At 63.2% G+C, this 49,799-nt stretch carries 41 protein-coding genes; 11 read left to right on the top strand and 30 right to left on the bottom strand.

Annotation, left to right across the window (positions count from 1 at the left end; translation table 11 throughout):
• Nucleotides 1-253: 253 nt before the first annotated feature.
• A complete protein-coding gene (gene hpaR, locus KFO72_RS25955; protein ID WP_225033360.1) occupies nt 254-709 on the bottom strand; it encodes a homoprotocatechuate degradation operon regulator HpaR in 456 nt (151 codons plus the stop codon).
• A 323-nt stretch (nt 710-1,032) separates the two neighbouring features.
• Between hpaR and KFO72_RS25950 the strand changes: the two genes are divergently transcribed.
• Nucleotides 1,033-1,995, top strand: coding sequence for a helix-turn-helix domain-containing protein (locus KFO72_RS25950; RefSeq protein ID WP_054933265.1), 963 nt, complete (start codon nt 1,033-1,035; stop codon nt 1,993-1,995).
• A gap of 150 nt (nt 1,996-2,145) precedes the next feature.
• Here the strand turns inward: KFO72_RS25950 and KFO72_RS25945 are convergent, their stop codons facing one another.
• Complete coding sequence (locus KFO72_RS25945) at nt 2,146-2,835, bottom strand: HD domain-containing protein (protein WP_225033359.1); 690 nt, start codon at nt 2,833-2,835, stop codon at nt 2,146-2,148.
• Between the two features lie 217 nt (nt 2,836-3,052).
• Nucleotides 3,053-3,985: a LysR substrate-binding domain-containing protein gene (locus KFO72_RS25940; protein WP_225033358.1), complete on the bottom strand. Its 933-nt coding sequence runs from the start codon at nt 3,983-3,985 to the stop codon at nt 3,053-3,055.
• 136 nt (nt 3,986-4,121) lie between these two features.
• Here KFO72_RS25940 and KFO72_RS25935 point away from each other — a divergent pair, with 136 nt between their 5' ends.
• The gene (locus tag KFO72_RS25935) at nt 4,122-4,895 is read left to right on the top strand and encodes a transporter substrate-binding domain-containing protein (protein ID WP_054933268.1); all 774 of its coding nucleotides are present in this window, start codon (nt 4,122-4,124) and stop codon (nt 4,893-4,895) included.
• A 36-nt stretch (nt 4,896-4,931) separates the two neighbouring features.
• Nucleotides 4,932-6,047 (top strand): succinylglutamate desuccinylase/aspartoacylase family protein, encoded by a 1,116-nt coding sequence (locus KFO72_RS25930; protein ID WP_225033357.1) that lies wholly within the window; start codon nt 4,932-4,934, stop codon nt 6,045-6,047.
• Nucleotides 6,048-6,257: 210 nt separating this feature from the next.
• On the opposite strand, the gene KFO72_RS25925 is transcribed toward KFO72_RS25930, so the two are convergent.
• The gene (locus tag KFO72_RS25925; RefSeq protein WP_035998914.1) at nt 6,258-7,073 is read right to left on the bottom strand and encodes an SDR family NAD(P)-dependent oxidoreductase; all 816 of its coding nucleotides are present in this window, start codon (nt 7,071-7,073) and stop codon (nt 6,258-6,260) included.
• 128 nt (nt 7,074-7,201) lie between these two features.
• Here KFO72_RS25925 and KFO72_RS25920 point away from each other — a divergent pair, with 128 nt between their 5' ends.
• The gene (locus KFO72_RS25920; protein ID WP_107202302.1) at nt 7,202-8,140 is read left to right on the top strand and encodes a GlxA family transcriptional regulator; all 939 of its coding nucleotides are present in this window, start codon (nt 7,202-7,204) and stop codon (nt 8,138-8,140) included.
• Between the two features lie 250 nt (nt 8,141-8,390).
• On the top strand, nt 8,391-9,041 hold the full coding sequence (locus tag KFO72_RS25915) for a hypothetical protein (RefSeq protein ID WP_054933271.1): 651 nt from the start codon (nt 8,391-8,393) through the stop codon (nt 9,039-9,041).
• 75 nt (nt 9,042-9,116) lie between these two features.
• Here KFO72_RS25915 and KFO72_RS25910 read toward each other — a convergent pair whose 3' ends face one another.
• The 9 genes from KFO72_RS25910 to KFO72_RS25870 form a co-directional block, all read right to left on the bottom strand.
• A complete protein-coding gene (locus KFO72_RS25910; RefSeq protein ID WP_062917289.1) occupies nt 9,117-9,704 on the bottom strand; it encodes a YSC84-related protein in 588 nt (195 codons plus the stop codon).
• A gap of 308 nt (nt 9,705-10,012) precedes the next feature.
• Entirely contained in the window at nt 10,013-10,996 is a 984-nt protein-coding gene (gene motB / locus KFO72_RS25905; protein WP_054933273.1) for a flagellar motor protein MotB, read from the bottom strand.
• A 22-nt stretch (nt 10,997-11,018) separates the two neighbouring features.
• Nucleotides 11,019-11,888 (bottom strand): flagellar motor stator protein MotA, encoded by an 870-nt coding sequence (gene motA / locus KFO72_RS25900; protein ID WP_054933274.1) that lies wholly within the window; start codon nt 11,886-11,888, stop codon nt 11,019-11,021.
• Nucleotides 11,889-12,357: 469 nt separating this feature from the next.
• Entirely contained in the window at nt 12,358-13,194 is an 837-nt protein-coding gene (locus KFO72_RS25895; RefSeq protein ID WP_225033356.1) for a DUF2242 domain-containing protein, read from the bottom strand.
• A 208-nt stretch (nt 13,195-13,402) separates the two neighbouring features.
• The gene (locus KFO72_RS25890; RefSeq protein ID WP_060604687.1) at nt 13,403-14,515 is read right to left on the bottom strand and encodes a hybrid sensor histidine kinase/response regulator; all 1,113 of its coding nucleotides are present in this window, start codon (nt 14,513-14,515) and stop codon (nt 13,403-13,405) included.
• Nucleotides 14,512-15,147 carry a chemotaxis protein CheB gene (locus KFO72_RS25885; RefSeq protein WP_225033355.1) on the bottom strand — a complete coding sequence of 212 codons (636 nt, stop codon included), beginning with the start codon at nt 15,145-15,147 and terminating at the stop codon, nt 14,512-14,514. Before KFO72_RS25885 ends, KFO72_RS25890 begins: the two co-directional genes overlap by 4 nt.
• A 41-nt stretch (nt 15,148-15,188) precedes the next feature.
• Nucleotides 15,189-16,037 (bottom strand): CheR family methyltransferase, encoded by an 849-nt coding sequence (locus KFO72_RS25880; RefSeq protein WP_062917286.1) that lies wholly within the window; start codon nt 16,035-16,037, stop codon nt 15,189-15,191.
• Nucleotides 16,038-16,056: 19 nt separating this feature from the next.
• Nucleotides 16,057-19,563 (bottom strand): response regulator, encoded by a 3,507-nt coding sequence (locus KFO72_RS25875; protein ID WP_225033354.1) that lies wholly within the window; start codon nt 19,561-19,563, stop codon nt 16,057-16,059.
• Between the two features lie 332 nt (nt 19,564-19,895).
• The gene (locus tag KFO72_RS25870; protein ID WP_054933280.1) at nt 19,896-20,207 is read right to left on the bottom strand and encodes a DUF4148 domain-containing protein; all 312 of its coding nucleotides are present in this window, start codon (nt 20,205-20,207) and stop codon (nt 19,896-19,898) included.
• 181 nt (nt 20,208-20,388) lie between these two features.
• On the opposite strand from KFO72_RS25870, the gene KFO72_RS25865 reads away from it, so the two are divergent.
• The gene (locus tag KFO72_RS25865; RefSeq protein WP_225033353.1) at nt 20,389-21,450 is read left to right on the top strand and encodes an asparaginase; all 1,062 of its coding nucleotides are present in this window, start codon (nt 20,389-20,391) and stop codon (nt 21,448-21,450) included.
• 10 nt (nt 21,451-21,460) lie between these two features.
• Here KFO72_RS25865 and KFO72_RS25860 read toward each other — a convergent pair whose 3' ends face one another.
• Entirely contained in the window at nt 21,461-21,712 is a 252-nt protein-coding gene (locus KFO72_RS25860; RefSeq protein WP_054933282.1) for a hypothetical protein, read from the bottom strand.
• Nucleotides 21,713-21,972: 260 nt separating this feature from the next.
• On the opposite strand from KFO72_RS25860, the gene KFO72_RS25855 reads away from it, so the two are divergent.
• Nucleotides 21,973-22,701 (top strand): FadR/GntR family transcriptional regulator, encoded by a 729-nt coding sequence (locus KFO72_RS25855; protein WP_036001991.1) that lies wholly within the window; start codon nt 21,973-21,975, stop codon nt 22,699-22,701.
• Between the two features lie 27 nt (nt 22,702-22,728).
• On the opposite strand, the gene KFO72_RS25850 is transcribed toward KFO72_RS25855, so the two are convergent.
• Nucleotides 22,729-24,471, bottom strand: a complete 1,743-nt coding sequence (locus KFO72_RS25850) for an IlvD/Edd family dehydratase (RefSeq protein ID WP_225033352.1) — start codon at nt 24,469-24,471, stop codon at nt 22,729-22,731.
• A gap of 484 nt (nt 24,472-24,955) precedes the next feature.
• Between KFO72_RS25850 and KFO72_RS25845 the strand changes: the two genes are divergently transcribed.
• From KFO72_RS25845 to araH, 4 genes are all read left to right on the top strand, one after another.
• Nucleotides 24,956-25,885 carry a Gfo/Idh/MocA family protein gene (locus KFO72_RS25845; protein WP_107202295.1) on the top strand — a complete coding sequence of 310 codons (930 nt, stop codon included), beginning with the start codon at nt 24,956-24,958 and terminating at the stop codon, nt 25,883-25,885.
• 94 nt (nt 25,886-25,979) lie between these two features.
• Nucleotides 25,980-26,984: an arabinose ABC transporter substrate-binding protein gene (locus KFO72_RS25840; RefSeq protein ID WP_054933285.1), complete on the top strand. Its 1,005-nt coding sequence runs from the start codon at nt 25,980-25,982 to the stop codon at nt 26,982-26,984.
• Nucleotides 26,985-26,997: 13 nt separating this feature from the next.
• Nucleotides 26,998-28,569 (top strand): L-arabinose ABC transporter ATP-binding protein AraG, encoded by a 1,572-nt coding sequence (gene araG, locus KFO72_RS25835; RefSeq protein WP_082670413.1) that lies wholly within the window; start codon nt 26,998-27,000, stop codon nt 28,567-28,569.
• Between the two features lie 39 nt (nt 28,570-28,608).
• The gene (gene araH, locus KFO72_RS25830) at nt 28,609-29,625 is read left to right on the top strand and encodes an L-arabinose ABC transporter permease AraH (RefSeq protein WP_042304458.1); all 1,017 of its coding nucleotides are present in this window, start codon (nt 28,609-28,611) and stop codon (nt 29,623-29,625) included.
• 42 nt (nt 29,626-29,667) lie between these two features.
• Here the strand turns inward: araH and KFO72_RS25825 are convergent, their stop codons facing one another.
• The 15 genes from KFO72_RS25825 to KFO72_RS25755 form a co-directional block, all read right to left on the bottom strand.
• Nucleotides 29,668-30,492 (bottom strand): M55 family metallopeptidase, encoded by an 825-nt coding sequence (locus KFO72_RS25825; protein ID WP_225033351.1) that lies wholly within the window; start codon nt 30,490-30,492, stop codon nt 29,668-29,670.
• Nucleotides 30,489-31,550 (bottom strand): P1 family peptidase, encoded by a 1,062-nt coding sequence (locus KFO72_RS25820; protein ID WP_225033350.1) that lies wholly within the window; start codon nt 31,548-31,550, stop codon nt 30,489-30,491. The genes KFO72_RS25825 and KFO72_RS25820 overlap by 4 nt, the downstream gene beginning before the upstream one ends.
• The gene (gene gsiD / locus KFO72_RS25815) at nt 31,547-32,452 is read right to left on the bottom strand and encodes a glutathione ABC transporter permease GsiD (RefSeq protein ID WP_035998982.1); all 906 of its coding nucleotides are present in this window, start codon (nt 32,450-32,452) and stop codon (nt 31,547-31,549) included. The genes KFO72_RS25820 and gsiD overlap by 4 nt, the downstream gene beginning before the upstream one ends.
• Nucleotides 32,453-32,459: 7 nt before the next feature.
• Nucleotides 32,460-33,380: a glutathione ABC transporter permease GsiC gene (gsiC, locus tag KFO72_RS25810; protein WP_054933289.1), complete on the bottom strand. Its 921-nt coding sequence runs from the start codon at nt 33,378-33,380 to the stop codon at nt 32,460-32,462.
• A 90-nt stretch (nt 33,381-33,470) separates the two neighbouring features.
• On the bottom strand, nt 33,471-35,033 hold the full coding sequence (gene gsiB / locus KFO72_RS25805; protein WP_054933290.1) for a glutathione ABC transporter substrate-binding protein GsiB: 1,563 nt from the start codon (nt 35,031-35,033) through the stop codon (nt 33,471-33,473).
• A 99-nt stretch (nt 35,034-35,132) separates the two neighbouring features.
• A complete protein-coding gene (locus KFO72_RS25800) occupies nt 35,133-37,055 on the bottom strand; it encodes a dipeptide ABC transporter ATP-binding protein (RefSeq protein ID WP_098021617.1) in 1,923 nt (640 codons plus the stop codon).
• Between the two features lie 34 nt (nt 37,056-37,089).
• Complete coding sequence (locus KFO72_RS25795) at nt 37,090-38,085, bottom strand: isoaspartyl peptidase/L-asparaginase family protein (RefSeq protein ID WP_225033349.1); 996 nt, start codon at nt 38,083-38,085, stop codon at nt 37,090-37,092.
• Complete coding sequence (locus KFO72_RS25790; RefSeq protein WP_225033348.1) at nt 38,082-39,035, bottom strand: MurR/RpiR family transcriptional regulator; 954 nt, start codon at nt 39,033-39,035, stop codon at nt 38,082-38,084. Before KFO72_RS25790 ends, KFO72_RS25795 begins: the two co-directional genes overlap by 4 nt.
• Before the next feature lie 315 nt (nt 39,036-39,350).
• The gene (gene tssJ / locus KFO72_RS25785; RefSeq protein ID WP_224102138.1) at nt 39,351-40,013 is read right to left on the bottom strand and encodes a type VI secretion system lipoprotein TssJ; all 663 of its coding nucleotides are present in this window, start codon (nt 40,011-40,013) and stop codon (nt 39,351-39,353) included.
• Between the two features lie 31 nt (nt 40,014-40,044).
• On the bottom strand, nt 40,045-41,121 hold the full coding sequence (gene tssG / locus KFO72_RS25780; RefSeq protein ID WP_225033347.1) for a type VI secretion system baseplate subunit TssG: 1,077 nt from the start codon (nt 41,119-41,121) through the stop codon (nt 40,045-40,047).
• Entirely contained in the window at nt 41,118-42,917 is a 1,800-nt protein-coding gene (tssF, locus tag KFO72_RS25775) for a type VI secretion system baseplate subunit TssF (protein ID WP_225033346.1), read from the bottom strand. Before tssF ends, tssG begins: the two co-directional genes overlap by 4 nt.
• Nucleotides 42,918-42,968: 51 nt before the next feature.
• Nucleotides 42,969-44,576, bottom strand: a complete 1,608-nt coding sequence (gene tssA, locus KFO72_RS25770; RefSeq protein ID WP_225033345.1) for a type VI secretion system protein TssA — start codon at nt 44,574-44,576, stop codon at nt 42,969-42,971.
• A 36-nt stretch (nt 44,577-44,612) separates the two neighbouring features.
• Nucleotides 44,613-47,837 (bottom strand): ImcF-related family protein, encoded by a 3,225-nt coding sequence (locus KFO72_RS25765; protein WP_263627809.1) that lies wholly within the window; start codon nt 47,835-47,837, stop codon nt 44,613-44,615.
• A 362-nt stretch (nt 47,838-48,199) separates the two neighbouring features.
• Entirely contained in the window at nt 48,200-49,300 is a 1,101-nt protein-coding gene (locus tag KFO72_RS25760) for a hypothetical protein (RefSeq protein WP_225033343.1), read from the bottom strand.
• An 87-nt stretch (nt 49,301-49,387) separates the two neighbouring features.
• Nucleotides 49,388-49,651 (bottom strand): PAAR domain-containing protein, encoded by a 264-nt coding sequence (locus tag KFO72_RS25755; RefSeq protein WP_054933298.1) that lies wholly within the window; start codon nt 49,649-49,651, stop codon nt 49,388-49,390.
• Nucleotides 49,652-49,799 lie beyond the last annotated feature (148 nt).

Genomic DNA, 49,799 nt, shown 5'->3' with positions numbered 1-49,799 from the left:
GCCGCCCCGCACAGGGGCGACGCTTGAAGCGAGCTAACAATTCGCGGATGCCAGCGCAAAGCCTAAGACACCAAACCAAGAAGCGCGGAGCACGCTAACGTATCGCGGATGCCATCGCAAAGGCTAAAACACCAAATCAAGAAGCGTGAAGCACGCTAACGTATCGCGGATGCCATCGCAAAGCCTAAAACACCAAACCAAGAAGCGTGAAGCACGCTAACAAATCGCAGATACCACCGCAAACCCACTCGCCTTACGCCCCGCGTTCATCCTCCTCCGCCTCGCGGCTTTCCCCCACCTCCAGTTCCCTGATCAACGCATCAACCGCCGCATACAAATCACCGACAACCTTCTCTCCGACCTTATCCTCCAGCGCCCGATACTCCGCCTCCAGCATCGGCTTCATCCGCTCGACGATCTCCTCGCTCTGCGCCGTCAACGAAACGCGCACGCGCCTTTGATCGTCCTCGAAGCGTTCTTTCGTCACATGCCCGAGATCTTCCATACGCGCGAGCACGCCCGCGAGACTCGGACTCGAAATCGTGCACAGCGCGCATATCTGCCGGGGCTCCAGCGGCCCGTTCTCATGCAGCGCGCGAATGATGCGCCACTGCTGCTCGGTCAGCCCCTGCGCGGTAAGCAACGGACGGAACCGCGCCATCATGAGTTCGCGCGCGCGCAACAGCAGCATCGGCAGATTGCGATGCATCGCGAGCGGCGCGGCAGTGCGGGATCGGGTCATCACCATGGATATCGAGGCGCAAAAAAGCGATTCGCTAGGATATAAGTAAATCTGGCGGCGTAACAGCCGGGCATTAAGGATTTTCTTTAGCGCGCCTGGTGTTCTGGAAGGCTTCGGAGGATTTTTGACGCTGGCTAGAATGTGGCAATCAGCGCCGCGTCCATGAGAAGCCACGGACTGTCGCGCCCAGCCGACGAAAATGCCCAGGACATACCCTCGGACATATTTTCCCGACCGCGTGGTCGGTTTATTCTACGCAACTTGGCGGTTTTTTGAGATTGGGGGGCACCGTGTACGTCCATCACCAGTTCTTCAACGATGCCGATGACCACGCGGCCGCGCTGCGGGGCTGGGATCAGCGTTACGACCAGATCGGCTCGGGCACGTTTCGCAGCGCGGTGAAGCAGATCGAGCTGGACGGCGTGCAGGTGTTCCACGAGTCGGCGAATCTGCGCGTCGTGCAGCGCGGGCAGTTGCCGGACAACCATATGACGTTTGGCATCCCGCTCGCGGGCGCGGGCGCGTTCTCGTTCGGCGGCGTGCGCATCGATCGCGGCGGCTTCGTGATGGCGCAAGGCGGCACGCCGTTCGAATTCCACTCGCCCGACGAGATGGCGTTGATCGGCGTCGTGGTCGACTCCGACATGCTGCAGGGCGTCGCCGATTGCGCGGGTGTCGATCTCGACGACAATCTCTTTCGCCGCACAGTGCTCGATATTCCGAATGCCGCATGCACGCGCGCGGGGCTGCAGCTCGCGACGCTGATCGAGCGCGTGCTGGCGCAGCCCGAAGCCTTCGACGACGTCCGCGCGCAGCACGCAGTGCGCAACCAGGTGAGCGAGGCGCTCGTCGATCTGCTCGCGTATCACGTGCCGGCGACGTCGAACCGGCTGACGTATGCGTGTCAGGCCGATATCGTGCGCCGCATTCACGACTTCGTGATCAACCATCCCGACGAGCTCATCGACATCCAAAGTCTCTGCACGCAGTTGCGCGTGAGCCGGCGCACCGTGCAGAACAGCTTTCAGGCTGTCGTGCAAACCAATCCTCTGGCCTACGTGCGTTCGTTGCGGCTCGCCCAGGTTCGGCGTCTGTTGCTCGATACGCGCCAGGCCGATCTCTCTGTCAGCGATGCCGCCGCGCAATGGGGATTCGTGCACCTCGGGCATTTCGCCAGTGCGTACAAGGCGCAGTTCGGCGAGTTGCCTTCGCACACCGTTCGACGGTCGTCACGCGCGATTCCGGCGCGATGAGTTAAGCGCGAACACATCGGTTCGCAGTTCCTTCGCAATCAAAAAGAATCCGCGCTCGCGAGAACGCGGATTCAAAGGCACGCTTGAGCGGAGACTGCAAGCGGCTTGATCGTCAACAGACCTTGACGAGGAGAGAAGAGACCGTCGCGCTTAGCCGTGGTTGTGCGCGGGATTGCGGCACGTGCCCGCCTGCACGTTCGAGTCGTTCCACGCCGAGCCGAGAATGATGCTGCAGAAGTTCAGGCGCTTGTATTCCGGGTCTTTCAGCGCGAGCACATCGGCCTTTACGTTTCCGAACGTCGTCAGCGGCTTGTGTTTGGTGCCGTTCGCGAATGCATCGATGATGTTTTCCTTGAAGCTCTCGCCGCGCGGATGCGCCGCCACGATCAGCTTGCGGTCTTCCGTCGAGAACTCGTCGTAGGCGAGACCCAGCACGTCCATTTCGACGCCGGCCGTCACCAGCGCGACCACGGGTTTCTTGTACTGCGGAATGCCTGGTGTGGTGTGCAGCGCGATCGCGTCCCACACCATGTCGATGTCGTTTTCGTCGATGCCGTAGCCCTGCAGAAAATTGCGCGCGACGTTTGCGCCGTCGACTTCGAAGCGGTCGTGCGCGCTGCTGTATTTTTCCATCAGGCCCATGTCATGGAACATCGCGCCGATGTACAGCAACTCCGGGTCGTACTTCAACAGCTTGCGCTCGCCGGTCAGCGCGCCGAACAGGAACACGCGGCGCGAGTGGTGATAGAGCAGATCGGTTTCGGTGTCGCGCACGAGTTGCGTCGCTTCGCGCGCCATCTTGCTGTCGGGGATCTTGATGCCTGCGATGATTTCGCTCATTTCGGGTTCTCCAGAACGTGATCGGTGGTGGCCGTTCGCTGTGTCGAAGCGAGCGATCGGCGTGTGATCAAAGTGTAGGGAGGGCCCTCGTGCGCGGCAAAAGCATTAATACGCGCGATGCTGCCAACCGCGCGCGGTTTTCTGCCAAGGCGGGCGGAACGTGGTTCAGGTGAGGGTTTACGGGAGCCCGAACCGTGCGCGGTGGTTGCCGGCTCAACTATGTCCGATGACTTCGCGAGCGCACGGTTCGCGTGTACGACGCGATCATCGTCGCGAGTTCCTGGGCGGCGGGCGTGAGCGGCGCGGCGGCGCGTTGCAGCACGCAGACGTCCTGCGCGGCCACGCGCTCGCGCACGTCGATCGTGGTCAGCACGCGCGCGAACGGGCCGCGCTTCGTCACCACGGCTGCCTCCAGCGACAGACAGTCCGTCTCGCTGACCAGATGCAGCGACTCGAACAGCCCTTCGACCGTCGAGACGATTCTTGGCGGCGCGAGACGGTGGCTCTTGAACAGGTCGTTGAGGCGGTGCGCTTGCGGATCGTCGGTGAGATTGGGCGAGCGCGTCGCGATCCATGAGCAATCCGCGAGTTCGGCAAGCGACTTCGCCTGCGCCATCGGATGACCACGCCGGCATACGACGACGGGATCGGAAGGGTACAGCTTCGTCACGGACAGATCGGTCGTATCCGTGTGCTTCGACACGAGCGCGACGGCGAAGTCGAGCGTGCCCTCCCGTATCCACTGGATCATCATCCGCGACGTGCCCGTACGCATGTGCGCGGCCACGCGCGGAAAACGCTCGCGAAACTCTGTCAGCACGGGCGCGCCCGCGTCGATCAACGGCTCGGTCGTCAGGCCGAACGTGACCTGTCCGGCATACTCGCCGCGCAGTTGCTGCGCTTCATGTTCGGCGCGCGCGCATTCGCCGAGAATCGTCGCCGCGCGTTGCAGCATGCGCTGCCCAACCGCCGTCAGCGCGATACCGCGATTCGTGCGCGTGAAAAGCGTGGCGCCGAGCATCGATTCGAGGTTCTGCAATTGCTGCGTGATCCCGCTTTGCGCGATGCCGAGCGCGCGCGACGCGGCGCGGATGCTGCCGTGCTCGGCCACGGCCGTGAAGACGCGAAGTTGGGAAATGGTCAGGGCCATCGTCGACAGGGACGGAAAATCTGGCGATCAGAAGAAGTGATCATGATAGACGGATTTGCACTTTTTTGTATCACTGGCGCATCGTAGGATCGATTCAGCATGCTCCCATCACAGCCGACCGATAGGCCCGTTAGTCATGAAGACTTCGCTGATACTTCTCCTTGCCGCACTGGGTTTCGCAAGCCAGGGCGCGTTCGCACGCGATAACGACACGATTCGTCTCGGCATCGACCCGACCTATCCGCCGATGGATGCGAAATCACCGGACGGCAGTCTCAAGGGCTTCGACGTCGATCTCGGCAATGAAATCTGCAAGCGCATTCACGCACGCTGCGAATGGGTCGAACTGGAGTTTTCCGGCATGATTCCGGCGCTGCAGGCGCGCAAGATCGACGCGATCATGTCGTCGATGGCGATCACCGCGAAGCGCGAGCAGCAGATTCTCTTTTCGTCGAAGCTGTTCCAGTTCAAGTCGCGGCTGGTTGCGAAGCAGGGCACCGCGCTGAACGGCAGCGCGCCCACGACGCTTGCCGGCAAGCAGATCGGCGTGCAAACGGGCACGCAGTTCGAGTCGTTCGCGCAGTCGCACTGGGCGCCCGCGGGCGTCCACGTGGTGGCGTACAAAGGCCAGGACGAAGTATTCAGCGACCTGGTCAACGGACGCCTGGACGGCGCGTTGCTCGGCACCGTCGAAGCCGACTATGGCTTCCTGCGCACGCCGCAGGGCAAGGGCTTCGGGTTCGTCGGCGAGCCGCTCGATATGGGCGATCGCGGCGTCGGCATCGGCTTGCGCAAGGACGAAGCTGCATTGCAGACGTCGATCAACACGGCAATCGCGTCGATGCGCAAAGACGGCACGTACGCGCAGATCGCGCACAAGTATTTCGACTTCGATCCGTACGGTAACTGATCGGCTTACACGTCGAACGACATTCAGAAGAGTCACATGAACAGGCAATCGATTCCGCTTCTCTCGCCCGCCGTGGGCACGTCACGCGAACTCGTCGCGTTTCATTTCGGCCCGCAAAACAGCGGTCAGAAGATTTATATCCAGTCGTCGCTGCATGCGGACGAGACGCCCGCGATGCTCACGACGGTGCTGCTCAAGCGGCGCCTTGTCGAGCTCGAAGCGCAAGGCTTGCTGAAAGCCGAAATCGTGCTCGTGCCCGTCGCGAATCCCGTCGGGCTTGGGCAGCATGTGCTCGGTCAGTTTATCGGCCGTTTCGAAACGGGCAGCGGCAAGAACTTCAACCGGCACTTCATGCAGTTCACGACGCTGCTGGATCGCGCGAAAGATCGCCTCGGCTCCGATGCGCAGGAGAACCGCAAGCTGATTCGCGCGCTGGTGCGTGAGCAACTGGATGCGCAAAAGCCGCTCACCGAGTATGAATCGCTGCAACTCGCATTGCTGAAGCTTTCTTACGATGCGGACGTCGTCATCGATCTGCATTGCTCGCTCGAAGCTGTGATGCACGTCTACACGAGCGAAGCGGGCTGGCCGGAGGTCGAGCCGCTCGCGCGCTATCTGCGCTCGGAAGCGTCACTGCTCGCAACCGACTCGGGCGGCCAGGCGTTCGATGAAACGCACAGCCTGTTGTGGTGGCACTTGCAGCAACAAATGCCTGCAGGCAAGCCGGTGCCGACGGGCACGGTCGCCGTGACGATCGAATGCCGCGGACAGCGCGACGTATCGTATGAAGTCGCGCAGCAGGATGCCGACGCGCTGGTCGACTATCTGACGCATCGCAAGGCGATTGAAGGCCGCGCGAAGCCGCTGCCGGAACTGCCGACGCCCGCGACACCGCTGGCAGGCAGCGAGCAGTTCTACGCGCCCGTTAGCGGCATCCTCGTGCATCGCGTGAAGATCGGCGACCGGATTCGCGTCGGCGACGCGCTGTTCGATATCGTCGATCCGTTGACGGACGAAACCACGACGATCACCAGCAATACGGAGGGCGTGCTCTATATGCGACGCGCGATCCGATTCGTGACGGCGGGCGCGCCGCTTGGGCGCGTGACGGGAACGCGAGCGTTTCGTACCGGCGTGCTGCTTGGCGCGTGATGCGTGTAGCGCGCGGCTGCGGCGGACCTCGGCTGGGAGGTGAGTTTAGGCGCATAAACTCTGCGGCTGGGCGCGGGCTGGCGCTTCGCGGCGTGCGACGTCCGTCGCTTCGTCCACGCGGTTTAGGCGCATAAACTCGCCGCACCCCGCACGGCAAAACACGACGCGACGTGAAACCCCGTCGCGTCGCCAACCACTCATCTCACAACATCAAGCGACGTTGAACCGCGCAGCGGGCGCCGTGCGCGACAGGTTCGGCCCGAGTGCGGTACGCGCCGACTCGAACGCTTGCCAGTCGGCGTAGTCGGGCAGCGACGGAATCGTCGCGAGTTCACCCTGATCGAAGCCGACAAGCGACGCGTCCACCATCTGTTCCGCCGACATCACGATGCCTCGCTCTTCGACGGCCTCGATCGGCACGCCAGCGACGCTCCAGAATTCGGTGCGCGTCGCGCCCGGCAATACGGCTTGCACCTTGACACCCTTGCTCGCCAGTTCGTGATGCAGCGATTGCGTGAACGCCAGCACGAATGCCTTCGTACCGCCGTAGACGCCGTTGAGGATTTCCGGCGCCACCGCCACGATCGACGCGATGTTGATGATGTTGCCTCCGCCACGCGCGACGAAGCCCGGCGCGATGGCATACGTGAGCCTCGTCAGCGCGACGACGTTCAGCTTGATCATGGCTTCCATCTTGTCGACTTCGGAATCCAACAGCGGCGCCGCTGCGCCGACGCCTGCGTTGTTCACCAGCATCGTGATGCTCGCGTCGGTGCGCAGCACGTTTTCGACGCGGCGGATATCGGCGTCGTCATTTAGATCGGCGGCGACGATTTCTACCGAGCGGCCCGTTTCGTTCGAAATTCGCGTCGCCAGTTGTTCGAGGCGCGCGCGGTTGCGGGCAACGAGGATCAGGTCATAGCCGCGACGCGCGAGACGGTCCGCGTAGATCGCGCCGATGCCCGACGAGGCGCCCGTCACGACGGCCGTGCCGAGGTTCGCTGCGGTATTGGAAGAATTCGACATATCAATGCTCCTGAGGTCAGAGGGCGCAGGCGACGCGGCGTCGTCTGCATGACCATCAGATTAGGTGCATACTCACATGGCCTCAATGTCGTATATGCCTCTTTTTCAGACATCGCTGGAGTGAAGCCATGCTGCGCGTCGGAATTGTTCTGTTTCCCGGTTTTCAGGTGATGAATCTCGGCATGACGAGCGTGCTGGAGTTCGCGAACCGTGAGATGAGCGAGCCCTTGTACGAATACGTCCTGCTGTCCGAGCACGGCGGCCCGGTGCCGTGCTCGTCCGGTTTCGAGGTGTCGACCCAGCCGTTCGACGACAGCCGCTTCGATACGATTCTCGTGGTCGGCGACAACGATCTGCAGCCGTCGCCGCCGTCGCTGATCGCGTTCCTGAAGCGGGCGGCGCCTGCGGCGCGACGCGTCGCCGCCGCCTGCACGGGCGCGTTTCATCTGGCCGATGCCGGCCTGCTCGACGACCGGCGCGCGACCACGCACTGGTACTACGCCGACGACATGCGCAAACGTTATCCGGCTGTGAAAGTGGAAGAGGATCGCATCTTCATCATCGACAACGACGTGTGGACGTCGGCGGGGATGACGGCGTGCATCGATCTTGCGCTGGCGTTCGTCGAGAAGGACGCGGGCGTGGAACTCGCGCGCCATGTCGCGCGCAAGCTCGTCGTGTATCACCGGCGCGCGGGCGGTCAATCGCAGTTTTCGGCGCTGCTCGAACTGGAGCCGAAGTCCGATCGCATCCAGACGGCGCTGTCGTACGCGAGGCGCAATCTGAACACGCCGCTTTCCGTCGAACAACTCGCGGATGCCGCGCATCTGAGCCCGCGGCAGTTCACGCGCGCATTCAGGGAAGAAACGGGACAGACGCCGGCGAAGGCTGTCGAGCGGCTGCGCGTCGAAGCGGCGCGCCTGATGCTCGAAACGGGGCGGCACGGCGTCGACGTGGTGGCTCGCGATGTCGGCTTTGGCGACCGCGAGCGCATGCGACGGGCTTTTTTGCGCGCATTCGGCCAGCCGCCTCAGGCGATTCAACGACTGACGCGCGGCATCGAATGACGGATTTAAAGCATTGGTAAGACCGGGTAATTTGCCGGTTTCAGCCGGGGAACCCGGCATTTAAAGGGCTTGAGTCGGCGCCTGAAGAACGTTTTAAATATTCATTAAAGATTGTCTGTGAGTGGTCCGTAATAAGACGGGTCTGGGACGCCGCCGCGACGCAAGGTCATTGCGTGTGACGGGCAATTTTTCCCGATACACGCGGCGTCAAGGTCAGGCGCCCTCCAGAACCCCGAAGGAAATCTCACAGATGAAAAGGCTGTTGGTCACGCTTGCGGCGGGCTTCGCGCTGTCCGCGCCCGTCGCGCACGCTCACGAAATTTATGGTCAGGTCGGCACGGAGGGCCTCGGTATCGGCTTCTCCGAACCGCTTGGCACGCGCAACAACATCCGCGCCGAATTCAACGGCTTTGCGCTCTCGCACGATTTCAGCGCCGGCGGCCTGAACTACGACGGCAAGGCCAGGATCTATCACGGCGGCCTGTACGTCGACTTCTTCCCGGCGCCCGCCACGGTGCCGTTCCGCATCACGGCCGGCATGTTGATCGGCGGCGATAACGTGTCGGGTGACGCGAACAGCCCGAGCGGCACGGTCAATATCAACGGCACCAACTACGCGACGAACGGCGAGACCGTTCACGCGAAGGCGAAGTATCCGACGGTGCGCCCGTATATCGGCATTGGCTTTGGTCATACGCCCGTCGCGCAGAAGGGCTTCTCGGCGTTCTTCGATGCCGGCGTCACCTATGGCCGCCCGCACGTGACGCTCGACGTCCCCGCGGACATCGTCGCCGAAGCGGGTCAGGCGAATGTCGACCAGGAACGCCAGGATCTGCAGGACAAGGCCGACAAGTGGCGCTGGTATCCCATCGTGAAGGTCGGCGTGACGTATCGCTTCTGATCGCCGCATCGCGCAAAAGCAGACGGCTCGCCCTTGGTCATGGCGAGCCGTTTGTGTTTGCGCGCGGCATCGAGCTCAGATGTTCAGCTTCGACACTTTGGTGCCAGCCAGCGATACGTCGGCCATCAGCCCGGAATTCGTCATGACGATCGCTTCGACAGGCGCGGTTGCTGTCGTGGTATCGACTGCGCCGTTCGCCCCGACCTTGATGAGCGCCACCGACGCATCGGCACCCGCCGACCAGCCCTTGGCGTTGCGGAATTTGTCGAGCGCATCCTGGGTCATGAAGAGGAAGATGATCGCCTTCGACTGTGCGCCCGCCGTCAGGCCGAACGAGCCGGAGATCGTGCTGTAGTAACCCGCCGTGCTGCCGCCGACGCGCAGCGCGCCTTCGCCATACTGCCCTCCCACCACGAAGCCCACCTGCAACACGGATGGGAACACAAGTATGCCTTGCGCCTTGCCGACCAGTTCGCGCGAGCCCTGTACGGACGTGTAGAGCTTCGCAAGCGCGCCGTCGACGCTGGCGTCGATCGACTGCCGCTTGGCCATGTCGGTTGCCGCCGATTCGCCGCTGCCCGTCGTCGTGCTGCAGCCCGACAACAGCAGACCGCCGTATGCGAGTGCAGCAACACTTGCTGTCACGAAGTGTCTTCTTTGCATTGTCGTTCTCCGTCAATGAAGCAATGGAAGGGAAATGCACGTTTGCACGCGTGATCTCGCGCAAGCGCAACAGCTACGCTTTCTCTACCAATATCAGAAACGTGTTGCGGTTGTGAAGTGCAGCGCTGAAATTGCCTTGCCTGAGCGCAAGATCGGACGCAATTGACGACGTGAATGTATCGTAGGGCGAAACAGTGCGTGTGACCGTTTCGTCGTCCGGCCGATTCGGGTGATGAATCCGCGCGGGAGCGGATAAAAAAAGCCGCGCGCTTCTTTCGAAGCGCGCGGCCGAACACACGACCTCGCGATCAATACGCGCTGCGCGTGCTTACCTTCAGTTTCGACACCACGTTGGGGATCGCCTCGCTTGCGGGCAGTGCTTCATCCACCGACGTGCGTCCGCCGTCGCGGAAGAACGCCTGCTCGGCCGCCTTGTTCAGCACGAGCACGCTGATGCGCCGGTTGGTCGGCTCGTCGGCGACGTTCGCGTTGAGCGGCAGTACGTCCGCCAGACCGCGCACCTGCAGCAGCTTGTCTTCGCGCATGCCGCCCGCGACCAGTGCGCGCCGCGCCGCGTTCGCGCGCTCCGACGACAGTTCCCAGTTCGAGTAGCCGGCCGGGCCGTTCGCGTATGTGACGGCGTCCGTGTGGCCTGCAATCGAAATGCGGTTGTCGACATCGTTCAGCGACGCACCGATCTGCGTAAGAATCTCGACCGCGTAGCTCTGCAGTTTCGCGCTGCCTGTCGCGAACATCGGGCGCTTCAGCGAATCGACGATCTCGATGCGCAGGCCCTCGTTCGTGATCGAGATGCGGATCTGGTCCTTGAACGCCTTCAACGCGGGCGTCTGCTCGATCAGCGCCGACAGCTTCGCTTTCAGCTGTTCGAGACGCGCGGTGTCGTTGGGCGCCGTCGTCGCTTGCGTGAGCGTTGGCCTGGCAGGCTCCTGCTGCGCTTTCTTGCCGTCGCCGGGGCGCGTGTCGGACATGTCGCGGCCGCCGCCCTGGATCACATTCGGACGCGCCGCCGCGGTGCCCTCGTTGCCGCCGAGCAGGCTCGACAGCGGCGTGTTGAAGTAATCCTCGATGCCCTGCTTCTCGTACTTCGACGTCGAGCCGAGCAGCCACATCAGCAGGAAGAACGCCATCATCGCGGTCACGAAGTCCGCGTAGGCGATTTTCCATGCGCCGCCGTGATGCCCGGCGTGCCCGTCGCCCTTTTTCGAGCGGCGCACGATCACGGGCGCGGCTTTCTCGCTCGCCTGTTCGCTGCGCGGTCGTCTTTCGGCCATGACAGTCTCCTTCCAGCCCGCGTCAGGCCGACTTCGGCATCTTGGTGGCGCGCACGGCGTCGTCGAGCTCCTGGAAGCTCGGACGGTCGGCCGTGAACAGCACCTTGCGGCCGAATTCGACGGCGACGGGCGGCGCGTAGCCGGACAGCGACGCGAGCAGCACGGCCTTCACGCACTGATACGGCTTCGCTTCCGCGCGGCCCTTCGCATTGAGCAGATCGGCGACAGGGCCGATGAAGCCATAAGCGAGCAGAATGCCGAGGAACGTGCCGACCAGCGCGCCCGCGATCATCTCGCCAAGCACGGCGGGCGGCGCGCCGACCGAGCCCATCGTGTGCACGACGCCCATCACGGCCGCGACGATGCCGAACGCGGGCAGACCGTCAGCCATCTTCTGGATCGCGTTCGCGGCCACCGACGATTCGGCGTGATGCGTGGCCAGCTCTTCGTCCATCAGGTCCTGCATCTCGTGCACGTTGACGTTGCCCGTCGCCATCATCCGCAGATAATCGACGATGAAATCAAGCAGATGATGGTCTTTCAAAACGTGCGAATACTTCTGGAAAAGCGCACTTTCCTCCGGTGCATTCACGTCGGCTTCGAGCGCCATCATGCCTTCCTTACGCGCTTTCTGAAGCAGCTCATAAAGCAATGCAATCAGCTCGAGATAAACCTGTTTCGAATAACTGCCGCCCTTGAAGCATCCGGGCAAAGCCTTGAGGGTTTTCTTCAATACCGAAACGGGATTGCTGACGACGAACGCGCCCATTGCCGCGCCGAAAATGCACAGCAGTTCGAACGGCTGAACCAGCGCGGGCAAATGGCCGCCCACTCCCACGAAGCTCCCGATCACAGACCCGAGAACCAGCACCCAACCAATAGCGACAAACATGGACCTTCTCCAATTTTTGGCACATGCGGCACACCAATGAACCGGCAGGTTTCGCTGCCTGGAAATTGCGTACCGTTTTGTTAATTCCGTGAAGGTAGTAACGGCTCGGTCGACGCTGTGCTGAAGTGTGGGCAAAGCCGAATCAGGAAAATATTTTCGATTGTTTGATTTATATCGATGCTTCGGTCGCTCTTACTCAGCCCATTTTTACCGATCGATGATTTAAAACAGATAATCGTCCGCGGTCGGCAAAATGGCTGGAATCTTGAGTGTGGGGTGAAAATAAAAATCGCCGGGTGAATGACAGGTCGCCGGTCAAGCTGGAGAGAAGCGAGCGCCAGCAGGCGGCAATTCAGTTCGCAGGGCAAGTGAATATCGACTCATGATTTGAGTCGACCAAGCGCGCAATCGCCTCAGGGCGACCAGCGGGACACACGTTCCGATCACCCGACCACACGAAGTGGGGACTTCACTGCGCCAAAGCCGCCGCATCCGAAGCCGGCGATTCAATGAACGCAGGCGCGCTGTCAGGTGAAGCGGCGGCCGCTTCGTGCGCGTGCGCCGTCGCGGAGACGGGCGTTGCCGAAGCAACGGGCGCCGCTGCCGCTGCAAGCGGCGCGGTCTGTTCCTTCGAAGGCGCGGGCATGATGACAGGCGCCGCATTGCCGCCCGGCGTGGACGACATCGGCGTCACGACCAGCGCCGGTGCGGGCGCGGGCACCGGCAGCGGCGTCGCGTCGACGGTATCGCTGGGCACGGGCACGCTGCGCACCACATTCGCCAGATAGTGGCTGATCAGATTGAAGAAGCCGTCGTAGAACTTGCCCGACTGGATGGTTTCGCTGGAAATCTTCACCATCGCATCGCTGTTCTGGCGGATCGGCAGCGACAGCGAGCCGAGCACGCTCAGCCCGACACTCGCCGACGTATCGCTTTTCTTGAGCGCGTAGCCGCTCTGCACCGCGTTTGCATAGACGATGCTGCTATTGGTCGCATCGTCGCCCGCCGTGCAGACGATATGGAATTCGACGGTGAAGTGCGAATCGCTGGCGGGCTGGAAGTTCTTGCTGGCGTCGACGGTATCGGGGCGCACCAGCGTCGTCATGTAGCCCTGGCTCAACAGCGCGCGGCGCGCGCCTTCGCAGGCCTCCGTGCTCGTCACCTGAAACGTGCGCGTGTACGGGCTTGCGCCGCTGCTGACGAAGTCTTCCTGCAGCTTCGCCTTGGGCGGCGTCGAGCACGCGCCGAGCGCGGCAAGCACGGGCAGGGTGAACGCGAGAGCAATACGGGAAAGGCGGCTGGACATGATGAAGAAGCGAACAACGGGCATCGGACGGCAAGCATTGTAGTGCGGTTTGCTGGCAAGCCGTTATTACATCGACTGACAGCCGCACGCGCCGGGCGGCGCGCGAAACGGGGCGCGGACGCTTGCCCATGCCGCACAAGGCGCGCGCGCCGCTGGCGCATCTCTTACAAAGTATTTCAGGCGCGCGGCCTGTGGCCGTCACGCCGTGTCAGGGCACCCAGCTTTGCGCGGTGCGCGGCAGTTCGACCGTAAAGACGGTGCCGATGATCTCGTCCGATTTACCCGTCACCTTGCCGCCATGCATGTGCACGATCTTGTGCACGATGTGCAGCCCGAGGCCGAGCCCTTCGCGCGAGCGCTCGCCCGCGCCGTTCGAGCCGAAGGCCTCGAACAGATGCGGCAGCATCGCGGGCGCAATTGCGCCGCGATTGCCGACGGTCAGGCGGAGCCGGTTCGGCTCGTCGGCATCGAGATCGACGGTGATCGGGCTGTCGTGCTCGCCGTGATGCAACGCGTTGCTGATCAGATTCGAAATGGCCTGCCACAGCAGGTCCGTGTCCCACGTGCCTGTCGTATTGCCGCGCGAAGTCAACACGATCTGTCCGGCGCGCTCGTGCGTCGCGAACTCTTCGATCACGCCGCGGCACAGCGCCGCCAGATCGCTTGCACGCGGCTGCAATTGCATGCGGCCGCCTTGCAGGCGCGCGAGATTGAGCAGCTGATGCACCATCCGCGACATGCGCATCGTGCTGTTCCTGATGCGGTTCGCGACGGTCGCCGATTGCTCGTCGGAGGCGTTGCGCACCAGATATTCCGCCGACGCGAGCACCGTGCCGAGCGGCGTGCGCAGATCGTGGCCGAGCACGGCCATCAACATCTCGTTCGCTTCGAGCAGCTGGCGCGTGGTCAGCAGCTGATCGGCGAGTTGCCGCTTGTGCTGCTCAAGCTGCACGAACACATCGACCTTCGATTGCAGGATGCGCGGGTCGAACGGCTTGTGCAGGAAATCGACGGCGCCCGCTTCGTAGCCGCGAAACGTGCGCGACGCGTCTTCCGTCGTGGCCGTCAGAAAGATGATCGGCACGTGCGACGTGCGCGGGCTGCCGCGCATCAGCGACGCGAGCTCGAAGCCGTTCATGCCGGGCATGTTGACGTCGAGGATCGCGAGCGCGGCTTCATGCTTGAGCAACAGGTCGAGCGCGGCCGTGCCCGAGTTCGCGACCAGCAGCTCGATCCCCGGACGTGCCAGCAGTGCTTCGAGCGCCGTGATGTTATGCGCGATATCGTCGACGATCAGAATGTTGACGGTTGAGTTCCTCATGTCATCGTTCTAGTGTGAGCCGGCAAACCGGCGAGCCGCCGGGCCATCAGGGTTGGAGAAAGCACTTCGTCGACGGCGCCGCGCGCGATGGCCGCACGTGGCATCGTCGGCGAGACCGCGGTTTGCGGATCCTGCACCCACGCAATGCCGCCCATTGCGCGGATCACTTCGAGGCCGTGCGCGCCGTCGTCGTTTGCGCCGGACAGCAGGATGCCGACCAGCCGCTCGCCGTACACGTGCGCGGCGGATTCGAACAGCACGTCGATGGACGGCCGGGAATAGCGCACCGTCGAATCGATCGACAGCGCGACCGTGCGGTCGTCGTCGATCAGCATGTGATAGCCGGGCGGCGCGAGATGCACGCGGCCCGGCAGGAGCGGCTCGCCTGCATCCGGCTCGACGACGGGCAGCGCGCAGCGATAGCCGAGCGTCTCGGCCAGAAGGCTCGTCGAATCGGCGGGCAGGTGCGAGACGATCAGCACGGCGAGCCTGAACGATGCCGGCAGCGCGGGCAACAACACGCTCAATGCGTCGATGCCGCCCGCCGACGCGCCGATCGCGACCGCCTCGAACGCACGCGTTTCCACTGGCGCGGCTGCGCCCGGCGGAGAAGGTCGGCGAAGTGTGTTCATACGCGTTGATCGTTCGTTCGATATGGGAGTGCGCGGGCAGTCTAACGCTTCTGATAGATGCGCTCGCGCTCGCGAAATTCTTCAAATGCATCGTACTGCGTCGAAAAACGCAGGCTTTCCTTGCTGCCGAGTCCGAGAAAGCCGCGCCGCACCAGCGTGTCCTTGAACAGCCCCAGCGCGCGGTCCTGCAGGCCGCGATCAAAATAGATCAGAACATTGCGGCACGATACGAGATGCGCTTCGAGAAACACTTCATCGGTCGACAGGCTGTGGTCCGCGAACACCACGCGCTCTTTCAGCGAGCCGGAGAAACGCGCGCCGCTATACGCCGCGTGATAGTAATCGGCGAGCGAGCGCTTGCCGCCCGCGGCCAGATAGTTGCGGGTGAAGCCCGCGATCCGGTCGAGCGCGTAAATACCCGCTTCGGCCCGCGCCAGCGCGTCGGGATTGATGTCGGTTGCGTAGAAGAGCGTGCGCTCGGTGAGACCTGCTTCGTCGAACAGGATTTTCAACGACCACAGTTCCTCGCCCGTGCTGCAGCCGGCCACCCACACCTTGATCGACGGATACGTTTGCAGCACGGGCAGCACGTGGTTGCGCAGCGCGAGAAAGTAGTCCGGGTCGCGGAACATGTCGCTGACCTGCACCGTCAGGTAGTGAAAGAGCCGCACGAAGTCCGCCTCGTTGCGCATGATCCTGTCCTGCAACTGCGACAGCGTGCTCACGCCGAACTCGTCGAGCGCCTGCATGAGACGCCGCCGCAGCGAGGACATCGAGTAGCGGCGGAAGTCGTGCTGGTACTTCAGATAGATCGCTTCCAGCAACAGCTTCAACTCGATGTCGAAATCGTGCATGCGTTGCGGTGAATCGTCGTACGAGATGCGGCTCATGGCTGACGGTTCCTTGCGCCTAGCGCTGCCGCAGCCAGACGCGGCACAGCGAGATCAGCTTGTCGACGTCGATGGGCTTCGAGATGTAGTCGTCGGCGCCCGCTTCGAGGCAGCGCATGCGGTCTTGCGCCATCGCTTTCGCCGTCAGCGCGACGATGGGCAGTTGCGCGAAGCGCGGGTCGCGGCGGATGTGCGCGATCGCCGTCAGGCCGTCCATCTCCGGCATCATGATGTCCATCAGCACGAGGTCGACTTCGCGTCCGCCGTTCAGCGCTTCGAGCGCCTCGCGCCCATTGCGCGCGATTTCGAGCTTCGCGCCGAGCGGCTCCAGCACGTGCGACAGCGCGAAGATATTGCGCACGTCGTCTTCCGCTAGCAGGATGGTGCGTCCTTCGAACTGGTTGTCGCGCTGGCGCACGGTGCGCAGCATGCGCTGCTGCTCGGGCGCGAGCGACGACTCGACGCTGTGCAGGAACAGCGTCACCTCGTCGAGCAGACGCTCCGGCGACTTCGCGCCCTTGATGATGATCGATTTCGAGTAGCGGCGCAGCCGGTGCTCCTCGTCGCCCGACAGCATGCGGCCCGTATAGACGATGACGGGCATGGCCTGATGCGTGACGTCGGCGGCCAACTGTTCGAGCAGATCGTAGCCGGTGCCGTCGGGCAGCGCGAGGTCGGTCACGACGCAATCGAACAGCGTTGTGGACAGTTGCTCCAGCGCGCCCGCGAGGGTCGCGACGGCGACGATTTCGGTAGTGTCGCTTTGCAGCAGCGCGCGGATGCTCTCGCGCATCGCCGCATCGTCCTCGATCACCAGCACGCGCTTCATGCGCTGCTGCAGGCGCGACTCGAGCCGCCGGATCGCGGCTTCGAGCGTGGTGCGCGCCGTGGGCTTGAGCGTATAGCCGACGGCGCCCAGATGTAGCGCCTTTTCGGCGTGATCGGTGGCGGAGACGATGTGGATCGGGATGTGACGCGTGGCGGGATCGTTCTTCAGCCATTCGAGCACCGTCAGCCCCGAGCGGTCGGGCAGGCCGACGTCGAGCAGAACGGCCGTCGGCTGCATGTCGCGCACCAGCGTGAGGCCCGTCGTCGCGTCGGTGGCATGGACGAAATCGAATTCGAGCTCATGCGTGAGATCGCGCAGGATTTCGGCAAAGACGAGATCGTCTTCGATCGCTAGAATCAGGCGGTTTTCGCGGCGCAGGTTGTCGCGGTCGTCGCCGATGGTCTGCAGCCCGTTGCCCGTTTGGGCGGGCGCGGGCGCGGGCCTGGACGCAGACGCGTACGCGGCGTGGGTCACTGGCGACGGCGCGGGCTGGCTGCGCACGGGCCGCACGAGGGGCTCGCTCGCTTGCGTCGCGTGGGCCCGCGCATCGGCCGGGCCTTGCAGCGGCAGCCATAGCGTGAACACGCTGCCCTTGCCTGGCTCGCTCGCGACACTCACGCGGCCGCCCAGCAGCCGCGCGAATTCGCGCGAGATCGACAGGCCGAGGCCGCTGCCGCCATAGTGGCGGCTCGTCGAGCCGTCAGCCTGCTGGAAGGCTTCGAAGATCAGTTCGAGCTTGTCGGCAGCGATACCGATGCCCGTGTCGCGCACGTCGAAGCGCAGCGTGTCCGCGTCGCCGGCGGCGACCGTCAGCGCGACTTCGCCGTGCTCGGTGAACTTGAGCGCGTTCGACAGCAGATTGCGCAGAATCTGCGCGACACGCTGGCCGTCGGTGACGACCGTTTCGGGCACCCCGGGCGCACGTTCGACCGAAAACTGCAAATGCTTCGCAGCCGCCATCGGCTCGAACATTTCGCGCAGCGATTGCAGCATCGAGTCGACGGGCACCGGTTCGCTATCGATCGTGATCTGCCCGGCTTCCACTTTCGACAGATCGAGAATGTCGTTGATCAGCACCAGCAGATCGCTGTTCGACGCATGAATGGTCTCCGCGTAGCGCACCTGTTCTTCCGACAGGTTGCCCGTGCGGTTCTCCTGCAACAACCGCGCGAGGATCAACGAACTGTTCAGCGGCGTGCGCAATTCGTGCGACATGTTCGCAAGGAACTCGGACTTGTAACGGCTCGACTGCTCCAGCCGCGCGGCGTTCGCGGCGAGCTCGTCCTGCGCTTCGAGCAGATCGGCCTTCTGGCGCTCCAGGCGCTTCGCGTAGTCTTCGAGCTGCACATTGGTCTGCTCGAGTTCCGCCTGCTGCGCTTCGAGCTGCGATTGCGATTCGACCAGCGCACGCCCGCGTTCTTCGAGCCCTTCGTTCGACACGCGCAACTCTTCCTGCTGCACCTGAAGTTCTTCATTCAACTGCTGCGTTTCGGCGAGCGCATCCTGCAGGCGCTCGCGATACAGCGCGGCCTCGATGGCGTCGCCCATGCTGTTCGCGATCAGTTGCAGGAACTCGTGATCGCGCGGCGTGATGTTGCGCATGAAGCCGAGCTCGACAACGCCGTTCACGATGCCGTCATTTTCGATAGGCAGCACGACGAGATTGCGCGGCGGGCTCATGCCCGTGCCCGAGACGACTTTCACGTAATCGTCGGGGACGTCGTGCAAGACAAGCGTGCGGCGCGACACGGCGGCCTGGCCGATCAGGCTTTCGGCTTCGCGGAACGTGCGCGCCGCCTGTTCGCTTTCCTGGCTGAAGCCGTAAGTGGCGATGCGTTTGAGGCTGCTGGTCGCGCGGTCGCGTATATAGATGGCGGCGACAGCAACATCGAGATATTCGGCGAGAAAGTCGAGTATCGCGCGGCCGACGAGCGGCGAACTCGACTGGCCGATGATTTTCTCCGCGAGCAGGCGCTGCCCGGAGCGCAGCCATACCTGTTGCTGCAAAACGTCTGTGTGCTCGGCCTGGCGCGCCAGCACGCTGTCGTACGACTCGGACAGATTCATCAGATCGCGCCGCCCGCGATAGGCGATGAAGCCGCTGATCGACAGGCTGAAAAGCAGAAAGATGCCCACCAGAATGGAGGTGACGCTGCGCGTGTCGCTGGAGCGCTGTTGACGCAGCGCTTCCTCGACGGAAAGAAACTGCCCGAATAGCCGCCGCGTTTCGTCGAACTCGATCTTTCCGCGTCCGCTCTTCACCTGGTCGGTGTAGTCGAGGTTACGCCTGCGCAGATCGATCATGTCCTGCGCAAACTGGTCCCAGCGCTGCTGCACGCCGCGAATCCGTTTGAGCTGTTCGACCTGGGACGGATTGTCGGCCGTCAACTGCATCAGCGTGTCGAGCTCTGTTTCGAAACGCGGCTGGCCCAGCTGATAGGGTGCAAGGAAAGTCTCGTCGCCCGTGATCAGGAAGCCGCGCAATGCGGACTCGCGGTCGACGGCAAGCCGCAGCATTTCATTCGCGTTGCCGATTACACGCTCCGAATGCTCGACCCAGCTCATCGTATTGACGAGATAGGCGATCAGCGCGACGAACAGCGCTATCGTAACGACGCCGAGTGCAAGCGGCAGCGCGATATTGCGGCGAATGATGCGGCGGAAACTAATCTGATCGACAGCGGTGATAGCGGTCAATTTTTCTGCAGTGCCGCCTGGCGCGTGTGATGAATTCGGCATTTTTGACTGGAAAAAACGTTGGCGTCTTTAGTTGTAGCCGGATGTGCGATTGCACAACAATGCCCGCATTGCAGCGATGCAATTCGTTGTGTGGACAAGCGTTGGAAAGTATCACATAGCGTCAGGCGTCGTGGAATAGCCGCTGAAATTGCGGCAGCCGGACAGAAAGTGAGCGCTTAGGGAGGACTGGCAAGAAGGGAAGAACCGCGACCATCGACTATCGACACCCCGAAAACCGGCGCGGCCGCGTGCGGAAAACGCCGCGCGCGGCCGACTGAATCGAACGATGTTTATTGGCTCGCGCCTTGGCCAATGCCTGCCTTTTTCTGCGCGTCTTGCAAATCTTGCGGGTAGTTCGAGTCATTCGCGCGGCCAGGCTGGTAGCCCGCGTCTTCCAGCTTCTTCAGTTCGGCGTTCTTCTTCGCGCGGGCTTCCTTGCGGGCCTGCTTTTTCTGTTGCTTGGTCGGCTTCGCGGCGGAGGCGGCCACGCCCGCCGCGCCCGTGTCCGTCGACGCGTCGTTTTGTGCGAAGGCCGGCGCTGCCGCGCCGATGCCCAGCGAGGCCGAGGCGAGGAGGACGATCAGTTTCCTGGTGATGTGCATTTCTTTTCTCCTGTCGTAATAGCTTTACGATCGATTCCGCTTGCGCGGCCTGATTCGGATGAACCCTGTCGGGTGATTCCAATGTACTCGACACGCACGTATCGCGCCTGGCAGGGTTGTAGAATCCGGCGGCACGCTCTGCCGTTCCGGCAGATCGAATCGAACACAAAAGGAGACCGGGATGTCCGTTGCTGCAACCGTCTATCGCGGCGATGTCGTCGAGAACACGCATATCGCGCATGTGGCTGTCGTCGATACGGACGGAGCGCTGCTGTATTCGTGTGGCGACCCGTCGCGCGTCACGCTGGTCAGATCGGCAGCGAAGCCGGCCCAGGCGCTCGCCGTCGTCGAGTCGGGCGCGCTCGAGCGCTTTGGTTTCGAGGACGCGGACCTCGCGCTGATGTGCGGCTCGCACAGCAGCGAAGATCGGCATATCGAGCGCGCACGTCGCATGCTCGCCAGGTCGCAGGCAACGGAAGCCGACTTGCGTTGCGGCGGCCATCCGCCCATTTCGGATGCCGTGTACCGCGAATGGATCAAGCGCGACTTCATTCCGGGCGCCGTGTGCAGCAACTGTTCCGGCAAGCACGCGGGCATGCTGGCGGGCGCGCGTGCGCTCGGCGTGGCGCTCGCCGATTACCATCTGCCGGAGCATCCGTTGCAGCGCCTCGTGAAGCGCACGGTTGCCGGCGCCTGCGATCTGCCCGACGACAGCGTGCAATGGGCTGTGGACGGCTGCAATCTGCCGACGCCCGCGTTTGCGCTCGACCGTCTCGCGCGTCTTTACATGAAGCTCGCGCGGGCCGCCGACGGCCACGCATCGACGGATTCGACAAGAGACGCGGCGCTTGCGCGCATCTTCCGCGCAATGACGTCGCACCCGGAGATGGTCGCGGGCGAAGGGCGGTTCTGCACCGCGCTGATGGGTGCATTCGACGGCGCGCTGGTGGGCAAGGTCGGCGCGGACGCGAGCTATGCGATCGGCGTGCGCGCGTCGGCGCAGACCGCGAAGCTCGGCGCGAAGGGCGCGCTCGGCATCGCCGTGAAAGTGGAAGACGGCAACTCGACGATCCTCTATGCGATCGTCGCCGATCTGCTCGTGAAGCTCGGCATAGGCGACGACGCTGCGCACCGCGCGCTCGATGGTTTCCGTTTGCGGGCCATGCGCAACACGGCCGGTCTCGAAACGGGACGGGTCGAAGTGGCCGTGCCGCTCGTCAAAGCGGGCCGGGCAAGCCGATAAGCAGGCGTGCCTAGCTCGACGACTGGCCGCCGCTGCCGCCGTCGTTGTCGGGCGAATCGAACATCGCCTGGCATTTCGGCGACAGCTTGTCGTAGTGTTGCTTCATGCACGCTTCGATCTTCTCCTTGTTGGGAATATGGATCGCGCAGAATTTGATCGCGTCGTGCTTGCAGGCCTTGGTCTGCTCGTCGCGCGTAGCGGCCGTTCCGACGTTCGCCGCCGCCACGCATGCGACCAGCAGAAGTAGCGGTTTAAGCTTCATTTGCCGTGGTCCATGTCGAGTTGAATGCACGGTTTTTCCTGGCTGCCTTTGAGTAAAGCAGTCCGTCCACAAACGATCAAGCAAAAAACGAACCCAACGCGGCGCAGCGCACGCATGACGACATCAGGCCAGCGCGATAATGACAGCGCGTCATGCTGCGTCAAAGCGGAAGGCGGCGCGTGCGCCCCATGCTATGCTTGCACAGCCCGCAACGGGAACGGTACAGCTATCCGCATTCGCACGGCCACAACAAATACATCATGGACTACCGGCATCTTCAGAAACGCAAAAGCCTGCATGCGCGGATCGTGCAGGAACTCGGCATCGAAATCGTCAGCGGCAGGCTGGCGCCAGGCGAACGCCTGCCCGCCGAAGCGACGCTGTGCGAAAAATATGGCGTGAGCCGCCCCGTGTTGCGCGAAGCGACGCGCGTGCTGGTCGCCAAGGGGCTGGTCATATCGAAGCCGCGCGTGGGCAGCGTCGTGCGGCCGCGCGAAGAGTGGCACATGCTCGATCCCGATGTGCTCTACTGGACGCTCAACAGCATTCCCGAAGGTGAGTTCTTTCTGTCGCTGATGACGGTGCGCCGCATCATCGAGCCGGCTGCGGCCGCACTCGCCGCGACGGCGGCAACGGATGAAGACCTGGTGCGAATCGGCTCCGCGTACGACCGCATGGAGCACGCGCAGAGCGCGGGCGATCTGCTGGAGCCGGACCTCGAATTCCACCGCGCGATCATGGCCGCGACGCACAACGACATGCTCGCGTATATCGGCAACATGATGTCGCTGGCGCTGTCGGAGTCGATCAAGCTGACTAGCCGCCACCCTGACACGCATGCGCTGTCGCTGCCGCGCCATAAGGCGATCCTCACCGCGATCCAGAATCGCGATGCATTGGCCGCGCGTCAGGCGAGCCTCGTGCAGCTGGAAAACGCGCGCGTCGATGCCGATACGATTCTCGGCATCGCCGCGCACAGCCTGAGCTGATTCGCTACGCCGCGCAGCGCGGCGCGTTCAGTGCGAATGCGCCGGGACTTCCGCGCCGCGACAACCCACCAGAAAGTCGAAATCGCAGCCCTGATCGGCCTGCAGCACATGGTCGATATAGAGGTTGCGATAGCCGCTCGCGTCGGCGGGATTGCGTTGTTGCGACTCCTTCCATTCGGCGAGCCGGGCGGTCATTTCCTTTTCGTCGATGTCGACGTGCAGGCGACCCGCGTCGCAATCCAGCTCGATCCAGTCGCCGTCGCGCACCACGGCCAGCGGTCCGCCCGCGCGCGCTTCGGGCGCCACGTGCAGAACGACCGTGCCATACGCGGTGCCGCTCATGCGTGCGTCCGATACGCGCACCATGTCCGTCACGCCCTGTGCGAGCAGCTTCGGCGGCAGGCCCATGTTGCCGACTTCCGCCATGCCGGGATAACCCTTCGGTCCGCAGTTCTTCATCACGAGGACGGAGTCCGCCGTTACGTCGAGTTCCGGATCGACGATGCGCTTCTTGTAGTCGTCGAAGTTCTCGAACACCACGGCGCGGCCGCGATGCTTCAACAGCGCAGGCGTCGCCGCCGACGGCTTGAGCACCGCGCCATTGGGCGCGAGATTGCCGCGCAGCACGCACAGGCCGCCGTCTTCGCGCAGCGGCTTGTCTAGCGGGCGGATCACTTCGTCGTTGTAGATCGGCGCTTCGATACTGTTTTCCCAGAGCGTCTTGCCGTTCGCGGTCAGCGCATCGGGATGCGGCAGCAGACCCGCTTCGCCGAGCCTGCGCAGGACGGCGGGCAAGCCGCCCGCATAGTAAAACTCTTCCATCAGGAACCGGCCGGAAGGCTGCAGATCGACGAGCGTCGGCGTGCCGCGCCCAATACGCGTCCAGTCGTCCAGTTCGAGTTCCACGCCGATGCGCCCCGCAATCGCCTTCAGGTGGATCGCCGCATTGGTCGATCCACCGATCGCCGCATTCGCGCGAATCGCATTCTCGAATGCTTCGCGCGTGAGCAGCTTCGACAACCGCACGTCCTGCAAGGCCATCTCGACGATACGCATGCCCGACAGATGCGCGAGCACATAGCGGCGCGAATCGACGGCGGGAATCGCCGCGTTGTGCGGCAGCGTGACGCCGAGCGCTTCCGCCATGCAGGCCATCGTCGAGGCCGTGCCCATCGTGTTGCAGGTGCCCGCCGAGCGCGACATGCCCGCTTCCGCCGACATGAACTCGTGAATCGAGATCTTGCCCGCCTTCACCTGTTCGCTCAGTTGCCACACCACCGTGCCCGATCCGATGTCGCGCCCTTCGTGCTTGCCGTTGAGCATCGGGCCGCCGCTCACGACGATGGCGGGCACGTCGCAACTGGCCGCACCCATCAGCAGCGCAGGCGTGGTCTTGTCGCAGCCGGCGAGCAGCACGACGGCGTCGATAGGATTGCCGCGAATCGATTCCTCGACATCCATGCTCGCGAGATTGCGCGTGAACATGGCCGTGGGCCGCAGGTTCGACTCGCCGTTCGAGAACACCGGGAACTCGACGGGAAATCCGCCCGCTTCGTACACGCCACGCTTCACGTGCTCGGCGAGCTTGCGAAAGTGCGCGTTGCACGGCGTGAGTTCGGACCACGTGTTGCAGATGCCGATGATCGGCTTGCCGGCGAATTCGTGATCGGGAATGCCCTGGTTTTTCATCCAGCTGCGGTACATGAAGCCGTTCTTGTCGGCGGTGCCGAACCAGGCGGCGGAGCGCAGTTTGCGGGGTTGGTCGGTCATGGTGTCTCGTTCAGTATTGTTCAAATATAGTAAGACTATATGCGCCACGCGCGCCGATGTCCATTAGGGCTTACAAGCAAACTTTTGAAAAGTCTATTGTCGGCACAATGTCTTAAATAGCGGGTACGTAACCCGCTGTAATACCTTGCATGCGTCGCTGAGGTTGATAAATAGAATGACTTTTGAGTGTTGTGCATGGGGGAAAACACCAATCACAACGTATCGGCTCCCCGCATATAGTTTGGCTAATTCGTCGGCGGCCGGTTCGATGGGCGAGTTGGCTGCGTGGGGAAAACGAGGAGTCTCAAATAGTGGCAATGTCGGGCAAACGCTTCTTCCGATCCCACGTTGTGCGACTCGCCCGGCGGGTCGACTCGGTGTCGAATGCCGCACGCGTCGATTCATGCGAACTCGTACGCGCGTCAAACGCGCTTGCGTTACGCTGAGGCCGCTAACAATTCGTTAGTCCCTCGAAGCTCACTATATGAACAACAGACTTTCCATTGGCATCGTCGGCGTCGGCAAGATTGCGCGTGACCAGCATCTTCCAGCTATTGCCGCGCTCGACGGCTTTGAACTCGTTGCGTGCGCGAGCCGCAATGCGCAGGTCGACGGCGTGCGCAACTACAAGACCATCGAAGAGATGCTGGCCAACGAGCCGCAACTCGACGCCGTGTCCTTGTGCGCGACGCCTCAGGTGCGCTTCGATCAGGCGCGCGTCGCGCTCGCGGCGGGCAAGCACGTGATGCTCGAAAAGCCGCCCGGCGCGAGCGTGCATGAAGTGGACGTATTGCGTGCGATGGCGCGCAACGCGGGCCGCACGCTGTTCGCGACATGGCATTCGCGTTACGCGCCCGCTGTCGAAACAGCACGCGAGTGGCTCGCCTCGCGCACGCTGCAGGAAGTACAGGTGCGCTGGAAGGAAGACGTGCGCCGCTGGCATCCGGGTCAGGCGTGGATCTGGACGCCGGGTGGGCTCGGCGTGTTCGATCCCGGCATCAACGCGCTGTCGATCATCACGCACATGCTGCCGCGCGAAGTCATTCTGCGCGAGGCGGCGCTTTCGGTGCCCGCCAACGTGCAGACGCCGATTGCCGCCGAGCTCGATTTCATCGACGAAGCGGGCGTGCCCGTGCGCGCCGAATTCGACTGGCGCCATGGTCCCGTCGAGCAATGGGAAATCGAAGTGACGACCACGGAAGGCGTGCTGCATCTGAGCGAAGGCGGCAAGAAGCTCGTGATCGCGGGCAAGCCGGTCGAACTCGGACCCGAGCGCGAGTATCCGTCGCTGTATGAGCGGTTTCACTGGCTGATCACGCATGGCGAGCACGATGTGGACGTGCGCCCGCTGCGGCTGGTGGCCGATGCATTCCTGCTTGGCCGTCGTCACGAGGTCGAGCCGTTTCACGACTAGCGCCTGAGAGACGCGCGGGCCTGGTCGTCCCGTTAGACCTGTTAAGCGCTCATTCGAACAATCACACGCAACGACCTGATCCAAGGAGACAAGCATGACCCGCAAGCTTAGACGCCTCACTTTGTCCGCGATGGCCGCCGCGCTGCTGGCCGCGCCGTTCGCCGTGCAGATGACCGCACACGCGGATACGCCGCTGAAAATCGGCGTGCTCGTGAAAATGCCGGAGCAGGCATGGTTCATCAACGAGCAGAAAGCGGCGGCGGCTTTGGGCCAGAAGGAAGGTTTCTCGGTCGTCAATATCGGCGCGCCCGACGGCGAGAAAGTGCTCGCCGCAATCGACAACCTCGGCGCACAAGGCGCGCAGGGCTTCGTGATCTGCCCGCCCGACGTGCGTCTCGGACCGGCGATTCAGGCCCGCGCAAAGCGCTACAACATGAAGTTCGTGACTGTCGACGATCAACTGGTCGACTCGACGGGCAAGCCGCTCGCAGGCGTGCCGCATCTGGGCATGTCGGCATTCAAGATCGGCAATCAGGTTGGCCAGGCGATCGCCGACGAAATGAAGAAGCGCGGCTGGAAGCCGGAAGAAGTGGGCGCGATCCGCATCACCGACTATGAACTGCCGACGGCCAAGCTGCGCACCGACGGCGCAACGGAATCGCTGCTCGCCAACGGTTTCAAGAAAGAGAACATCTACGACGCCCCGCAAAAGACCACCGACGACGAAGGCGGCTTCAACGCAGCGTCGCCCGTGCTGTCGAAGCATCCGAACATCAAGAAGTGGGTGATCTTCGCGCTGAACGAAGAGACCGTGCTGGGCGGCGTGCGCGCCACCGAGCAGCTGCACATTCCCGGCTCGGACGTGATCGGCGTCGGCATCAACGGCGCGGGCGAAGCGTTTGCCGAGTTCCAGAAGAAGGAACCGACGGGCTTCTACGGCACGATCGCCGTCAGCTCGACGAACCACGGCAAGCAGAGCACGCAGAATCTCGTCGACTGGATCAAGTCGGGCAAGCAGCCGCCCGCCGATACCCAGACCACGGGCAAGCTGATGACGCGCGAAAACTGGAAGGACGTGCGGACGGAACTCGGAATCTGATGCGGTAGAACGGATGCAAAACACGATGAACGCGAATGACGCCGCCAGCGCCACGAATGCCACCTACGTCGCTCCTTCGGAACAGCCGTTGACGGCGTCCGCCACGCATCTCGAACTCGACGGCATCACCGTCGCGTTTCCGGGCGTGGTGGCGCTCGACAACGTTTCTTTCGACGTGCGCGGCGGTGAGGTGCACGGTCTGATGGGCGAGAACGGCGCCGGCAAATCGACGCTGCTGAAAGTGTTGTCGGGCGTGAACCAGACGCAGGCGGGCGCATTGCGGCTCGCCGGCGTCGAACACAGGTTCACGACGACCAAGGCCGCGATCGAGGCGGGTATCGCGATCATCTATCAGGAACTGCATCTCGTGCCCGAGCTGACGGTCGCTGAGAACCTGATGCTCGGGCAGTTGCCGAACCGCTTCGGCGTGCTCGACGAGAAAGCGCTCGTCAAGCGCGCGATGACCGAGCTGGAGCGGCTGGGCGAATCGATCGATCCGAACACGCAGGTGAAGAGCCTGTCGATCGGCCAGCGGCAGATGATCGAAATCGGCAAGGCGCTGATGCGCGACGCGCGCGTGATCGCTTTCGACGAACCGACCAGCTCGTTGTCCGCGCGCGAAACGGAGCGGCTCTTCAAGATCATCAATGCACTGCGCGCGCAGGGGCGCGCGGTGATCTACGTCACGCACCGGATGGACGAGGTCTACGAACTGTGCGACCGCGTCACCGTGTTTCGCGACGGCCGCCGGATCGAGACGTTCGATTCCGTTGCGGACCTGGATCGCGACCGGCTCATCAGCTGCATGGTGGGCCGCTCGATTCGCGATGTATATGGATATCGTCCGCGTGCAGCGGGCGAGGTACAGCTTGAAGCGAAGCAGTTGATGGGGCCGGGGCTTTCCGCTCCGGTCTCCTTCACTGCGCGCAAGGGCGAGATCGTCGGCTTCTTCGGGCTCGTCGGCGCGGGACGCTCCGAGTTGATGAAGCTGCTCTATGGCGCGACGCGGCCGGCAAGCGGACATGTCGAACTGAACGGCAAGCGCGTGTCGTTTGCGACGCCGCGCGACGCGGTGCGCGCAGGTATCGCGCTGTGCCCGGAGGATCGCAAGCAGGAAGGCATCGTCGCGATTGCTTCCGTGGCCGACAACCTGAACATCAGCGCCCGCCGGCATTTCAGCCCGTTGAGCTTTCTGCTGAACGGCAAGCGCGAGCGCGACCTGACGCGCGAATACATCGACAAGCTGTCGATCAAGACACGCAACACCGAAACCGTGATCGGCACGTTGTCGGGCGGCAACCAGCAGAAGGTGATTCTGTCGCGCTGGCTGGCCGAGCGCATCGACGTGTTTCTGCTCGACGAACCGACGCGCGGCATCGACGTCGGCGCGCGCGCGGAAATCTACGACCTGCTGTACGACCTCGCGGAAGCGGGGCGCACGGTGATCGTCGTATCGAGCGATCTGGCGGAAGTGATCGGCATTGCGGACCGCGTGCTGGTGATGAAGGAAGGGCGCATCGTCGGCGATCTGCCGAAAGCACAAGCCACGCCCGACCAGCTGATCAAACTCGCTTTGCCGCAATGACGCAACAACGCACCACGTAGACCACGGAACTGGAAGACCATGCAAACACCAAGCACACGTCCGGCGACCGAGCCGGCAGCCAATCACGCCGCATCGCCCGGCGCGGCCGCGCACGCGGCGCGCACGTGGGACCTGATCAACAAGTCGGGCATCGTGATGGTGTTCGTCATTCTGTTCGCCGTGCTGTCGTTCGCGGTGCCCGACTTTCTGACCACCCGCAACATGCAGGGTCTGTTGCTCTCCGTCACGCTGATCGGCTCGATCTCCGTGACGATGATGTTCGTGCTGGCGCTCGGCGAAGTGGATCTGTCGGTCGCATCGATCGTCGCGTTTTCAGGTGTGGTCGCGTCGACGCTGATCACGGCGACGCATAGCGTGATGCTCGGCGTCGCGGCGGGCGTGCTGGCGGGCGGCGCGGTCGGGATGGTGAACGGCGTGCTGATTGCGCGCTACAAGATCAATTCGCTGATCGTCACGCTCGCGATGATGGAAGTGGTGCGCGGTCTCGCGTTCATCACATCGAACGGCGATGCGGTGATGATTTCGGAAGAGAGCTTTTTCGATCTCGGCGGCGGCTCGTTCCTCGGCATTTCGTTTCCGATCTGGAGCAACATCGTCGGCTTCGTGCTGTTCGGATTCCTGCTGCGCAAGACGGTATTTGGCAAGAACGTGCTGGCTGTCGGCGGCAATAGCGAGGCCGCGTTGCTGGCGGGTCTGCCCGTTACGCGTATCAAGATCACGGTGTTCGTGCTGCAAGGGCTGGTGACGGGCTTTGCAGGCGTGATGCTTGCGTCGCGCATGAGCCTGGGCGATCCGAAGACGTCGGTGGGTCTGGAACTCGGGGTGATTTCGGCTTGCGTGCTGGGCGGTGTCTCGCTGACGGGCGGTGTCGCGACGATTTCAGGCGTGCTGGTCGGCGTGCTGATCATGGGCTCGGTGCAGGACGCGATGAGCCTGTTGAATGTGCCGACGTTTTATCAGTACCTGATTCGCGGCGGCATTCTGCTGCTGGCGGTGCTGTTCGATCAGTTCCGGCGCAGCAAGCGGCGGGTTTGAGCTTGCCGCTTGCTTGAGGTTGCGCTGATTTGTATCGAAAGGTCAGCGCAGCATGAACGACATCGCCGACAGGCAATTCAGCGTGCGCACCGCATGCTCGACAGAAGGCGTCGAAAAGCGCAACGTCACGCCGTCCAAGCGTTCCAGCGACGGCAGTTGCGCAAACAGATCGGCGAGCGCGCTGGTTTGCACGCGCAGTTCGATATCGACGGGTTGAGGCTTGCGACGTTGCGCAGCGGGCAGCCCTTCGAATTTCGCAACAACATCCCGCGCTGATTCTCTGATTGCAGCGCATGCACGCTCCGGCGTCTGCGTCGCCCCGCTTCCAAAACCCGTCGCGTTCTTGGTGACCAAGAACGTCGCATCGGGAAATAAGGGTTGCGTTTCTTCCGCAAACACATCGTCACCCGAAAGCAGCACGACACTCGCGCCATACTCGCGAGCCAGCGCGCCATAAATCCCGGCTTCGCCCATCTCGCGCCCATTCATCGTCACGTGGGTGAAAGCAAAGCTGTTGATCGTATGCGCGAGAATGCCGCGGCTTTGCGCCATCGCGTGATAGCCGATCATGAACACGAGTTGCGGAGCATATTCGAGGCCCGCCATCATGCCGAGCGTGCGCGGCTTGCCGAGTATCACGTTGGCGCGCGCGTCGAGCATGTCGGGCAACAGATTGCGAAAGCCGCCGTGCGAGTCGTTGACCCAGACCTGCGTCGCGCCGCCCGCGAATGCGCCTTCGACCGCGGCGTTCGCCTCGAGCGTCATCCAGCGGCGCGCGCGTTCGTATTCGCCATTGCCCGCGCGCGTCTGCTCGGAATGCACAACGCCTGCCACGCCTTCTATATCGACCGAGATCAGTACCTTCATGCTGTGTGCCGTTTCAACAGTTGCTGGAGATCGGGCGCCGCTTCACGCAGCGAAATGCGTGTGTGCGCGTCGCGTCCCGTGACGGAAGTGGCTGACCATAACGCATCGACGATTGCCTGCTCGACGCTATCCGCACACGCATGAAACAGCGGGTCGAGGCGAGCGTCGCCGAGCAGCGGCGGTGTTGCGATGAAATCGCTCTCATGCGGGACAGTCCAGGCCGTCGAGAACGCAAGCGCGATATCGCCGCTGCCGTGTCCATAAACCGAACCGGTGCGCGCGAGACCTGCGGCGGTGCGCATCGAAAGGCGTTTGAGCTGGCGCGAATCGAGCGGCGCATCGGTGGCGACGATCATGATGATCGAGCCTTGCTCGGGCTTTGCTGGCGTTGTCGACTGCTTACGTCGATGCAGTTCGCGCCCAAGCGGCGTGCCGTCGATAGTCAGCATCGGCAGCCGCCCGAAGTTCGCGAGCACCAGCGCACCGACAGTGAAATGCCTGCCCGCCACATTTGCCACGCGCGAAGCCGAACCGATACCGCCTTTCAGATCGAAGCACGACATGCCGCGCCCCGCGCCGACCGAGCCGCGTTCGAACTCGACCGCCGCAGCGTCGAGCGCTTGCATGTAATGCGACTCTTCGATCGCCAACGCCTGAATATCGTTGAGGTAACCGTCGTTGCATTCGAACACGAGCGGATTGACGGTCGGCCACTCGCGCCCAATCTGCGGATTGCTCGCGAGAGCAGCGCGAATTTGCGCCTGCGCGACAGCCGCGACGCCGAACGTATTGGTGAATGCGATCGGCGTTTCGAGCACGCCGAGCTCTTCGACCTGCACGAGCCCGATGCTCTTGCCGAAGCCGTTGATCACGCTCGCGGCCGCAGGTACCTTGTGACGATACGGATCGTCGCGATGCGCGCGCACGACGGTCACACCCGTCTGTATCGGACCATCGGCGAGCGTGCAATGCCCGACTGTCACGCCGGGCACATCCGCAATCGTGCCCAACGCACCCGTCGGCGACGTGCCGATATGCGGCATCGAAAACATGTTCATGGCCGGTCCAGCTTCGGATCGAGCGCATCGCGCAAGCCATCGCCGAGCAGGTTGAACGCGAGCACGGTCAGGAAGATCGCGAGACTCGGAAAGAGCGCGATATGCGGCGCCGTCACCATATCGGCGCGGGCTTCGTTGAGCATCGCGCCCCACTCGGGCGTCGGCGGCTGCGCACCCAGGCCGAGGAACGACAGGCTCGCCGCCGTGATGATCGACGTGCCGATGCGCATCGTCAGATACACGACGACCGACGAAATCGTGCCCGGCAGAATGTGCCGCATGATGATGGTCCAATCCGACGCGCCAATGCTGCGCGCCGCTTCGATATACGTCAGCTGCTTGAGCATCAGCGTATTGCCGCGCACGAGCCGTGCGAACGCCGGGATGCTGAACACGGCGACGGCGGCGATGACATTGATCATGCCGTTGCCGAGAATCGCGACGATGCCGATGGCGAGCAGAATGCCGGGGAACGCGAACAGCACGTCGGCGACCCGCATCGTGATGCGGTCCCACCAGCCTTCGTAGTAGCCCGCGAGCAAGCCGAACAACGTGCCGACGATCGCGCCGATCGCCACCGACACGAAGCCCGCCGCAAGCGAAATACGCGTACCCGCGACGATGCGGCTGAAGATATCGCGCCCCAACGAATCGACACCGAACCAGTGCGCAGCCGATGGCCCCGCATTCAGCGCGTCGTAGTCGAAATAGTTTTCAGGGTCGAACGGAACGATATGCGGGCCCGCAATCGCTACGACGATCAGCAGCAACACGAACACACCCGCCGCGAGAGCGACGTGCTGCTTGCGGAACTTGCGCCAGAACTCGCTCCATGGCGTGCGGATCGCGCTTTCGTCGCGGGTGGAAGCGGCGGCGCGGGCGTTGTCGGCGGTCGTGCTCATGCGGACCTCACTTGAAACGGATGGTCGGATTGATGACGGCGTACAGCACGTCGACGACCAGATTGATGACGATGAATTCCAGCGAGAACAGCAGCACTTCAGCCTGAATCACGGGGTAATCGCGCATCGCGACGGCGTCCACCAGCAGGCGTCCCATGCCGGGCCAGTTGAACACCACTTCGACGACGATCGAGCCGCCGAGCAGAAAGCCGAACTGCAAGCCCATCATCGTGACGACGGGAATCATCGCGTTGCGCAGGCAGTGCTTGATGACGACCCATTGTTCGGCGACGCCTTTCGCGCGCGCGGTGCGCACGAAGTCCTCGTTCAGCACCTCGACGAACGACGCCCGCGTGAAGCGCGCCATCACGGCCGCGACGGCGGCGCCGAGCGTGATGGACGGCAGCACGTAGCTGCGCCACGAGCCGTCGCCGACAATCGGCAGCCAGCCGAGCTTGACCGAGAACACTTCCATCAGCAGCATGCCGAGCGCGAACGCGGGAAACGAGATGCCGGACACGGCGATCGTCATGCCGAGCCGGTCGGGCCATTTGTTGCGCCACACGGCCGACACGATGCCGATCGTCATGCCGAAGATCACCGCCCATACCATGCTGACGAGCGTGAGCATCAGCGTCGGCATGAAGCGCTCGCCGATCTCGGCGGAGACAGGGCGCTTGCTGCGCGTCGAGATACCGAAGTCGCCGTGCGCCGTGCGCATGAAGAAGTTCACGAACTGCGTTGGCATCGGCTTGTCGAGACCGAGATCGGCGCGCACGAGCGCGACGGTTGCATCGTCGGCTTCTGGGCCGGCTGCGAGCCGCGCCGGGTCGCCCGGCAGCATGTGCACGAACAGGAACACGAGGCCAGCGACGATCACGAGCGTCGGCAGCAGGCCCAGCAGACGTTTGACGAGAAAATTCAGCATGAGAGCGATCCGCCATCGAAAAGCATGTGCTGCATGAAGCGAACGCGCTGGTCTCGACATGCACGCTTCGAGACCAGCGTCATCAGCGCGTTACTTCAGCGCGATTTCATCGAAGTTGAACGAGCCGTCCGGCGCGACGTACGCGCCCGCAAGCCGCTTGCTGCGCGCGTACACGACCTTCTCCTTGACGAGGAAGAGCCACGGCGCGTCGGCCCAGATGCGCTTTTGCGCGTCCCCGTAGAGCGCGGCCTTCTGCGCGCGGTCCGTGGTTTCGAGCGCCTTGGTGAGATCGCTGTCCACGGTATCGTTCTTGTAGTACGCAGTGTTCACGAGCTTCGGCGGGATCGACGACGACGCGAGCAGCGGCGTGATGCCCCAGTCCGCTTCGCCCGTCGACGACGACCAGCCGATGTAGTACATGCGCACGGGTGCTGTCGCCGGGTCTTGCGCGCTTTCGACCTTCGCGACGCGCTGGCCTGCTTCGAGTGCTTCGACACTTGCCTTCACGCCCACTTGCGCCAGTTGCTGCTGCACGAACTGGATCGCTTTCTGCGAGGTCGAGTTGTTGTATGCCGACCAGAGCGTCGTTTCGAAGCCGTTCGGATAGCCTGCCTCTTTCAGCAGCGCGCGTGCTTTCGCGGGGTCGTACGGCCAGGGGCCGAGCTTCGTCGCGTAGTCGACGCCTTCGGGAAGCACGCCATCGGCGGGCACGGCGTAACCCGAGAACGCGACTTTCGCTAGTGCTTCCTTGTTGATCGCGTAGTTCAGCGCTTCGCGGACCTTCGGGTTGTCGAACGGCTTCTTCGTGGTGTTCAGGCTGACGTAGCGGTTGATGATCGACGGCGTGGAGATGATGTCGACTTTCGGTTCCGATTGCAGCGCGGCGGCCTGCTCGAACGGAATGCGGAACGCGAAGTCCGCTTCGCCCGTGCGTACGAGCGCGGCGCGCGTGTTGTTGTCGACCACGGGCTTCCAGTCGATCTCGTCGATCTTCGGATAACCCTTCTTCCAGTAACCGTCGAACTTCTTCACGGTGAGATCGCCCGCCGGGTCCCACTTCACGAGTTCGAACGGCCCTGTGCCGACCGGGTGAAACGCGAGATCCTTGCCATACTTTTTCATCGCGGCGGGCGAGATCATCACAGCCGACGGATGCGCGAGCACGTTGACGAACGCCGAGAACGGCGCCTTCAGCGTGACCTTCACCGTGTACGGATCGACCACTTCCGTCTTCTCGATGCGGCTGAACATGTTGTAGCGCTTGAGCTTGTTCGCCGGGTCCGTCACGCGGTCGAACGTGGCCTTGACCGCGGCTGCGTTGAAGTCGGTGCCGTCCTGGAACTTCACGCCCTGGCGCAGCTTGAACGTGTAGACGCGTGCGTCGGGGCTTGCCTCGTAGCTCGTCGCCAGCACGTTGACCAGCTTCATGTCCTTGTCGAAGCCGAACAGACCTTGATAGAACGACTTTGATACGGCTTGCGAGAGGGTGTCGTTGGCGTCGTACGGGTCGAGCGTCGTGAAGGTCGAATCGACGGCCATCACGGCCGTCGTTGCCGCGTGCGCGGCGCCCGACGCGAGCATCGCAAAGACCAGCGCGCCGCTCGTTACGAGCGAACGCAGGCGAGACGGTTGAGAGAAGAGAAGCGTAGTCATCGTTTCAGAACTCCACTGAGCGAGGGAACTGCCTGTTGTTATGCCGCTGGTCTGCGCGGCTACTGGGTTGTTGCCGGTAAGGCGTGATGTGCCGCACGTCTAGTAAGCGCCGCCAATCCGGTGCGCGGCCACGAAATGACCCGGGCCCACGGCGACGAGCGGCGCGACGACGGGCTCGTTGTCGAGCGCGCGAATCGGGCTGGGCAACTCGTCGGCGGCGAGCATGCGCTTCGCGTGGCGGCGCGCGGGATCGGCGACGGGCACGGCGCCCATCAGCTTCTTCGTGTACGGATGCTGCGGTGATTCGAACACCGCGCGACGCGGTCCGATCTCGACGATCTGGCCGAGATACATCACCGCGACGCGATGACTGATACGTTCGACGACGGCCATATCGTGCGAGATGAACAGATACGCCACGCCAAGCTCGCGTTGCAGATCGAGCATCAGATTGACGATCTGCGCCTGTACGGAGACGTCGAGCGCCGACACCGATTCGTCCGCGATCACGACCTTCGGATTGAGCGCGAGTGCGCGCGCAATCGCGATGCGCTGACGCTGGCCGCCCGAGAATTCATGCGGATAGCGTCGCGCAGCGTCAGCGGGCAGGCCGACCTTGTCGAGCAGCCACGCAACGCGCGCCTGTGCTTCCTTACCGCTCGCGACGTTGTGCACGAGCAGCGGCTCCATGATCGAGAAGCCGACTGTCAGACGCGGGTTGAGCGACGCAAACGGGTCCTGGAAAATGAACTGGATATCGCGGCGCAAGGCCTGCAGCGAAGGACCTGTGAGCGAGCTGATGTCCTTGCCGTCGAACTCGATGCTGCCGCTCTGGCTTTCGACAAGCCTCAACAGCGAGCGCCCCGTCGTCGATTTGCCACAACCGGATTCGCCCACCAGCGCGAGCGTTTCGCCCGCATGCAGATCGAAGCTGACGCGTTCGACGGCATGCACGCGGCCCGTGAGCTTGCCGAACAGACCGCTGCGCACGGGGAAACGCGTGACGAGATCGCGTACGCGGAGAATCGGCTGTGCCTGCTTCGACGTGGTCGATGCCGTGTGGTCTTTGGGAGGCGGCTGCTGCACATGCTCGCCGTCGAGCCTGAGCAACGAAAACTTCGCGGGTGCGTCCGTGCCCTGCATCGAGCCGAGCTTCGGCACGGCGGCAAGCAGCGCTCTCGTATAAGGATGCGCAGGCGCCGCAAACAGTTGCGCCGACTCGCCTTCTTCGACCTTGTCGCCGCGATACATCACCAGCACGCGATCCGCCACTTCTGCGACCACGCCCATGTCGTGCGTGATGAAGATCACGCCCATGTTCATCTCGTCCTGCAGGCCGCGTATCAGTTGCAGGATTTGCGCCTGGATCGTCACGTCGAGCGCGGTGGTCGGCTCGTCGGCGATCAGCAGAGACGGCTTGCAGGATAGCGCCATGGCGATCATGACCCGTTGTCGCATGCCGCCGGACAACTGGTGCGGATAGCGCGCGGCCACGCGGCGCGCTTCGGGAATGCGCACGAGATCGAGCAGACGCAGCGTTTCGGCGTGCGCCTGGCTGCGGCTCATGTTCTGATGCAGCGCGATCGCTTCACCGATCTGATCGCCGACCGTGAAGACGGGATTGAGCGATGTCATCGGTTCCTGGAAGATCATCGCGATGTCCGCGCCGCGAATGGAACGCATGGTCGATTGCGATGCCTGCGCGAGATCGAGCACGCTGCCGTTGCGCCGACGAAACGCGATGCTGCCGTTCGCGATGCTTCCGCCGCCATGTTCGACGAGGCGCATCAATGCAAGCGAGGTCACCGATTTGCCCGAGCCCGATTCGCCGACGATAGCGAGCGTCTCGCCGCGATCGACGGAAAGCGACAGATCGCGCACCGCGTTGAACGTGGTCTCGCCGCGACGGAACGCGACCGTGAGGCGGTCGATATCGACGACGCGTTGCGGCGGCAGGCTGTCTAGCGGGCGTCGATGGGTTGGCGTGTGCGGCGTGTTCGGCACGATGATGTCTCCCGGCATCTGAAACAGGGGATGGTTTAAACGCGGCGGCGCACTAGCGATAGATCGCCGTGACGGGCGCCTCGCCGACGCGCGCATAGCCGCGATACATGCCCTCGGTGTTGAAGGGCAGCACGACGTTGCCGTACGCGTCGACGGCGATCAGGCCGCCGCGTCCGTCGATGCGCGGCAAGCGGTTCATCACGACGTCGTTCGCCGCTTCTTCGAGCGGGACGCCGCGATAGGCCATTTGCGCGGCGACGTCGTAGGCGGCGACCATGCGCATGAACATCTCGCCGGAGCCGGTGGTCGAGACGGCGCAAGTTGCGTCGTCGGCATAGCAGCCCGCGCCGATCAGCGGCGCATCGCCCACACGCCCCAACTGCTTGTTCGTGATGCCGCCCGTCGAGGTTGCGGCCGCGACGTGACCGTACAGATCGACGGCGACCGCGCCGACCGTGCCGAACTTTTTGTTCGGATCGATAGGCTCGTGAGGCAGCGCTTCGTTGTTCGCGGACGATGCCTGTTGCGCGGCAAGCGCTGCGCCGTCATGGTCGAGCATCGCGCGCTGCTGCTCGCGCGCCAGCTCCCACTGGCGATAGCGTGCATCCGTATGGAAGTACGATGGATCGACGAACTCCAGACCTTGCGCCTGTGCGAATGCTTCGGCGCCTTCAGCCGTGAACATCACGTGCTCGCTGTATTCGAGCACGTGCCGCGCGGCGACGATGGGGTTGCGTACCCGCTTCACACACGACACGGCGCCAGCTTCCAGCGTGCGGCCGTCCATGATCGACGCATCGAGTTCATGCGTGCCCGCCGACGTGAAAACCGAACCGTGCCCCGCGTTGAACAGCGGACAGTCTTCGAGCAGCCGCACGGCTTGCGTGACGGCATCGAGCGCGCTGCCGCCGTCGGCGAGCACGCGTTGCGCGGCGACGAGCACGGCGCGCAGTTCAGCGTGATAACGGGCTTCCGCATCGGAGGCCATCGACGCGCGCACGATGGTGCCTGCGCCGCCGTGAATCGCGATTACCGCATTGGTGTTCATTTGTTCTTCTTTGCCTGGGAAGAGGTGGGCCGCGTGGCGGTCTTCGAATGAGGTTGCAGCGCCGAGGTGTCCGTGAGCCAGGGCAACACGAACTCGGTCATGTTGGCGGCGGCCTGCGCGGAGCGCTTGGCGCGGAACGCGACGGCGTCGCACAGCGCTTCGATCACCGCGAGCACGGTCGCTTCCGATGTCGCGGCGAGACGCCGCTCGGCGCGGATGAAGAGCGAACGTGTGGCGAGCGCGGCGAGCGGCGAGGTCGGGCCGTCAGTCAGCGCGAGCACGTCTGCGCCGAGGCTGGCGGCGCGGCGCGCGAGCTCGATGGTGTCGTCGACATAGCGCGGAAACGCGATGGCGATCACCAGATCGCCCCTGCCCGCATTGAACAGGCGGCGCGCCGCGTGTGTCGGTCCGCCGATCAGGGCGAGCGACTGCACGTTGTCGTGATACGGCAGCAGATTGTGCTCCATCAGGCTCGCGAGAAATGCGCTCGCGCCGCAGCCGAGAATGAACACGCGCCGTGCGGCGATGATCGCGTCGACGGCGGCTTCGGCGGCCGCGCCGTCGATCGTGCTGCGCGTCGTGCCGAGATTGGTTGCGGCCTGTTCGAGCGACGCGCTGAACAGCTCGTCGCCGTTCGTCTGCGATTCCTGCGCGGAACGCAGACGCTCGACAGGGGCGAGCGTCGCTTCGAAGCCGCGCACCAGCGCCTCGCGAAAGGCCGGATAGCCGTCGAAGCCGAGCGCGCGCGCAAAGCGGTTCGCCGTCGCGATGGACGCGCCGACGGCGGTGGCCAGTTCGTCGATACGCATGGTCGCGGCGCGGAACTGGTTGGCCAGCACGAACTCGCCCATGCGCCGGTGGACAGGCGTGAGGATCGGCATCGCAGCCGTGATGCGGGCGGCGATGGCGGGCTCGGCGGCGGCGGGCGGGTTCGGACGTTGGCGGGCCATGAGTGTCGGAGCGAATCTGTCGGGCTGACTGGAATGAAAGTGAATTTACATGAAAATTATCTTGTGAAAATATTTTTTCGCTCAGATGGGGGTTTGTACGAGGGAGAGGGAATGAGTACTTTCGCAGCGCCAGTCGATCGTCGACGGGCGTTCGTTCAGATCAGGCTTGGGGATGGCGCACCGCCGCGTGAGCGGCAGTGAGACGAGAGAGGTGCTGCTCGACGGCAGCGTGGGAAGCGGTCTTGCCGACAGGCAATGCCGCGTTGCGGGCAGATCGGCCGTCGGTGCGCGCGTGCGTCGACGGCCAAAGGGCGGTCAATCTTCGACTGGCTGAACCCCCGTGATGGACCCCGTCGTGATCGCCGCAGCGGCCTTCGCTTTCTGCGTTGCCGCAGCGGGAGCGCTGACGGCATTGGGCGCACTCTGCTGTGGCGCGTCGTGCTTCACCGGCTCCGGCTTCGCCTCGGCGAGCTCCATCACATTGCCGCGCACGACGATCTTCACGGGATCGGTCTTCTTCCATTGCTTCTTCGGGACCACCAGCTTCCACGTCGAGTCGCGGTCGGGATTGCGAAAGAACGCGACGACACCGACATACTGTGTGTCTTCTTTCATCGGCTCGTTGATGCTGGCGCTGGCGTTGGGGCGTAGCACGACATCACGGGTTGCGAGCAGATCGGCCTTCAGCGCGTCCAGATCGTCGGTTTGCAGTTGCGCGTACTCGAGTTGCTGGAAGCTCTGCGCATCCTTCAACTGATACAGCCGCACGACCGTCGACAGCGATTGCCCAACGGCATTCTCGTTCAGCGAAGCGCGGCTGACGAGATCGACACTCATTGTCTTGACCTGAGTCGTGAAGACCCATTTCGCCGCATCTACCGTGTTGTCGGACACGGCCTGAGTGAGTCCGCATCCTGCCAGGGTCAACGCAGTCAACATCAATGCGCCCACGCCGGGCGCGTTCGTTTTCCAGTTCATGGTTTCGGATTCGTTTGAGGTGTTCTGTCGATCAATGCATTGGCGGGCAATCGCCGCTGCTGCCCGTCCATACGCCGAGTTGCACGCGGGTGCGCCCGCCGTCGCGGGTCGACAGCCCCGCGCCAGCCAGGCGCGTCGTGAAGCCGAGCCGCACTTCATCCGCGCTGAGCTTCTGTGGCGGCATCAGGTCGGCAGCGACGTGCATTTCGAGGTTCGCTTGCGCTTCGTAGCCAAGGTAGAAGCGCAGCAGCGTCATCACCTCGCGATGCGCGGTGTGACCAGGCAGCAGCGCAAGCACGGATTCGCGCGTGTTCGGCGTGAGCACGATCCGCACACTGTTGCTTCTGTCGTAGAAGCCGCGGCCGAGCAGACAGGACTCGCCTAGCGCCGCCCGCGGATCGCCGGTCGCGTTGACCCAGACAGAATGAAACTCTTCGACGTCGACATCCGTATCGGGCACCGCGTGCCGAAGCACGCCCGCAAGCCCTTCAGCCGTGCGCGTCTTCTGACCGGCGAGACCGAGCATCGACAGCAGCTTGCGTGTGCCGACCGCGCGCGCCATGTCAGGCGTGCCGATGCCGAGTCCCGCATAGCTGAGCAGGTAGCGCGAGACCTCGTCGGTGCCGTCCTTTCTGAAGCCGGCCGGATAGCGATACTTGCGCCATACGCGGTAGTACTGCGTGACGACGCGGTGATGGAAGAGATCGAGAAACGCGGCGAGCGGTTCTGCGCCTTCGCGGTTTTGCGCGACCTCGTCGGCGAAGTACGATGGCATGCGCGCATCGACACCATAAAGACCCAGAAAGGTCGTCACGACGGAAGGCGGTTTCAGCGGGTCGTCGGGATCGCTTTCGATCGCATCGATCTCGCGACGCGGAAACCCCAGGCGCGCGTGCGAACGAAAGCGGACGGGTTCGTCCGCTGGCGAATCCGTCGTGCCGATGGGCGGGCGATCCGGCGCGGCCAGTTCGATGAGCTGGCAGAAGCGGAAGAAGTTCATCTGCGTCGCGTGATCGAGCAGCGCGGGCAGCAACGTGCGTTCGGCGTCGACGGAGTCGATGGTGTCGTGACGGGTGGATCGCAAAAGCGCGAAATGCGGGTCGTTCAAAACGGTGCTCCTTCCCCCTTGGTGTCGGGCCATTCGATGCGCCGTCCGGTTGGCTGCGAGACGATGACGAGCTTGGTGTAGAGGTTGAGCGAAGCGTACAGCCCGAGGAACCGGTTCAACATGCCGCCGAACAGTTCGAGATCGCCGTTGCCCGCGAAACGGCCGCTGTCGATCGTGACGATTATCTCGACGCCGCGTTGCAAGCCGCCACGCACCAGTTTCTGCAAGAGCCGATGCTGAACATCGGTGATGGCATCGATGCGCCGACGGTTCAACTCGCCGTCCGTCCAGTCGTAGAGCGCGAGACTGCCGCGCAGGATTTCAGCGTTCAGCAGCGACAGGTAGTTCGGCGCGAGATGCGACAGCACGCGCCACTGGAAGCGGTCGCCCGTTGGCGGATAGACGGGCAGGGTCGGTGCGCACAGATTGCGCACGGCGCCGATGTTCGTGAAGCCGCCGCGCATCCGGTTGATGCCCGCTTCGCGCAGCGCCTTGCGCGGCAGCATGCCGTTGGTGCCCGCCACTGACAGCGACAGCGTTTCCTTCGGCAGCGCGTCAGCCCGTTCCCATACGTGTCCGCCGAGCACCAGCCACGTGTCGAACCGGCCGGCCGGTCCACGCCGTACGCGGGTATGGAAGTAGCGCTCTGGCATTTCATGGCGCAGCATGCCGCCGCGATGACGAAACGCTGCGAAAGGCACGTATTCGAAGCGCTGGCCTGTGCCTGCTTCGAAACCCTGGACGGAATCGACGCAATAGACTTCGACGCTCGCGCCATATTGTTCGCGCGCGTTCACGCGGTACTCGGTCTCGAACTGCGTGACGGTGATGGGTGCGGCTTCGAGCGCAAACAGGTTGATGATCGGCGTGCAGTAGAGGCGCACGTTGTCCGCGTTGAAACGCATGTCGTCGGGGTACGGCTGAGCCAGCACGATCTCGACATCGAAGTGGCTCGCGGAAGCGGGCACCGCCTGAATGTCGAGACCGACGAGGTCGACGAACATGAACTTTTCGGGGAAAGTGAAGTACTCGAGCAGCAACTGATAGCCCCCGAACGCGTTGTCGGCTTTCGGCCAGAGACGCTCTTCGGCGGCGAAGCCCGCGGGCTCGATGCGCAGTCCGGGCATGGGTTGCGGCGCGCCCGGACGCTCTTGCGGAAAGCCCGGCACGCGGACCTGCGCGGCGAGGGGTACGGCTGTCAACGCGGAATACAGCGTGAGCGCGACCGGGCGGTCGGCGTTGAGATAGAGACGCAGACGCGGCACCTGGAGCTGTTCGCGCCGGGCCTGCGGCTGGAGTTCCAGCCGAAGACGGATCACGGAGCGGCCGTCTTCGCGGGCATAGGTGTTCGCTTCCGTCAGATGCAGCGGGTAGAGATCGACTGGTTGTGTGGTCCGATAGATGCATGCCTCGCCGTCGTCGCCCATTGGCTCGGACAGCGCTTCGAGTCCGGCGGGCAGCGTCTCGTGCTTTTGCAGCGCACCCGGCGTCGGAATCATCTCCAGGATGGACAGCGATGGAATCATGCGCAGATAGTGCGGCCACAGCATGCTGACCAGACCTTCTGTCAATTCGGGCAACTCGTCGTCGAGCTTGTGACGTAGACGCGCCATCAGAAAAGCGAAGCCTTCGAACAGGCGCTCGACGTGAGGATCGCGATCGCCGATGCGATCGATATTGAGCATGCGCGCGCGGTCAGGAAATGCGCCGGAGAATTCCTTGCCGGCGTCGCGCAGGTAGCGCATTTCCGCTTCGTAATAGCGGAGGATGTCGCTGTCCTTGGTGGGAGAACTCATTGCAGGTGTGTGTCCGTGTCCGGTTAGTCAGCGGTTGAGGCTGTCGCGCGATCAGGCCAGCACGACGGCGCGCGCCGGATCGATTGCCGTCAGTTCGGCCGCCAGCGAGTCGATTCGCGCGGCGAGCGTGGTCTTGTCGGCGTCCTTTCGGTTGACGCGGATTTTCAGCAGATTCAGCAACTGAAGCTTGACCTCGAAAGCGAGTGACGGCTCCCATGCGGCAAGCTGAAAGCGCCGCGTGAACTCGTCGAGCGAGGCGAGCAGATGCAGCGCGGTGTCGGGGCGCTGCGCCCGTTCCGCGACACGCGCCATCACGAACTGTCGAAGGAAGTGTTCGCGTTCGCCATGCTCGCCGCCGTGCGTGGGCAGACGTTGCAGCCATGAAAACGCCGCTTCGATGCCCTGATTCGTCGCGAGGTCGTACGCCTGCGATTCCGTTTCGGCCCAGTCGTTGTCCGCCGATCCGACACTGATCGGCGCGACCATGTCGCCTTTCTCGACGTCGCGCACCGTCGCGTGACGGGCGATCCACTCGAGCGTGGTGTCGTCGGCGAACGGCGAACCGTCTGTGAATGACAGACGTTCCAGTCCTGCCAGACGCTCGAGCATCAGTGCGCAGTCAGTTGCGACGAGTTCGCGTACGCGGGCGTATTCGCCGCCCGCGTGTTCCTGCGCAGTAAACGCGTAGTACTGGAGGTCGAGCCAGAAATGGTTCGCGCCTTCCGCAAACGCACTCTCGATCCGTTCGAGAAGCTCAGGCCATTGCTTTTGAAGCACCAGCCGTTTCAGGTTTGCGCGCAGTTCCGCGCGTGGTGCGACGAGCCGCGTCTTGCCGCTCGCCTCGTGAGGCGGCACTTCCGTGAGCGTGTCCCAACGCACGCAACGCATCAACCGGTATGCGGCCAGATAACCGTGCGGTTGCTCGCGAAGGAATTGCGCCATATGCCGGGCGCGGTCGAGCAGATCGCTTGTTGAAGCGACCGTTGTGCTTCCTGCAAGCGTGACGGCAGGGCCGCTGCCGGCGGCCGCGTTCGATGCCGATGCGCTCGGGACGCCTGGCGCGAGATCTGAAGGTTGTGGCGTTTCGAGGCGGTTCTCGAAACGGCGGAACAGCGGCTCCAGGGCCGGGCGTGCGGCTTCGGGCCACTGCGACGTGCGTTCGACGATCAGCGCGAGCGCCGAAAGCGTGCGTTCGAGCAGCGCCCCGCTCAGTCCGTTCACGCGATCGAGACGGTCGGCGAATGTCGTTCCCGCGAGCCATTCGAATGCGCTCTTGCGCGTGGCGACCCGCCCGGGCAGCAACGCTTCGCCGAACCGGTCGACCAGCGCCGACAGCAGTTCAAAGCCGGATGCCACGCCTTCCGCGCCGTCGCGACGCATGCGACCGTAAATGTAGTAGGCCGCGACGCGAACGTCTTTCGCGCCGTGTTTGAGCAACCGTTCGGCGGTATCGACGATCTTCGTATCGTCGATACCGCCGAGCCTGGCGACTTCTTCCTTGATCGCCAGAAAGTCGTCGTCGTAGGCGGGATCGCTGCCCGTCGGCATGTCTTCGCTGATGGGCGCGAGCCAGTCGTCCCAACGCGATTGTGTCGAGCGCGCAAGGTCGGATGGCGGGCGGGTGCCGAATAGCGCGTCGAGGAGGTTGGAGAATTTCATTGTTTTTTATTGGACTGTTCGTTGGCTCAGTTCAGTTCAGCTCTGCGGCAGGGGTGTGGCCGCGCGTTTGCCCGCTTCAAGCGCGGCCTTCGGCAAAGGCGGCGGACTGTTGTCCCTTGCCATGTTCGCCGTGCCCGGTGAGCGGCTCACGAAGATGCGCGAGGGCAGCACGAAACCCTTGAGCGCAAGCAGTTCGAGCGGACCTTTGCCCACGTCGGTGCGCATCATGTAGCCCAGTGCGTGCGTGTCGCTGCCAGGCGCAGGCTTGCCGGGCTCCTGTGCGATCAGCGTATCGATGTCGTAGGCGGGGTCGCTGGCGGACTTCGCGGCGGCCGGCCTGATTTCACGCACGAACGGCGAAGCCTGCCAGGTGAGCATGTACGTTGCGCTATCGACGGGTTCCACGCGCGCGTGTTCGAGCATGCGCACGAATGCCCAGCGCCCGTCGAACTCCAGACTGCGGTTCGTGCCTGCCTTCTCCGTCTGCCATTCGAGGCGCGTGCCCGTTCTCTGCGGATCGTTCGATGGCCAGTTCATCGGTTGCCAGGTTTCCTGCTGATTGAAGTAGTGCAGCTTCTGGCCATCGACGGTGAGCAGCGTATCCGTGATGCCCGGCGACGGCACGGGTTTGAATTCGACCCGATACTGCGGCTCGCCCTGCGCGAGCAGGTGCCCTGCAATGCGTTGCAGCGTGTTGATAGCGGTAAGGAACGACGGATCGAAGACGAGCGAGGACGTTGCCGTGGTGACGGGCATCCATTGGTCGCCCTGCAACTCCAGCACGCCCGCAAGCTGACCCGCGAGAAACGCGGCGATCAGGCCGCCTTGCGGTCGCAGGAAGCGCGCGAGTTCGGGCAGCGAGGCGTCGTTGGCGGTGCTGGCGAAGGGATAGCGTCCCGCGAACGAGCGGTTCCACGCCGAGACGATGCTCTGCTGCCAGGCTTCGTTCAGGCTCGCCTGGGCAGGCTGGAGCACGGTCTGCAAGGCCTGCGCGACGGGGCGCACGAACAGGGCATCGCCCATGCCCGCCCATTGCGCGCCGACGCTCGCGGCGATCAGGCGCGCGTAGGACTGCGTGTCGGCGAGTTCCGAGCCTTTGCCCTGGAAAAGCGTTTGCGCGACCTGCCGCGCCTGTGCGTCGGCGTCCGGGCTGTCGCCGATCTGCTGTAGCCGCAGCCGTAACGTCGTGACGCGCTCCAGATAGCGTTGCAGGCTCAGGTCGCTGTAGCCGGCTGTCGTCTTGTTGTTCGATGAGGGGGCATCGCCGCCCGTGCCCTGTGCAACGAGGCGCAGCACGGGACCGAACGACGGCCCGAGTGGCCCTGCGGGATCGGGGCGTGCTGCCTGCGGTTCATCGGCCTTGTTGCCGCCGAAGATGTTCTGCGCCTTCGTGACGAGCGTGTCGGATAGTGAGGCCTTCTGGGCGCCCGCGCTGCCCTGATACTCGAGCGACTTCATCAACGCGATCAGTGGCGACTGGCGCGCGTCCGCCATGGCCTTCAACTGACCGATGGCGGCGGGCATCGACGAAGCGCGCTCCCACTGGATCGTGTTCATGAAGGCCTGCCAGTGTTCGGCGTAGTCGGCGAAGTAATGGCCGGTGAGGGCGGCTTTCAGCGCCTCGGGAGACGATGCGGTTTGCGTTCGCTGTGGGCTGTTTGTGGTGTTGGCGCCGGCGAGCACCCAGTCGCTGGCGGTGCCGTTGTGTTTTGCGGCGTCGTCGATGGCCTGGGCGATCGTGCCTTCCCACGCCTCGCGCGTGAATACGCCGGGGACGGAGGCCGAGGTGCGGAACAGGCCACGTGTGTCGGTGCCGGCTGTCAGAGAGGCGAGCGTCTGGTCCGGATACTTCCTGCCGACGGACGCGACGATGTCCTGATAGATCGTGTCTTCGGAATTCTTTACGCCGATCACGGCGAGCAATGTCTGACGCGAGCCGTTGATGAGGTCGTCGCGGGCGTCGATGCGCCATTCCGGGTGCTGTTTCAGGTGCTCCGCGTAGAAGCCGAGCAGACGCTGCGAGAGGTCGAGCTTCTCGCCAGGCGGCAGGTCGGCGGCGATGTTCCAGTAGTGCGGCAGCAATGGCGTCATGAACGATGGATCGGCGTGTGCAGGCTCCGACATCATCAGGTAGGTCTTCAAGGTCTTGTGACCGTCCTGCGCAAGCTGGCTCGTCTGGCTATCGAGCTGGGCGGTCTGCATCTGGTTCAGATCGACCAGTTGCGCTTCGAGGTTCTGCTGTACGGGTGTGATAAGCGTGTCGCGGGCGGTGCGCGAGTAGGGCTTCCAGATGGCCGCGAGTGTTGGTGCGTCGTGGTTCAGGCCGAAGCGGGTTGGGAGCGGAGCGTGGTGCTGTATGCGGTCTTCGTACAGTGCGATGCGTTGCTGGAGTGCGAGCAGGTTGCGCAGACGCGTGGCGGAGTCTCGCGCAGTGTGCAGGTTGTGCACGGCTTCGCTGGTGAGGACCAGGTCGCGGGCGTTGGTGGCGGCAGAGAGGAGCAGGCCTGTGGTCCATAGTGCGACTGCGCTGAAGGCGATCGTCGAGAAGACGGTGATGGGGTGCAGGCCGATGCGGTGGCCGCCTGTGCGGAGGGCGTCGGTGGCGAGGTGAGACCAGAGGTGCTCACCGATGCCGGGTGCCGCGTTCGTGCTTTCGGTCTGATCCGACTGCTTGCGGGAAGCGAAGAACACCCCGCGCACGTTGATTGCGCGGCGTTGGCGGGAGCTGATCCCTGCAATCCACGTTGACAGTGGCGCGATGCGCTTATCGAGGTATTGGGACAATTGGCCTGTGTAGCGATTGCTGTCGTCGCTTGCCATCTGCGCGATGCTCACATCGGCCAGTCGCGTGTTCAGCGCGAGAAGCGCGGTTTCGATCGTGCGTGCGCTGGAGGCGTTCTCGAACTCGCAGCCGATGAGGGGCGGCGTTACAACTGCCTTGGTCGTGAGTTCGGGATAGTCGAGCACGTACACAGGTGCAGACCAGCGCAGCCGCGAAGCGATGTGCGCGAGCTGGATGCCGGCGGCGTTGGTGCCACGGCTTGGCGTTGGAGCGTTGGACGCGGCATCGCCGACTACCACGATCGCGTCGACCGGGCGGCGGCGGCGCAGTTTGTATAGCTCACGCAGCCAGGTGTCGTCGGGGCGGCCTTCGGCTACAGGCTTTTGCCAGAGGAGGATGGCGTCGCCGGTGATGTGCCAGCATTGGCTTTTGAGTTCGGGGACCAGGTTGGTGATGGCGGTGTCGTTGCCGGTTAGCAAGAGCCAGGGTTGGCGGTAGCGCCAACGGAGGCCGTTGCGCTCTCGCAGCCATTGGCGAAGAGGATCCAAATCTGCACCGACGACCTTGGTCCCTGAATCACCGTCGGCAATAACGGTTGGTCGGAGCCCTTCTTTCTCAATCAGCGCCTCTACTTCGCGCTCTTCCGCCGATCTCTTTGAATACGCGGCATACGCAAACACGACCACTATGCCGCCTATCAAGATCGAAGCCAAACGGTGCGAACTGAACCATGCGAAGAGCGCGCCCTTTTCTACGGTAAAGCCTAAGAGACCGGCAACTGCCAGGCACGCGGCAATTACGAGCAATGACGACCCATAGCGTATTTTGGTTTTCACTTTATCTAGCTGCTGTGATTTGTTCTGGCCATGACAATAGCGATTGCCGATGAGCCGTTTGCCGAAACTACCAGTTGCGAACGCTGTCTGCGGGTTGCCGCCTGAATTGCAAGGCCAAGCGCAACCCAGCCGCTCAATGGACCGGCCAGCCCGGCTACCTCGTCGAGATTGTTCTCCAGCGTGTCCCTTTCATTAGCAACATGCCCGCCTCCGGCGTCGCTCGAAGCTTTCCGTATCGTGCCTAGCGCATGCTTGTCGAGACCGGTGTCCCATATGTCCGCGTCGTTATCCGCTCCGCCTTGGATTCGACGCACCTGTCCGAGATCCGCGTATAACGCTTCGACGTTTGACAGCATGGGCCGATATACCCGTACGTGACTTTCCGCAGTCGGAGCGCGATGGTCCGTGGTACCAATAAGCAGAGATACAGCACCTTCGCTATACGAATTAGCATCGGTTGCCCGCTGCCCTGCAATGAGAAGCAGGGGTGCGGTGAAATGCTGGTCGACACAGTGATACAGTCGTTCCAGACCTGACTCGGAAAGCATCTTTACCGTCAGCGGCAATTTGATGGCTCTCTTGACGAGAATTCCATCAAGTGTCTTCGCCGAGTCGAACGCCGTGTCCCGAAGCGCTGCGAAAGTGCCGGGATCAACAAGAATTTCGACGACCAGCAAATCTTTGATGCGCTCAATATGTTCCCCTAGGCGTTCGATCACGAGCTCTAGCAAATGCGTAACCCATTGCTCGGCCGAATAAGCAAATGACCATCCGAGTGTCAGACTTCGCCCCAGATTGACGGGAAGTTCTCTGTCCTTTTGCACCCATTGATCGATTTGACCGCCAGCAGACGGGAAGACACAGCTCGCCTGGATACAGAGGCAACGGCGCCCCCATTGCGCCCACTCGTTGTCGAGAAGCTCGCGCTTTTCGGCCCAGACGTCCTGCTCCAATTTTGCATGCTCGTAGTACGTCAGGCGCGCACCAAACATACCCATGAAGACAACAGCAGGCGCACCGAATAGGAGAATCCAGAATTTTCCAGATTGCGTGGATTGATCATGTGGCCACAACAGCAATACAAGCGCGGCGCCAACGGTCATCACGAGGACAAACGTGGCGAGCCAATTCCGCCAGCGCAATGGCGTTGGCTCTGGCCGAGGCCGCAGAACGGGAATGGGCCACGGCATCGCCTATCCGACCATCGCTGACGACTGCGTCGATAACACGCGACATCCGCAAGCAGCCTTGCATCCATGCACGACGAGTGGCTTGCCATCCCAGATCGTCGTCTGTTCTGCTTCGATAATGGGGTTCACACCATGCCCCTCTATCCGGCAGTTCACCAGATCGCCCAGCAAAGCAGCGCGTTTTCCGTTCTCGAAAAATGTGGAGGTTGCCGTCATGACATAACCGTCCCTGTCAGTGGGGTCACCCTCGTAGATGAGTCCTTTCATTGTTCCTCACGCGTTGATGACGCTGTATCAAATGACTTGTTCAAATGGGATTACTTTAGGAACCACGACGCAACCCACGTATAAAAAGCCAGTGCGCTACCCGTCCACAGCAGGATGAACGGTACTTCCTTCCACACGATGGGCTGGC

This window comes from Paraburkholderia sp. XV, assembly GCF_020177535.1.
Taxonomy (GTDB): Bacteria; Pseudomonadota; Gammaproteobacteria; order Burkholderiales; family Burkholderiaceae; genus Paraburkholderia; species Paraburkholderia caribensis.
Note: the sequence above shows the minus strand (reverse complement) of the source record. Positions and strands in the feature narration are given on the sequence as shown.

Coding starts and splice junctions, on each gene's coding strand:
- gsiD (WP_035998982.1), bottom strand. CDS start 32,452: ATGAGCACGACCGCCGACAACGCCCGCGCCGCCGCTTCCACCCGCGAC.
- hpaR (WP_225033360.1), bottom strand. CDS start 709: ATGCATCGCAATCTGCCGATGCTGCTGTTGCGCGCGCGCGAACTCATG.
- KFO72_RS25790 (WP_225033348.1), bottom strand. CDS start 39,035: ATGGCCCGCCAACGTCCGAACCCGCCCGCCGCCGCCGAGCCCGCCATC.
- KFO72_RS25850 (WP_225033352.1), bottom strand. CDS start 24,471: ATGACCGACCAACCCCGCAAACTGCGCTCCGCCGCCTGGTTCGGCACC.
- tssF (WP_225033346.1), bottom strand. CDS start 42,917: ATGAGTTCTCCCACCAAGGACAGCGACATCCTCCGCTATTACGAAGCG.
- KFO72_RS25935 (WP_054933268.1), top strand. CDS start 4,122: ATGAAGACTTCGCTGATACTTCTCCTTGCCGCACTGGGTTTCGCAAGC.
- KFO72_RS25910 (WP_062917289.1), bottom strand. CDS start 9,704: ATGCAAAGAAGACACTTCGTGACAGCAAGTGTTGCTGCACTCGCATAC.
- tssA (WP_225033345.1), bottom strand. CDS start 44,576: ATGAAATTCTCCAACCTCCTCGACGCGCTATTCGGCACCCGCCCGCCA.
- KFO72_RS25945 (WP_225033359.1), bottom strand. CDS start 2,835: ATGAGCGAAATCATCGCAGGCATCAAGATCCCCGACAGCAAGATGGCG.
- KFO72_RS25930 (WP_225033357.1), top strand. CDS start 4,932: ATGAACAGGCAATCGATTCCGCTTCTCTCGCCCGCCGTGGGCACGTCA.
- gsiC (WP_054933289.1), bottom strand. CDS start 33,380: ATGCTGAATTTTCTCGTCAAACGTCTGCTGGGCCTGCTGCCGACGCTC.
- motB (WP_054933273.1), bottom strand. CDS start 10,996: ATGGCCGAAAGACGACCGCGCAGCGAACAGGCGAGCGAGAAAGCCGCG.
- gsiB (WP_054933290.1), bottom strand. CDS start 35,033: ATGACTACGCTTCTCTTCTCTCAACCGTCTCGCCTGCGTTCGCTCGTA.
- KFO72_RS25825 (WP_225033351.1), bottom strand. CDS start 30,492: ATGAAGGTACTGATCTCGGTCGATATAGAAGGCGTGGCAGGCGTTGTG.
- KFO72_RS25800 (WP_098021617.1), bottom strand. CDS start 37,055: ATGCCGGGAGACATCATCGTGCCGAACACGCCGCACACGCCAACCCAT.
- KFO72_RS25860 (WP_054933282.1), bottom strand. CDS start 21,712: ATGAAGCTTAAACCGCTACTTCTGCTGGTCGCATGCGTGGCGGCGGCG.
- araH (WP_042304458.1), top strand. CDS start 28,609: ATGCAAACACCAAGCACACGTCCGGCGACCGAGCCGGCAGCCAATCAC.
- KFO72_RS25865 (WP_225033353.1), top strand. CDS start 20,389: ATGTCCGTTGCTGCAACCGTCTATCGCGGCGATGTCGTCGAGAACACG.
- KFO72_RS25840 (WP_054933285.1), top strand. CDS start 25,980: ATGACCCGCAAGCTTAGACGCCTCACTTTGTCCGCGATGGCCGCCGCG.
- araG (WP_082670413.1), top strand. CDS start 26,998: ATGCAAAACACGATGAACGCGAATGACGCCGCCAGCGCCACGAATGCC.
- motA (WP_054933274.1), bottom strand. CDS start 11,888: ATGTTTGTCGCTATTGGTTGGGTGCTGGTTCTCGGGTCTGTGATCGGG.
- KFO72_RS25820 (WP_225033350.1), bottom strand. CDS start 31,550: ATGAACATGTTTTCGATGCCGCATATCGGCACGTCGCCGACGGGTGCG.
- KFO72_RS25890 (WP_060604687.1), bottom strand. CDS start 14,515: ATGAGGAACTCAACCGTCAACATTCTGATCGTCGACGATATCGCGCAT.
- KFO72_RS25845 (WP_107202295.1), top strand. CDS start 24,956: ATGAACAACAGACTTTCCATTGGCATCGTCGGCGTCGGCAAGATTGCG.
- KFO72_RS25885 (WP_225033355.1), bottom strand. CDS start 15,147: ATGAACACACTTCGCCGACCTTCTCCGCCGGGCGCAGCCGCGCCAGTG.
- KFO72_RS25855 (WP_036001991.1), top strand. CDS start 21,973: ATGGACTACCGGCATCTTCAGAAACGCAAAAGCCTGCATGCGCGGATC.
- KFO72_RS25795 (WP_225033349.1), bottom strand. CDS start 38,085: ATGAACACCAATGCGGTAATCGCGATTCACGGCGGCGCAGGCACCATC.
- KFO72_RS25915 (WP_054933271.1), top strand. CDS start 8,391: ATGAAAAGGCTGTTGGTCACGCTTGCGGCGGGCTTCGCGCTGTCCGCG.
- KFO72_RS25940 (WP_225033358.1), bottom strand. CDS start 3,985: ATGGCCCTGACCATTTCCCAACTTCGCGTCTTCACGGCCGTGGCCGAG.
- KFO72_RS25895 (WP_225033356.1), bottom strand. CDS start 13,194: ATGTCCAGCCGCCTTTCCCGTATTGCTCTCGCGTTCACCCTGCCCGTG.
- KFO72_RS25870 (WP_054933280.1), bottom strand. CDS start 20,207: ATGCACATCACCAGGAAACTGATCGTCCTCCTCGCCTCGGCCTCGCTG.
- tssJ (WP_224102138.1), bottom strand. CDS start 40,013: ATGAACTGGAAAACGAACGCGCCCGGCGTGGGCGCATTGATGTTGACT.
- KFO72_RS25880 (WP_062917286.1), bottom strand. CDS start 16,037: ATGAGCCGCATCTCGTACGACGATTCACCGCAACGCATGCACGATTTC.
- KFO72_RS25925 (WP_035998914.1), bottom strand. CDS start 7,073: ATGTCGAATTCTTCCAATACCGCAGCGAACCTCGGCACGGCCGTCGTG.
- KFO72_RS25755 (WP_054933298.1), bottom strand. CDS start 49,651: ATGAAAGGACTCATCTACGAGGGTGACCCCACTGACAGGGACGGTTAT.
- KFO72_RS25920 (WP_107202302.1), top strand. CDS start 7,202: ATGCTGCGCGTCGGAATTGTTCTGTTTCCCGGTTTTCAGGTGATGAAT.